Origin of the sequence: Pseudomonas sp. JL3 (genome assembly GCF_031570575.1) — a bacterium.
Taxonomy (GTDB): Bacteria; Pseudomonadota; Gammaproteobacteria; order Pseudomonadales; family Pseudomonadaceae; genus Aquipseudomonas; species Aquipseudomonas cucumis.
This window is the reverse complement of sequence record NZ_JAKWJK010000023.1, coordinates 1-56,668: the sequence shown is the minus strand read 5'-3', so window position 1 is coordinate 56,668 and position 56,668 is coordinate 1. Positions and strand designations below refer to the sequence as shown.

The 56,668-nt window shown below is 59.7% G+C and carries 52 protein-coding genes and 3 pseudogenes (1 of these 55 cut by a window edge); 18 read left to right on the top strand and 37 right to left on the bottom strand.

Going from position 1 to position 56,668, the window contains the following annotated elements; all coding sequences use genetic code 11:
* Positions 1-1,055 carry the 3' portion of an autotransporter outer membrane beta-barrel domain-containing protein gene (locus tag MMG91_RS26355; RefSeq protein ID WP_310661174.1) on the top strand. 1,387 nt of this gene lie to the left of the window's left edge, so 1,055 of the gene's 2,442 nt are visible here — the last part of the coding sequence; its start codon lies off the left edge, out of view; its stop codon occupies positions 1,053-1,055.
* A 64-nt stretch (positions 1,056-1,119) separates the two neighbouring features.
* Here MMG91_RS26355 and MMG91_RS26350 read toward each other — a convergent pair whose 3' ends face one another.
* The 4 genes from MMG91_RS26350 to MMG91_RS26335 form a co-directional block, all read right to left on the bottom strand.
* On the bottom strand, positions 1,120-1,617 hold the full coding sequence (locus tag MMG91_RS26350) for a hypothetical protein (protein ID WP_310661173.1): 498 nt from the start codon (positions 1,615-1,617) through the stop codon (positions 1,120-1,122).
* A gap of 355 nt (positions 1,618-1,972) precedes the next feature.
* A complete protein-coding gene (locus MMG91_RS26345) occupies positions 1,973-2,614 on the bottom strand; it encodes a DUF1345 domain-containing protein (protein WP_310661172.1) in 642 nt (213 codons plus the stop codon).
* Positions 2,615-2,789: 175 nt separating this feature from the next.
* The gene (locus MMG91_RS26340; protein WP_310661171.1) at positions 2,790-5,888 is read right to left on the bottom strand and encodes an efflux RND transporter permease subunit; all 3,099 of its coding nucleotides are present in this window, start codon (positions 5,886-5,888) and stop codon (positions 2,790-2,792) included.
* Between the two features lie 15 nt (positions 5,889-5,903).
* On the bottom strand, positions 5,904-7,061 hold the full coding sequence (locus MMG91_RS26335; protein WP_305445446.1) for an efflux RND transporter periplasmic adaptor subunit: 1,158 nt from the start codon (positions 7,059-7,061) through the stop codon (positions 5,904-5,906).
* A gap of 294 nt (positions 7,062-7,355) precedes the next feature.
* On the opposite strand from MMG91_RS26335, the gene MMG91_RS26330 reads away from it, so the two are divergent.
* A complete protein-coding gene (locus MMG91_RS26330) occupies positions 7,356-8,057 on the top strand; it encodes a response regulator transcription factor (RefSeq protein WP_310661170.1) in 702 nt (233 codons plus the stop codon).
* A 4-nt stretch (positions 8,058-8,061) separates the two neighbouring features.
* The gene (locus MMG91_RS26325) at positions 8,062-9,363 is read left to right on the top strand and encodes an ATP-binding protein (RefSeq protein WP_310661169.1); all 1,302 of its coding nucleotides are present in this window, start codon (positions 8,062-8,064) and stop codon (positions 9,361-9,363) included.
* A gap of 204 nt (positions 9,364-9,567) precedes the next feature.
* Here MMG91_RS26325 and pncA read toward each other — a convergent pair whose 3' ends face one another.
* Positions 9,568-10,197, bottom strand: a complete 630-nt coding sequence (gene pncA / locus MMG91_RS26320; RefSeq protein ID WP_310661168.1) for a bifunctional nicotinamidase/pyrazinamidase — start codon at positions 10,195-10,197, stop codon at positions 9,568-9,570.
* 254 nt (positions 10,198-10,451) lie between these two features.
* Here pncA and MMG91_RS26315 point away from each other — a divergent pair, with 254 nt between their 5' ends.
* Positions 10,452-11,264 (top strand): crotonase/enoyl-CoA hydratase family protein, encoded by an 813-nt coding sequence (locus MMG91_RS26315; protein ID WP_310661167.1) that lies wholly within the window; start codon positions 10,452-10,454, stop codon positions 11,262-11,264.
* 6 nt (positions 11,265-11,270) lie between these two features.
* Complete coding sequence (gene nudC, locus MMG91_RS26310; protein WP_310661166.1) at positions 11,271-12,101, top strand: NAD(+) diphosphatase; 831 nt, start codon at positions 11,271-11,273, stop codon at positions 12,099-12,101.
* Here nudC and MMG91_RS26305 read toward each other — a convergent pair.
* The 3 genes from MMG91_RS26305 to MMG91_RS26295 all read right to left on the bottom strand — a co-directional run bounded on the left by MMG91_RS26305 (position 12,069) and on the right by MMG91_RS26295 (position 14,144).
* On the bottom strand, positions 12,069-12,848 hold the full coding sequence (locus MMG91_RS26305) for a TSUP family transporter (protein WP_305445434.1): 780 nt from the start codon (positions 12,846-12,848) through the stop codon (positions 12,069-12,071). The genes nudC and MMG91_RS26305 overlap by 33 nt on opposite strands.
* A 199-nt stretch (positions 12,849-13,047) precedes the next feature.
* Positions 13,048-13,524 carry a nuclear transport factor 2 family protein gene (locus MMG91_RS26300; protein ID WP_183681829.1) on the bottom strand — a complete coding sequence of 159 codons (477 nt, stop codon included), beginning with the start codon at positions 13,522-13,524 and terminating at the stop codon, positions 13,048-13,050.
* 56 nt (positions 13,525-13,580) lie between these two features.
* Positions 13,581-14,144 carry a TetR/AcrR family transcriptional regulator gene (locus MMG91_RS26295; RefSeq protein WP_305501787.1) on the bottom strand — a complete coding sequence of 188 codons (564 nt, stop codon included), beginning with the start codon at positions 14,142-14,144 and terminating at the stop codon, positions 13,581-13,583.
* Between the two features lie 236 nt (positions 14,145-14,380).
* Between MMG91_RS26295 and pssA the strand changes: the two genes are divergently transcribed.
* The 7 genes from pssA to MMG91_RS26260 all read left to right on the top strand — a co-directional run bounded on the left by pssA (position 14,381) and on the right by MMG91_RS26260 (position 22,683).
* Positions 14,381-15,724, top strand: a complete 1,344-nt coding sequence (gene pssA / locus MMG91_RS26290; protein WP_305501785.1) for a CDP-diacylglycerol--serine O-phosphatidyltransferase — start codon at positions 14,381-14,383, stop codon at positions 15,722-15,724.
* A 136-nt stretch (positions 15,725-15,860) separates the two neighbouring features.
* A complete protein-coding gene (locus MMG91_RS26285) occupies positions 15,861-16,874 on the top strand; it encodes an AraC family transcriptional regulator (RefSeq protein ID WP_310661165.1) in 1,014 nt (337 codons plus the stop codon).
* A 167-nt stretch (positions 16,875-17,041) separates the two neighbouring features.
* The gene (locus MMG91_RS26280; protein WP_310661164.1) at positions 17,042-18,706 is read left to right on the top strand and encodes an AMP-binding protein; all 1,665 of its coding nucleotides are present in this window, start codon (positions 17,042-17,044) and stop codon (positions 18,704-18,706) included.
* 16 nt (positions 18,707-18,722) lie between these two features.
* Positions 18,723-19,484, top strand: coding sequence for an SDR family NAD(P)-dependent oxidoreductase (locus tag MMG91_RS26275; protein WP_310661163.1), 762 nt, complete (start codon positions 18,723-18,725; stop codon positions 19,482-19,484).
* Between the two features lie 12 nt (positions 19,485-19,496).
* Entirely contained in the window at positions 19,497-20,690 is a 1,194-nt protein-coding gene (locus MMG91_RS26270; protein ID WP_310661162.1) for an acetyl-CoA C-acyltransferase, read from the top strand.
* A 61-nt stretch (positions 20,691-20,751) separates the two neighbouring features.
* Complete coding sequence (locus MMG91_RS26265) at positions 20,752-21,879, top strand: acyl-CoA dehydrogenase (RefSeq protein WP_223484244.1); 1,128 nt, start codon at positions 20,752-20,754, stop codon at positions 21,877-21,879.
* 30 nt (positions 21,880-21,909) lie between these two features.
* A complete protein-coding gene (locus tag MMG91_RS26260; RefSeq protein WP_192342987.1) occupies positions 21,910-22,683 on the top strand; it encodes an enoyl-CoA hydratase in 774 nt (257 codons plus the stop codon).
* A gap of 136 nt (positions 22,684-22,819) precedes the next feature.
* Here the strand turns inward: MMG91_RS26260 and MMG91_RS26255 are convergent, their stop codons facing one another.
* From MMG91_RS26255 to argH, 11 genes are all read right to left on the bottom strand, one after another.
* Entirely contained in the window at positions 22,820-23,971 is a 1,152-nt protein-coding gene (locus MMG91_RS26255) for an acyl-CoA dehydrogenase family protein (protein WP_310661161.1), read from the bottom strand.
* 3 nt (positions 23,972-23,974) lie between these two features.
* Positions 23,975-25,081, bottom strand: a complete 1,107-nt coding sequence (locus MMG91_RS26250; RefSeq protein WP_310661160.1) for an enoyl-CoA hydratase/isomerase family protein — start codon at positions 25,079-25,081, stop codon at positions 23,975-23,977.
* A 205-nt stretch (positions 25,082-25,286) separates the two neighbouring features.
* Positions 25,287-25,982 carry an HPP family protein gene (locus MMG91_RS26245; RefSeq protein WP_310661159.1) on the bottom strand — a complete coding sequence of 232 codons (696 nt, stop codon included), beginning with the start codon at positions 25,980-25,982 and terminating at the stop codon, positions 25,287-25,289.
* 158 nt (positions 25,983-26,140) lie between these two features.
* Positions 26,141-27,319, bottom strand: a complete 1,179-nt coding sequence (locus MMG91_RS26240) for an MFS transporter (protein ID WP_310661158.1) — start codon at positions 27,317-27,319, stop codon at positions 26,141-26,143.
* Between the two features lie 59 nt (positions 27,320-27,378).
* Positions 27,379-28,791, bottom strand: a complete 1,413-nt coding sequence (locus MMG91_RS26235; protein ID WP_310661157.1) for an MmgE/PrpD family protein — start codon at positions 28,789-28,791, stop codon at positions 27,379-27,381.
* Positions 28,788-29,675, bottom strand: a complete 888-nt coding sequence (locus MMG91_RS26230) for a polysaccharide deacetylase (RefSeq protein ID WP_310661156.1) — start codon at positions 29,673-29,675, stop codon at positions 28,788-28,790. Before MMG91_RS26230 ends, MMG91_RS26235 begins: the two co-directional genes overlap by 4 nt.
* Complete coding sequence (locus MMG91_RS26225; protein ID WP_310661155.1) at positions 29,668-30,516, bottom strand: polysaccharide deacetylase; 849 nt, start codon at positions 30,514-30,516, stop codon at positions 29,668-29,670. Before MMG91_RS26225 ends, MMG91_RS26230 begins: the two co-directional genes overlap by 8 nt.
* Before the next feature lie 83 nt (positions 30,517-30,599).
* Positions 30,600-31,424: an ABC transporter substrate-binding protein gene (locus tag MMG91_RS26220; protein ID WP_305445409.1), complete on the bottom strand. Its 825-nt coding sequence runs from the start codon at positions 31,422-31,424 to the stop codon at positions 30,600-30,602.
* Positions 31,425-31,477: 53 nt separating this feature from the next.
* Entirely contained in the window at positions 31,478-32,242 is a 765-nt protein-coding gene (locus tag MMG91_RS26215) for an amino acid ABC transporter ATP-binding protein (RefSeq protein WP_007900205.1), read from the bottom strand.
* Positions 32,243-32,252: 10 nt separating this feature from the next.
* Positions 32,253-33,131, bottom strand: a complete 879-nt coding sequence (locus MMG91_RS26210) for an amino acid ABC transporter permease (RefSeq protein ID WP_310661154.1) — start codon at positions 33,129-33,131, stop codon at positions 32,253-32,255.
* Between the two features lie 176 nt (positions 33,132-33,307).
* Positions 33,308-34,735 (bottom strand): argininosuccinate lyase, encoded by a 1,428-nt coding sequence (gene argH, locus MMG91_RS26205; protein WP_310661153.1) that lies wholly within the window; start codon positions 34,733-34,735, stop codon positions 33,308-33,310.
* Between the two features lie 305 nt (positions 34,736-35,040).
* On the opposite strand from argH, the gene MMG91_RS26200 reads away from it, so the two are divergent.
* On the top strand, positions 35,041-36,006 hold the full coding sequence (locus MMG91_RS26200) for a LysR family transcriptional regulator (protein WP_310661152.1): 966 nt from the start codon (positions 35,041-35,043) through the stop codon (positions 36,004-36,006).
* A 2-nt stretch (positions 36,007-36,008) separates the two neighbouring features.
* Here MMG91_RS26200 and MMG91_RS26195 read toward each other — a convergent pair whose 3' ends face one another.
* The 6 genes and pseudogenes from MMG91_RS26195 to MMG91_RS26170 form a co-directional block, all read right to left on the bottom strand.
* On the bottom strand, positions 36,009-36,527 hold the full coding sequence (locus MMG91_RS26195) for a GNAT family N-acetyltransferase (RefSeq protein ID WP_310661151.1): 519 nt from the start codon (positions 36,525-36,527) through the stop codon (positions 36,009-36,011).
* A 141-nt stretch (positions 36,528-36,668) separates the two neighbouring features.
* Positions 36,669-36,908, bottom strand: a pseudogene (locus MMG91_RS26190) (glycosyltransferase); the annotation flags it as partial.
* 95 nt (positions 36,909-37,003) lie between these two features.
* Complete coding sequence (locus MMG91_RS26185) at positions 37,004-38,383, bottom strand: UDP-glucose/GDP-mannose dehydrogenase family protein (protein WP_310661150.1); 1,380 nt, start codon at positions 38,381-38,383, stop codon at positions 37,004-37,006.
* On the bottom strand, positions 38,380-38,793 hold the full coding sequence (arnF, locus tag MMG91_RS26180; protein WP_310661149.1) for a 4-amino-4-deoxy-L-arabinose-phosphoundecaprenol flippase subunit ArnF: 414 nt from the start codon (positions 38,791-38,793) through the stop codon (positions 38,380-38,382). The genes MMG91_RS26185 and arnF overlap by 4 nt, the downstream gene beginning before the upstream one ends.
* A complete protein-coding gene (gene arnE, locus MMG91_RS26175) occupies positions 38,790-39,134 on the bottom strand; it encodes a 4-amino-4-deoxy-L-arabinose-phosphoundecaprenol flippase subunit ArnE (protein ID WP_310661148.1) in 345 nt (114 codons plus the stop codon). Before arnE ends, arnF begins: the two co-directional genes overlap by 4 nt.
* Positions 39,131-39,330: pseudogene (locus MMG91_RS26170) on the bottom strand (4-amino-4-deoxy-L-arabinose lipid A transferase); the annotation flags it as partial. The gene arnE and the pseudogene MMG91_RS26170, both read right to left, overlap by 4 nt.
* Positions 39,331-39,745: 415 nt before the next feature.
* Here MMG91_RS26170 and xerC point away from each other — a divergent pair.
* Positions 39,746-40,591: a tyrosine recombinase XerC gene (gene xerC / locus MMG91_RS26165; protein WP_305449800.1), complete on the top strand. Its 846-nt coding sequence runs from the start codon at positions 39,746-39,748 to the stop codon at positions 40,589-40,591.
* Between the two features lie 4 nt (positions 40,592-40,595).
* On the opposite strand, the gene MMG91_RS26160 is transcribed toward xerC, so the two are convergent.
* From MMG91_RS26160 to MMG91_RS26130, 7 genes and pseudogenes are all read right to left on the bottom strand, one after another.
* The gene (locus MMG91_RS26160; protein WP_305445394.1) at positions 40,596-41,150 is read right to left on the bottom strand and encodes a membrane integrity-associated transporter subunit PqiC; all 555 of its coding nucleotides are present in this window, start codon (positions 41,148-41,150) and stop codon (positions 40,596-40,598) included.
* 18 nt (positions 41,151-41,168) lie between these two features.
* Positions 41,169-42,824, bottom strand: coding sequence for an MlaD family protein (locus tag MMG91_RS26155; protein ID WP_310661147.1), 1,656 nt, complete (start codon positions 42,822-42,824; stop codon positions 41,169-41,171).
* Entirely contained in the window at positions 42,805-43,461 is a 657-nt protein-coding gene (locus tag MMG91_RS26150) for a paraquat-inducible protein A (RefSeq protein ID WP_310661146.1), read from the bottom strand. The genes MMG91_RS26155 and MMG91_RS26150 overlap by 20 nt, the downstream gene beginning before the upstream one ends.
* Positions 43,458-44,054: a paraquat-inducible protein A gene (locus MMG91_RS26145; protein WP_305445389.1), complete on the bottom strand. Its 597-nt coding sequence runs from the start codon at positions 44,052-44,054 to the stop codon at positions 43,458-43,460. Before MMG91_RS26145 ends, MMG91_RS26150 begins: the two co-directional genes overlap by 4 nt.
* A gap of 115 nt (positions 44,055-44,169) precedes the next feature.
* A complete protein-coding gene (locus MMG91_RS26140; protein ID WP_310661145.1) occupies positions 44,170-45,471 on the bottom strand; it encodes an FAD-binding oxidoreductase in 1,302 nt (433 codons plus the stop codon).
* Positions 45,468-46,549 (bottom strand): annotated as a pseudogene (locus MMG91_RS26135) (polyamine ABC transporter substrate-binding protein). Before MMG91_RS26135 ends, MMG91_RS26140 begins: the two are co-directional and overlap by 4 nt.
* A gap of 151 nt (positions 46,550-46,700) precedes the next feature.
* Positions 46,701-48,059: a glutamine synthetase family protein gene (locus MMG91_RS26130; RefSeq protein ID WP_305445384.1), complete on the bottom strand. Its 1,359-nt coding sequence runs from the start codon at positions 48,057-48,059 to the stop codon at positions 46,701-46,703.
* Between the two features lie 160 nt (positions 48,060-48,219).
* On the opposite strand from MMG91_RS26130, the gene MMG91_RS26125 reads away from it, so the two are divergent.
* Positions 48,220-49,146, top strand: a complete 927-nt coding sequence (locus MMG91_RS26125) for a helix-turn-helix domain-containing protein (protein ID WP_310661144.1) — start codon at positions 48,220-48,222, stop codon at positions 49,144-49,146.
* A complete protein-coding gene (locus MMG91_RS26120) occupies positions 49,143-49,466 on the top strand; it encodes a hypothetical protein (protein ID WP_310661143.1) in 324 nt (107 codons plus the stop codon). Before MMG91_RS26125 ends, MMG91_RS26120 begins: the two co-directional genes overlap by 4 nt.
* Here MMG91_RS26120 and MMG91_RS26115 read toward each other — a convergent pair.
* The 3 genes from MMG91_RS26115 to MMG91_RS26105 are packed head-to-tail and all read right to left on the bottom strand — an operon-like array spanning position 49,451 to position 53,164.
* Positions 49,451-50,506: a DUF2955 domain-containing protein gene (locus tag MMG91_RS26115; RefSeq protein ID WP_310661142.1), complete on the bottom strand. Its 1,056-nt coding sequence runs from the start codon at positions 50,504-50,506 to the stop codon at positions 49,451-49,453. The two genes, MMG91_RS26120 and MMG91_RS26115, sit on opposite strands and share 16 nt — an antisense overlap.
* Positions 50,496-51,635 carry an HlyD family secretion protein gene (locus MMG91_RS26110; protein WP_310661141.1) on the bottom strand — a complete coding sequence of 380 codons (1,140 nt, stop codon included), beginning with the start codon at positions 51,633-51,635 and terminating at the stop codon, positions 50,496-50,498. The genes MMG91_RS26115 and MMG91_RS26110 overlap by 11 nt, the downstream gene beginning before the upstream one ends.
* Positions 51,632-53,164, bottom strand: a complete 1,533-nt coding sequence (locus MMG91_RS26105) for a TolC family protein (protein ID WP_310661140.1) — start codon at positions 53,162-53,164, stop codon at positions 51,632-51,634. Before MMG91_RS26105 ends, MMG91_RS26110 begins: the two co-directional genes overlap by 4 nt.
* A gap of 193 nt (positions 53,165-53,357) precedes the next feature.
* Here MMG91_RS26105 and MMG91_RS26100 point away from each other — a divergent pair, with 193 nt between their 5' ends.
* Complete coding sequence (locus MMG91_RS26100; protein ID WP_310661190.1) at positions 53,358-53,882, top strand: transporter suffix domain-containing protein; 525 nt, start codon at positions 53,358-53,360, stop codon at positions 53,880-53,882.
* 7 nt (positions 53,883-53,889) lie between these two features.
* Here MMG91_RS26100 and MMG91_RS26095 read toward each other — a convergent pair whose 3' ends face one another.
* Entirely contained in the window at positions 53,890-54,522 is a 633-nt protein-coding gene (locus MMG91_RS26095; RefSeq protein WP_305501751.1) for a response regulator transcription factor, read from the bottom strand.
* A gap of 33 nt (positions 54,523-54,555) precedes the next feature.
* On the bottom strand, positions 54,556-55,917 hold the full coding sequence (locus tag MMG91_RS26090; protein WP_305501749.1) for a cache domain-containing protein: 1,362 nt from the start codon (positions 55,915-55,917) through the stop codon (positions 54,556-54,558).
* A 242-nt stretch (positions 55,918-56,159) separates the two neighbouring features.
* Between MMG91_RS26090 and MMG91_RS26085 the strand changes: the two genes are divergently transcribed.
* The coding region (locus MMG91_RS26085) for a carbon starvation CstA family protein (RefSeq protein ID WP_310661139.1) at positions 56,160-56,668 on the top strand (509 nt) is incomplete at its 3' end.

Below are 56,668 nucleotides of genomic sequence, written 5' to 3'. Positions count from 1 at the left end.
GAAACGGCCAGGTGGATGTCGGTGCTTTAGCCTACAAACTGGTGAAAGAAGGCGAAGGGCTGTTCCTGCAACCTGATGCGACGAGTCCGAGCACAGGTTCAAAAACAGCCATGGCAATTGCCGGCACTGCTCCCACAGTGATTTATTCTGAAATGACTACCCTCAATACACGTCTCGGGGACCGCCGGATGGCCAGCACCCAGCCTCGGGCACGATCCGTTGCTGCCCTGGACTCGGATACTCAAGGCTCGACATCCGGTCTCTGGATACGTACTTACGGGAATCAGTACAACGTCAAAAACGCGTACGGTGACGGTTATAAACAAAATCAGACGGGTGTCTCCGTGGGGGTGGACACGCCACTGCCTGTGGGTGACGGCCAATGGCTGATCGGTGCTTTTGGTGGTTACAGCACCACTCGCCTGAATCTGGCGCGTGGCAGCGCTGGCACGATTGACAGCGTTTATCTGGGTACTTACCTGACCTGGTATGACGAAGAGAGCGGGTATTACGTTGATACCGTAGCCAAGGTCAACCGTTTCAATAACGACGTTAAAGTCACGCTGAGTGATGACACTCGTACAAAGGGTAACTTCGACAATGTGGGCGTGAGTGGTTCTGTCGAGGTCGGCAAGCACATCGTCTTGAACAACGGCTATTTCATCGAGCCTTCTGCACAATTGGGTGCGGCGGCCGTGGAAGGTAAAACCTACCGTCTGGACAATGGATTGCACGTGGACAGCGATGAGACCCGCTCTTTGCTCGGCAAAGTCGGCATGACGGTTGGCCGTGAATTGGTTCTAGACAACGGCAGAAAGCTTCAGCCCAGACTGCATGCTGCCGTCAGTCATGAGTTTGTCAACAGTAATCGTGTGAGTGTGAACGAGACTGACTTCAACAACGATTTGTCCAGTACCAGCCTGGAGTTGACCGGCGGGTTGAACTGGATACCGGCGAACAATAAGTGGCAGGTGTATGCCGAGGTCGGAACCAGTCGTGGCACTAAAGTTGACCAGGAGCTGGGGGGGAGCGTGGGGTTGAGTTTTAACTTTTAAGTAGAATGACGGCGTAAAAAAGGAAGCTTGAAAGCTTCCTTTTTTATTACGGGCTGTTGGTGATTTATTTTCGGCTTTGGCTCAGATCGACGTTAACAAGAAATTCTCCTTTGATCGGAAACAGACTATTGCCATCTGGCCCACCATGATCAAATGAAGCGCTCCACATCGCGGTCAGGGTTTTTTCGAGACCATCATATTGAAACGTGATGCTACCGCTCTCGGCTACGTGTAAATCACCATTCACAGGATTTGAGTTGTAGGTCACTCTGATATCTTCGATATCCTTGGATATTGAAAAGGTTCCCGTTCCAGGTCTTGCAAAAAAAACAAATTCGATCGTTTGGGTCATGCCATTTTCAGTGTGACCAGCTCTTAACCAGTAATGCTGGCCATCGGGGAAATCCTTCAGTTCGATTGAAGGGATAGAGGTAGAGCGAAACTCCTTGAATGCGGGAAATTTGACGTGTTTGAATTTTGGATCGGAATCGCCATTGATGGTGGCGGACAAGTACGCTTGTGCTGGAAGAGTTGTCGCGTAGGCCCGGGCTGCGAAGCTCATGAGTTTATCTCCATACATAATGGTTAGAGGCATCCAAAGACTGAGCAGTCCTAATCCTGGATGTTGTATGGAAGCTTAAATATGGCGCAGATGTAAACTGTCATAGTTGACAGTTTACATTCGCAGATTTTTGTGAGTTTCTAACTTGGCGTGACGAGGTTGCCTGGGCATCTGGCCGTACAAAGGTGCAAGTTGAGTTAGATGTAAAGTTTAATAAGTTATAAAGCTTAGGGAGGCTGGAAAAAATAACAGAGCATCGATGAGCCGGCAGAATTTTTTCTGTCGTTTCAGTGAGTTCAGGTATGGGCGTGCGCTGACATCCATTAGCGCCCAAGCTAGGGCCATGCCTGTAAGATCAGCCAAACAACCCCGCCGCAATATTGATCGAAAACCCCAAAATCGCGGTATTAAACACAAACCCGATCAACGACTGCGCCAGCACGATCTTGCGCAAGTCCCGCGTGGCCACGCCTACATCTGCGGTCTGCACCGCCACGCCGATGGTGAACGAGAAATACAGAAAGTCCCAGTAATTGGGGGTTGTCAGCCCCTCGGCAAAACGCAGCGCCGATTCCTTGCCGTTCCAGGTGTAATACAGCCGGGCATGGTGCACGCTGAAAATCACCCCGATCAGCAGCCATGAGCCGATCACCGTCAGTGCGGTGAAACCATAGCGCAGCAGTTTGCGGGCGGTTTCCAGGTCCCTGCTGCCGGCGAGTTCGAAGGTGATGGTGCCGAGGCTGGCCAGTGCCGCGATGCACACCAGCAGCAACACCAGACCGGCGTTTTCATCTTCGACCTCGGCAATGCGTTTCACGTCCGGGGCCTTGGCGCGCGCGATGAGCCAGAGCATCAGCAGCAGATAGGTCCAGACCCCGGCGTTCCAGCCGATGAGGATTTTGCTGATGATTGAATCGGCCGGAGCCAGAATGCCTGCCGCGACGCCGAGTGTGGCAGCGGCGGACAGGCGAGGGTGGGTGCGGGCGAGTAGGGGCATGAGAACTCGATGGGCCAAGGTGTTCAAACACCGTAGCCCAGCGATGTCCATTGTGAAACACACTCCCTGTAGGAGCGAGGCTTGCCCGCGAAGGCGGTGTGTCAGTCAACATAAATGCTGAATGTTACGGCGCTTTCGCGGGCAAGCCTCGCTCCTACAGGGGATGTCTTGTTGGTTAGATGTCCTTATGGCGTTTGCGCACCAGTTTCATCACCACCACAAAAAACACCGGTACGAACACCACCGCCAGGGTAGCGGTGATCATCCCGCCGATCACCCCGGTGCCGATGGCTTGCTGGCTCGCCGAGCTGGCACCGGTGGCAATTGCCAGCGGTACCACGCCGAGGATGAATGCCAGCGAGGTCATCACGATGGGACGAAGTCTCAGACGTGCGGCCTGCAGGGTGGCTTCGATCAGGTCATGGCCTTCGTCGTACAGGCTTTTGGCGAATTCGATGATCAGGATCGCGTTCTTCGCCGACAGGCCAATAATGGTAATCAGCCCGACCTTGAAGAACACATCGTTGGGCATCCCGCGCAGGGTCACGGCCAATACTGCACCGAGTACCCCCAGCGGCACCACCAGCAATACCGACGTCGGAATCGACCAACTCTCGTACAGCGCTGCCAGGCACAAGAATACGATCAGCAGCGACAGCCCCAGCAGAATCGGTGCCTGGCTGCCGGACAAGCGTTCCTGCAATGACAGACCGGTCCATTCCTGACCCAACCCCGTCGGGCCTTGCGCCACCAGCCGTTCGATTTCCGCCATGGCTTCGCCGGTGCTGTAACCGGGCGCCGGTTCGCCGGAAATGCTGATGGCCGGGTAGCCGTTGTAGCGGGTCAGCTGCGCTGGGCCCTGGGTCCAGTTGGCCCGCACGAAAGCCGATAACGGGACCATTTTCTCGGTGTTGTTGCGCACGTGAATCTTCAGCAGATCGGCGACCTGACTGCGTTGATCACCTTCGGCCTGGACCACCACTCGTTGCATCCTTCCCTGGTTGGGGAAGTCGTTGATGTAGGCCGAACCCACGGCGGTGGACAGCACGTTGCCAATGTCGGCAAACGAAATCCCCAAGGCGTTGGCTTGCTTGCGGTCGACTTCCAGTTGCACTTGCGGCGCTTCAGCGAGGGCGCTTTCGCGCACGTTGATCAGGACCGGGCTCTTCTCGGCGGCGGCCAGCAATTGGCTGCGCGCCTGCATCAGCGTGGCATGGCCAAGGCCGCCACGGTCTTGCAGGCGGAACTCGAAACCACTGGAAGTGCCGAGGCCATCGACTGGCGGCGGCAACACCGCAAAGGCCATGGCATCCTTGATCTGACTTAGCGCGATGTTGGCCCGGTCGGCAATCGAACTCGCCGAATCGTCACTCCCCCGATCCGACCAATCTTTGAGCGTGGTAAACGCCAGCGCGGCGTTCTGCCCACTGCCGGAGAAGCTGAAACCGAGAATCACCGTGCTGTCGCCGACGCCCGGTTCGGTGGCGTTGTGCGCTTCGATCTGCTCGACCACCTGCACCGTGCGGTTCTTGCTCGCACCCGGTGGCAGTTGAATGTCGGTGATGGTGTAACCCTGGTCTTCCACCGGCAGAAACGAGGATGGCAGACGACTGAAGCACAACCCCAGACCGATCAGCAGCACACCGTAGATCAACAGGTAACGGCCGGTGCGTTTCAACGCATACGCGACCCAGCCCTGATAACGCTCGGTCAGTTGTTCGAAGCGTCGGTTGAACCAGCCGAAGAAGCCGCCCTTGGCATGATGCTCGCCCTTGGCAATTGGCTTGAGCAGCGTCGCACACAGCGCCGGGGTCAAGGTCAGGGCGAGGAATGCCGAGAACAGAATCGAAGTGGCCATCGACAGCGAGAACTGCCGGTAAATCACCCCGACCGAACCCTGCATGAACGCCATCGGAATGAACACCGCCACCAGCACCAGGGTGATGCCGATGATCGCCCCGGTGATCTGTTTCATCGCCTTGCGCGTCGCGTCCTTGGGCGACAGGCCCTCGGTGGCCATGATCCGCTCGACGTTCTCCACCACCACAATCGCGTCGTCCACCAGAATGCCGATGGCCAGCACCATGCCGAACATGGTCAGCACGTTGATCGAGAAGCCCAGCGCGAGCATGGTTGCAAACGTGCCCATCAGCGCTACCGGCACCACCAGCGTCGGAATCAGCGTGTAGCGGATGTTCTGCAGGAACAGGAACATCACCGCAAACACCAGCACCATCGCCTCGACGAGGGTGTAGACCACTTTGGTGATCGAGACTTTGACGAACGGCGAGGTGTCGTACGGAATCTTGTATTCGACACCGGCCGGGAAGTAGCGCGCCAGTTCATCCATCTTCGCCCGCACCAGTGTCGCAGTGCTCAAGGCATTGGCGCCCGGCGACAGTTGCACGCTGACGGCGGTGGACGGTTTACCGTTCAGGCGGGTGGAGAACTGATACTCCTGACTGCCGATCTCGACCCGCGCCACATCGCCGATGCGCACGGTGGAGCCGTCAGGATTGGCCTTGAGCACGATGTCGGCGAATTCTTCAGGCGTCGACAGCTGGCCTTTGACCAGAATGGTCGCGGTGATTTCCTGCGTGGTGCGAGTCGGTAGGTCGCCGATGCTGCCCGCGGAAACCTGAGCATTTTGCGCAACGATGGCGGCGTTGACATCGGACGGGGTCAGGTTGAAGCCAATCAGTTTCTGCGGATCGATCCAGATCCGCATCGCCCGTTCGGCACCGTACAGCTGGGCCTTACCGACGCCGTCCAAGCGCTTGATCTCGTTCATCACGTTGCGCGCCAGGTAATCACTGAGCGCCACGTCGTCGAGCTTGCCATCGCTGGAGGTGAGGGTGATCAGCAGCAGGAAACCGGCGGAGACTTTCTCCACCTGCAAGCCCTGCTGGGTGACCGCTTGCGGCAAGCGCGACTCCACCGCTTTGAGGCGGTTTTGCACATCGACCTGCGCCATTTCCGGGTCAGTGCCCGGCTGGAACGTCGCGGTGATGGTAGCGCTGCCGAGGCTGCTCTGGGATTCGAAATACAGCAGATGGTCGGCGCCGTTGAGTTCTTCCTCGATCAGGCTGACCACGCTTTCGTCCACGGTTTGCGCCGAAGCACCGGGGTAGGTGGCGTAGATTTCGACTTTCGGCGGCGCAACGTTCGGGTACTGCGCCACCGGCAACTGCACAATGGCCAGCGCACCGGCCAGCAGGATGAACAAGGCGATCACCCAGGCGAACACCGGGCGGTCGATAAAGAACTGCGGCATAAAGAAGCGTCCTGCTTACTGACCAGAAACCTGGGCAAGTGGAAGAGGGGTGTCGTCGATCTGGACTTTTTCACCGGGGCGCGCGTGTTGCAGGCCTTCAGTGACGATGCGGTCGCCGGGTTTGAGGCCGTGGGTGACGATCCAGCGATCGTTCTGCACCGGGCCCAGTTCGACCGGTTGCTGGCCGACCCGCTGCTCGGCGTCGAGCAACAGCACCTGGGCGACGCCGGCGCTGTCACGCTGGATGGCCCGTTGCGGCACGCTGATACCTTGCTGATTGAACGCTTGCTCCAGACGCACGCGCACGAAGCTGCCCGGCAGCAAGTCGAGGTCCGGGTTGGGGAATTCGCTACGTAGAATGATCTGACCGGTGCCTGGGTCGACGGTGATGTCGGTGAACAGCAACTTGCCCGGCAGCGGGTAGAGGCTGCCGTCGTCCTGAATCAACGTGGCTTTGGCCTGACCTTGGCCCACTTCCTTTAACTGGCCGGAACGGAACGCGCGGCGCAGGTCGTTGAGTTCACGGGTCGATTGCGTCAAGTCGGCGTGGATCGGGTTCAACTGCTGAATCAATGCCAGCGGTGTAGTTTCGTTCTGCCCGACCAGCGCGCCTTCAGTCACCAGCGCCCGGCCGATGCGCCCGGAAATCGGCGCGGTGACGGTGGCGTAACCCAGGTTCAGTTTCGCCCGCTCCACGGCGGCTTTGTTGGCAGCGACGTCGGCGGCGGTCTGCCGGGCATTGGCGCGGGCGTTATCGTAATCCTGGCCGCTGATGGCGTTGCCTTCGATCAACTGGGCGTAACGCTGCTCTTGCAGCCTGGCCTGGAACGCGTTGGCCTCGGCCTTGCGCAATGCGGCTTCGGCGCTGTCCAGGTCGGCCTTGAATGGCGCCGGGTCGATACGGAACAGAACGTCGCCTTTTTTCACGTCGCTGCCTTCGTGGAAGGCCCGCTGCAACACTACGCCGGCGACTCGGGCGCGCACTTCGGCAATCCGTGGCGCGGCAATCCGCCCGCTCAGCTCGCTACTGATCGACAGCGGCCGGGCTTCGATGGTTTCGATCCGCACACTGGCCAGCGGCGCCTGTTCTTCCGCGGTCGAGGACTGGTCGCAAGCGCTCAGCGTCAACGCCAGTGCGATCAGGCTGAGCGTGGCAAGCAGATTCTTTGACATGTAGATACCCCAATAATGACCTCCCGTATCCTACGGGGAGGCGAGGAGGGTAGCGGTGAAGCTTTGTAGGTGCTGTGTGAAATTGTGTAAGGGTTTTGCTCAGGCGGGCGTGAGGGCGTATATCCTTGGCGCCTTGAAATTTAATGCGACAGATGTACCGCTATCGCGGGCAAGCCCGCTCCCACAGTGGTCTGTGATGTTCACAAAATCTGTGTCCACATCAAATCCCTGTGGGAGCGGGCTTGCCCGCGATGACGATCTATTCGGCGCCACTGCACTTTCTGGAAACACCCCATGCCCAACATCCTCCTGGTCGAAGACGACTCCGCGCTCTCCGAACTGATTGCCAGCTACCTGGAACGCAACGGCTATTGCGTCAGCGTGATCAGCCGTGGCGACCATGTGCGCGAACGTGCGCGGGTCAATCCTCCAGACCTGGTGATTCTCGATCTGATGCTGCCGGGGCTCGACGGTTTGCAGGTCTGCCGTTTGCTGCGAGCCGATTCGGCGACTTTGCCGATCCTGATGCTCACCGCTCGCGACGACAGCCACGATCAGGTGCTGGGCCTGGAAATGGGCGCCGACGACTACGTCACCAAACCCTGCGAGCCCCGTGTGTTGCTGGCCCGCGTACGTACGCTGTTGCGCCGCAGCAGTCTCAGCGAACCAATGACCGCCAACGACCGTATTCTGATGGGCAACCTGTGCATTGATCTGTCCGAGCGCACCGTGACCTGGGGTGAGCAACTGGTCGAACTGTCCAGCGGTGAATACAACCTGCTGGTGGTGCTGGCCCGACATGCCGGCGAAGTACTGAGCCGTGACCAGATTCTGCAACGCTTGCGCGGTATCGAATTCAACGGCACCGACCGCTCGGTGGACGTGGCTATTTCCAAGCTGCGACGCAAGTTCGACGACCACGCCGGCGAGGCGCGCAAGATCAAGACAGTGTGGGGCAAGGGCTACCTGTTCAGTCGCTCCGAGTGGGAATGCTGAGTCGATGTTCAGAATCCTGTTTCGCCTCTATCTGGTAACCATCGTCTCGTTCAGCGCGGCGATCTACCTGGTGCCGGACCTGGTGATCCAGGTCTTTCATGAACGTTTTGTCACCTACAACCTCGATTACTCCCGAGGTTTGCAAACGCTGATCGTCAAGCAGTTTCGCTCGGTGCCGATTGAGCAGTGGCCGGCGCTGGCAGACGAAATGGACAAGGAATTCCAGCCGCTGAACATTGTACTGGCCCGCAACGACGACGCCGAGTTCACCCCGGATGAGCGTCAACGCTTGCAGCGCGGCGAGAATGTTGTGCGCATTGGCGATTGGGGCTGGCGCACCTTGGCCGTGACGCCTTTGAACGAGCAAATGGTCGTGGAAATGGTCGTGCCGCCGGACCCGACGGACGTCAGTTGGTTGTACTGGAGCATCAACGTACTGATCGGCGCGACCATGCTCGCCTGTCTGTTGCTGTGGTTGCGTCCGCACTGGCGCGACCTGGAACGCCTCAAAGGCACCGCCGAACGCTTCGGCAAGGGCCACTTGAGCGAGCGCACGCAGATTTCCTCCAGCTCCAATATCGGCAGCCTGGCCCACGTGTTCGACACCATGGCTGGCGACATCGAAAACCTGCTCAACCAGCAGCGCGACCTGCTCAACGCCGTGTCCCACGAACTGCGCACGCCACTGACGCGGCTGGATTTCGGCCTGGCCCTGGCGCTGTCCGACGACTTGCCCGCTACCAGTCGCGAACGTCTGCAAGGCTTGGTCGCGCACATTCGCGAACTGGATGAGCTGGTGCTGGAACTGCTGTCTTACAGCCGACTGCAAAACCCGGCGCGGTTGCCGGAACAGGTCGATGTGTCGCTGGATGAATTCATCGACAGCATCCTCGGCAGTGTCGACGAAGAGCTGGAGTCCCCGGAAATCGTCATCGATGTGCTGCTTCACGGCCAGCTCGAACGCTTCTCGCTGGACCCGCGACTGACCGCCCGCGCAATCCAGAATCTGCTGCGCAACGCCATGCGCTATTGCGAAAAACGGATTCAGATCGGGGTGCAGGTGTGCGCCAAGGGCTGTGAGATCTGGGTGGATGACGATGGCATCGGCATTCCGGAGGAAGAGCGGGAGCGGATTTTTGAGCCGTTTTATCGGCTGGATCGTAGCCGGGATCGCGCCACTGGCGGGTTTGGGTTGGGCCTGGCCATCAGCCGCCGGGCGCTGGAAGCGCAGGGTGGCACACTCACCGCGCAACCGTCGCCGCTGGGTGGGGCGCGGTTCCGACTTTGGTTGCCGACACCTGCCTGAATCTGGTTGGTCAAGGTGAAACCCGACAGTAGCAGCTGCCGAGCTCGCGAGGCTGCGTTCGGCTGCGAAGCAGTCGTAGAATCAGGCAACCGGTTCTTTCAGAAGACCGTGTTCGCCGGGATTGCGAGGACTTCGTCCTAGAACGCAGCCTCGCGGCTCGGCAGCTGCTACAAACCACGCGGGAGCATGGGAGCGATCAGCAGCTCAGCCGAGTATTTCGGTTGATGGAATCAACCCAACCCCCGCCACTTGCATCTGTTCAATCGCTGCCGCCAACGAGCCGTCCAGATCAATCGCGCGACATGCATCCATCACCACAAACGCATTGAACCCCGCCGCCCGCGCGTCCAGCGCAGAAAACATCACGCAAAAATCCAGCGCCAGTCCGACCATATAAACCGTGTCGATGCCGCGTTCTTTCAGATACCCGGCCAAGCCTGTGGTCGTGGTTCGATCAGCCTCCAGAAACGCCGAATAACTGTCGATGTCCGGATTGCAGCCCTTGCGGATGATCAGTTGGACGTGGGGCAGCTCCAGTTCCGGGTGGAACTCGGCGCCGGGTGTGGCGCGTACGCAATGCTCAGGCCAGAGCGTCTGCTCGCCGTAAGGCAGTTGAATCACGTCGTAAGGTTTGCGTCCCGGGTGGCTGGAAGCAAACGAGGCATGACCGGGCGGGTGCCAGTCCTGGGCAATGATGACCTGTTTGAACTGGCGGCCGAGGCGGTTAATCAAGGGCACGATCAGATCGCCCTCCGGCACCGGTAATTGACCGCCGGGAATGAAGTCGTTCTGTACGTCGATAACCAGCAAGGCAGCACGTGAAGAAATTGGCATAGATAGGGTTTCCTCCTTGGAAAGTCAGGGACAAGCATAGTGACAACTTTGCTGGTGCGCTAAGCCGGTTTCATGAAATGGCTGCGCTTGTGTAAGAGAGGCCGTTGGATCGGCGGTGTGGCCTTTGCGGGCAAGTCCAGCCACTAAAGAACCTGAAGCCAGTCCCGCATTTGGCCGAACCGCTGCCTTACTGTCGGCACGGATGCCTTGTTATAGTTCGGGCCTCATATTCTGCCCGGTAAAGGATCACTGCCATGTCTCAATACACCGCCTTCAGCGTCGAACTGGCCGATCACATCGCCCATGTGCAGATCAATCGTCCGGAAAAAATCAATTCGATGAACGCCGCGTTCTGGAGCGAGATCATCGAGATTTTTCAGTGGATCGACGACACTGATGAGGTGCGGGTGGTGGTGCTCAGTGGCGCCGGTAAGCATTTTTCTTCGGGCATCGACCTGATGATGATGGCCGGTATGCTCAATGAGTTGGGCAAGGACGTCAGCCGCAATGCACGGCTGCTACGACGAACGATCCTCACGCTGCAAGCGTCCTTCAATGCCGTCGACAACTGCCGCAAACCGGTGCTGGCGGCGATTCAGGGCTATTGCCTGGGCGGTGCCATTGACCTGATTTCGGCCTGCGACATGCGTTACGCCGCCGAGGACGCGCAATTTTCCATCAAGGAAATCGACATCGGCATGGCCGCCGATGTGGGTACTTTGCAACGCTTGCCACGGATAATCGGTGACGGCATGCTGCGTGAACTGGCTTACACTGGTCGCACCTTTGGTGCCGACGAAGCGCGCAACATCGGTCTGGTCAATCGCGTCTACAGCGATACTGCCAGCCTGCTTGAAGGCGTGATGGGCATTGCCCGCGAGATCGCCGGCAAGTCGCCGATTGCTATCACCGGCACCAAAGAGATGATCAGCTACATGCGCGACCATCGCATCGATGACGGCCTCGAATACGTCGCCACCTGGAACGCCGCCATGCTGCAATCCACCGATCTGCGCGTGGCCATGGCCGCCCATATGAGCAAACAGAAACCCGAATTTCTGGATTGATTAACCATGACTTCACGCTGGACCACCGCAGTACTGGACACCGATCAACCCGGCGGCTGGGCCGTGGCGCGCAGCCCCGAAGGCTTTTTGTTCGATGACAATGGCACGCTGTTTCCACGGGAATGGCTCAAGCGTCAGGACCTGTCGATTCTCGCCGAGCACGGCATCGGTCATCTGGATGGCGAACCGGTCTACCTGCTGGAGTTGCGCAGTCACAGCGAAGTGCCTGGCTGCAACTGGAAAGGCCTGCGGGCGTTCATGCTCGAGGGCGATCACACCGTTTACAAAGTTCTCGGCTATGCCGCGCAAATCGGGACCTGGGCCCGTGAACACCGCTTCTGCGGTAATTGCGGGCAGGTGATGAGCCAAGTGCCGCGTGAGCGGGCGATGTACTGTGAACCGTGTGATATACGCCACTATCCGCGCATTTCACCGAGCATGATCGTGCTGGTGACCCGTGGCGACGAGGTTCTGTTGGCCCGCTCGCCGCGTTTTGTCACCGGGGTCTACAGCACCTTGGCGGGGTTTGCCGAGCCGGGTGAGTCGGCCGAAGACTGCCTGATTCGCGAGGTCCGCGAAGAGGTGCAGATCGAGGTCAAAAACATCCAGTACATGGGCAGTCAATGCTGGCCGTTCCCGCATTCGATGATGCTCGGTTTCCACGCCGAGTACGCCGGCGGCGAGATTGTCTGTCAGGAAGACGAGATCGAAGACGCCCAGTGGTTCAACGTGCACGAGCTGCCGCCGTTGCCGGCGTCTCGCTCGATTGCCCGTTACCTGATTGACGTCTATGTGGCGCGGCGCTTAGGCCACGCTGAACCAGTGCTGCCAGGCTAACCGGACGGTCAAGCCGAGCACCACGGTGATGAACACCGGACGAATGAACTTCGCACCGCCGCTGATGGCGGTGCGCGCGCCGAAGAAGGCGCCGACCATTACCGACAGGCCCATGCTCAGGCCGATAATCCAGTCCACCTGCCCGGAAAATATGAACACCGACAGCGCCGCGATGTTGCTGACGAAGTTCATGCTGCGCGCCACGCCGCTGGCCTTGACCAAGTCGATGGGGTACATCAGCAGGCTGCTGACGGTCCAGAACGCACCCGTTCCCGGACCAGCCACGCCGTCGTAGAAGCCGAGGCTGAAGCCTTGGCTCGATTGCCACTTTTTCTTGATCGGCGCGTTGCTGTCCAGCGGCGCCTTCGGTGTGCCGCCGAACAACAGATAAAGGCCGCAGGCGAAAACGATCACCGGCAGCATCTTGTTCAGCCATTCGGCTGGCAAGTAATGCGCGACCACGGCGCCGGTGAGTGCGCCCACCAGTGTGCCGACGATGGCGTGCATCCACTGCCGAGGATGGAACAGCTTGCGTCGGTAGAAGGTAAAACTGGCAGTGGCCGAGCCGAAGGTCGAGCTGAGCTTGTTAGTGCCCAGCACCAAATGTGGCGGCAGGCCGGCAGTCAGCAGCGCCGGCGTGGTCAATAGACCGCCACCGCCGGCGATGGCGTCGATGAAACCGGCAATGAAAGCGACGACGGCCAGAACGGCCAGGGTAGTGAGGTCAACGCTGAGTTCGAAAGGCATGGAATGGGCTTATTCGGCAGGGCGCAGAAGTGGGCTGCGGGAAAGGCCGGTATCTTACCCATAAAGTTATCCTGGTACAGCCGATCGTTCCCACGCTCTGCGTGGTAATGCCGCCACGGACGCTCCGCGTCGGCTGTGACGCAGAGCGTCACGAGATGCATTCCCACGCGGGAGCGTGGGAATGCTCAGTAGGGTGAAGTTACAGGCCCAGATCGGACAAGCCCGGGTGATCATCCGGCCGGCGGCCCAGCGGCCAGTGGAACTTGCGGTCGCTTTCCTTGATCGGCATGTCGTTGATGCAGGCGTAGCGGTTGAACATCAAGCCGTTCTCGTCGAACTCCCAGTTTTCGTTACCGTAGGAACGGAACCAGTTGCCCGAGTCGTCATGCCATTCGTAGGCATAACGCACGGCGATGCGGTTGTCGCCATGGGCCCAGAGTTCCTTGATCAGCCGGTAGTCCAGTTCCTTGGCCCATTTACGGGTCAGAAAACTTTTGGCTTCTTCGCGGTTGTGGGCGAACTCGGCGCGGTTACGCCATTGGGTGTCCAGGGTGTAGGCCAGGGACACCCGTTCCGGGTCGCGGGAGTTCCAGCCGTCCTCGGCCAGGCGAACTTTTTCGATGGCCGATTCACGGGTAAACGGCGGCAATGGCGGACGAACTTCGGCAGTAGACATATAAAGTCTCCCTATCAAATTAACGTTCAAGCAAGTTGTCGGGCTTATTAGAAGTGTTACAGGTCCAATAACTTTCGCGCCATGCATTGCGCATTATCGGCGGCACTGTGATCACCCATCACAAGCGCTACGGTAATGGCACCGTCGATCAGGATCAGCAGCTGTTTGGCCAACGTCTCCGGGTCTTGAGCACCATGTTCGGTACAGAGCTCGCGCACGTAGTCGAGCAGCTTCTGTTTGTGGTCTTTGGCAACCAGGCGAACCGGGTCTTGCGCATCGCCGGTTTCGCCACTGGTGTTAATGAATGCACAGCCGCGAAAGCCTTCAGAGGCGAACCAGGCCTTGAGCACGGTAAACAGGCTGAGCAGCCGCTCGGCCGGGGTTTGCGCCTTGCCGACTTCGCTTCGATACCAATTCATCCAGCGCACATCGCGGCGTTGCAGGGCCGCGACGGTGAGCTCCTCCTTGTTGGCGAAGTAGCGGTAAATACTTTTTCTGGAGACGCCGGCGGTTTTCACCAGAAGATCCATGCCGGTGGCAGCAATGCCACTTTTGTAGATCAACTTTTCGGTGACGTCCAGAATGATGTCGCGTGTGTCGTTGCTAGTGATTTCGTTCATGTGGCTAACAGTAGAATGATCGTTCTCCTTGGTCAACGGTTTTTTGTAGTGATCGTTCCCACGCTCTGCGTGGGAATGCTGCCATGGACGCTCCGCGTCCAGCGTTAATGTGACGCAGAGCGTCACGAGATGCATTCCCACGCGGAGCATGGGAACGATCGGTGCGGTGGGAAGACCCAAGGCAATCCATGGTGTAAGCTCTCGGGTTCTTCGGATTCGACCCTTTTGCGAGCCCTATGCCGTCGCTTTTCAAACGCTCTCTGCTGCCTAAACTGCGCAGTTTTCCGCTGACCGCCGATGCCGTCACCATCCTCTCTGGCGCCGCCGAGTTCCGTCGTTGCCTGCTGGAACAAATCGCCCAGGCCACCCAGCGCATCTATATCGTCGCGCTGTACCTGCAACAGGATGAGGCCGGGCAGGAAATCCTCGACGCCCTGCACGCCGCCAAACGGGCACGCCCGGAACTGGACGTGGTGGTGGTCGTGGACTGGCTGCGTGCCCAGCGCGGTTTGATCGGTGCCGGCAAGCAACCGGGCAACTCGGCCTGGTATCAGGAAACGACCCGCACCCACGAAAGCGTGGTGCCGGTGTACGGCGTGCCGGTGCAGACCCGCGAGCTGTTCGGCGTGCTGCATTTGAAGGGCTTCGTGATCGACGATTGCGTGCTGTACAGCGGCGCGAGCCTGAACAACGTTTACCTGCACAAGTTCGACAAGTACCGCTTCGACCGCTATCACCTGCTGCAGAACCAGGCGCTGGCCGATTCGATGCAGCACTTGATTCAGCACGGTCTGATCGCCTCCAAAGCGGTGCATCGCCTCGATCTGCCGAACCTGCCGACCACTCGCAGCCTGCGCAACGACATCGGTGACTTGCGCAGCCGTCTCAAGCACGCGGCGTACGACACCACGGCGGGCAGTACGGCGAAGGGCGGTTTATCCGTCAGTCCATTGCTCGGTGTGGGCAAGAACAACCCGTTGAGTCGGGTGATCTGCGAGTTGATCGCCAGCGCCCAACATCAGCTGACCATCTGCACGCCGTACTTCAACCTGCCGCTGGCAGTGACCCGGGAAATCAATCGGGCGCTGGCACGGGGCGTGAAGATCGACATCATCGTCGGCGACAAAACCGCCAACGACTTCTACATTCCGCCCAGCGAGCCGTTCAAGGTGATTGCGGCGCTGCCATACCTTTACGAAATCAGCCTGCGACGCTTTGCCAAGCGTCATCAGCGCAGCATCGACAGTGGCAAGTTGAACCTGCATTTGTGGAAGGATGGCGATAACACCTATCACCTGAAGGGCATGTGGATCGATCAGCGCTACACCTTGCTGACCGGCAACAATCTCAACCCGCGGGCGTTTCGTCTTGATCTGGAGAACGCGTTGCTGATCGATGATCCGAAAGGTGAATTGCTGGAGCCCCGTGGCAATGAGTTGGTGGAGATTTTCCGGCACACCAGCCGCATCGAGCGGTATCAGGAGCTGGAAACACTGCCGGATTACCCGGCGGGGGTGGCCAAGTTTCTCAAGCGTGTGAGTCGGGTACGGATCGAGCGGTTGTTGTATCGGATATTGTAGGGATTAGTACGGCGGGGTGGGTGCGTTGCCGGTGAGATTGTCATCGCGGTACAAGCCCGCTCCCACAGGGATCTGCGCCGGGCTGGTGGCTGCGCTAATATGCCCACCATTCAAATAACAAGGCTCACCCCGGTCCATGTCGGAAAAAGACACCATCTCCATTCAACTGGTGCGTGAAGCACTGTTGCAAAGTTGCGCCCCGGGCGCTGCCACCGAAGAGGTGTTGAACAAGGTCGGCATCGATCCGGCGTTGCTGGAAACCACCGACGCCCGTGTTCCGGCCACCGCCTATGCGCGGCTGTGGCGCTTGCTGGCCCGGCGCGGTGACGATGAGTTTTTTGGCATGGACCCGCGCAAGCTCAAGTCCGGCAGTCTGGAGTTTCTCTGTCGTTGCTCGATGGTTCAGCCGAGCCTGGCCGCCGGGCTGACCTCGGGGCTGAGTTTTTTGTCGTTAATGCTTGAGCGCATGCCCGCGCAGCTGGTTCGCCAGCAAAGCCTGGCGGAAATCGTCCTGCTGGAGGACGAAGACCCGCGCCGCGCCTTCACCTATTTCACTTACTGGATGATCGTGCACGGCGTGGCCTGTTGGCTGGCGGGGCGGCGGATACCGATCCTGGCCATTGAGTTGCGCTGCCCGGCGCCGGATTTTTGTGATGACTATCGGGTGATGTTCTCCGAGAACCTGCGGTTCGACCGGCCGCGCACGCGGATGATTTTCTCGGCCGATTGCCTGGATTTGCCGATCAAGCGCAGCCCTGAAGAGCTCAAGCGTTTTTTGGCCCATGCGCCGGCGAATATTCTGGTCAAGTACCGCGATCCCGAAAGCCTGGCCAGTCGGATCAAGCACGACTTGCGGCAACTGCCCGCCGAACACTGGCCGGAAACCGAGGCGCTGGCGCAACAACTGTGCATGTCGGCGTCGACCCTGCGTCGACGCCTGGCCGAAGAGGGTCAGACGTATCAGGGGCTCAAGGACAGCGTGCGCAAGGAATTGGCCATCGTCTGGCTGGCCGAACCGGCCATCAGCTTCGCTGAAATCGCCACCCGTTTGGGGTTTGCCGATGCGAGTTCGTTCTACAAGGCGTTTCGCAAGTGGTCGGGGTCAAATCCGGGGCATTATCGGAGTTTGATTCTTAACGAGGCCAGCTGATCGATCGTTCCCACGCTCTGCGTGGGAATGAGGTAGGTAGTGACCTTGGCCAAACCAGTCACACAACTTGATAGCTTTGACCATTGTCCCGCTCCCCGCGCAGAGCGAGTATTTCCCTGTTAATTACGGTTCCCCCAACCTAATAAAAATACAGAGGGATTCTGGCAATGCGCGATTACTTGTCTGCCACGTCACAGTTCAATTATCAGCACACCGTCGATGCCGCGCTCACAGGGTCGTTGAGCGCGCTCAATGCCTGCGTCGAGTGTTGCGACCGGCATGCCTTGCCGGGGCGCATCGCGCTGTTCTGGGAAGGCCGCGACGGCGCCAGCGCGACCTACACCTTCAGCGACTTGCAGGACAAAGCCGCGCGGTTTGCCAATTTCCTGTTGGCCCAGGGCGTGAAGAAGGGCGATAAAGTCGCCGGCCTCTTGCCACGCAACATCGAATTACTGATCACCGTGTTCGCCACCTGGCGCATCGGCGCGGTCTATCAGCCGCTGTTTACCGCCTTCGGCCCGAAAGCCATTGAACATCGCCTCAACAGCTCCGGCGCCAAAGTGGTGGTGACGGATGCGGTTAATCGCCCGAAACTGGCTGAAGTGGCCGGCTGCCCGACCATCGTCACCGTTGGCGGTCCCAAGGGCCAGGGCATCGTGCGTGGCGACTTCAGTTTCTGGGCCGAACTGGCCAATTATTCCTCCGAGTGTGAACCGGTATTGCTGACTGGCGAAGACCCGTTCCTGCTGATGTTCACCTCGGGCACCACCGGCCCATCGAAAGCGCTGTCGGTACCGCTCAAGGCGATCGTCGCGTTCCAGAGTTACACCCGCGACGCGGTGGATTTGCGCCCTGAAGACGCGTTCTGGAACGTCGCCGATCCGGGCTGGGCCTATGGCATCTATTTCGGCGTCACCGGGCCGATGGCGATGGGGCACCCGATCACCTTTTACGATGGCCCGTTCACCCTCGAAAGCACCTGCCGGGTGATCAACAAATACGGGATCACCAACCTCGCCGGTTCGCCGACCGCGTACCGCTTGCTGATTGCCGGTGGCGACGAGTTTGCCCGTTCGATCAAGGGCAAGCTGCGCATTGTCAGCAGCGCCGGCGAGCCGCTGAACCCGGAAGTGATCCGCTGGTTCGCCGATAACCTCGGCGTGGTGATCCACGACCATTACGGCCAGACCGAACTGGGCATGGTTTTGTGCAATCACCACGGTCTCGAACATCCGGTACACGTCGGCGCTGCCGGCTTCGCCTCGCCGGGCCATCGCATCGTAGTGCTCGACGACGAATACAAAGAACTGGGCATCGGCCAGCCAGGCATTCTGGCCATCGACCGTACCCAGTCGCCGATGTGCTGGTTCGGTGGTTACGAAGGCGCGCCGACCAAGGCCTTCGTCGGCAACTATTACCTGAGCGGCGATACCGTGGAGTGGAACCCGGACGGCAGCATCAGTTTCGTCGGTCGCAGCGACGACGTGATCACCACCTCCGGCTACCGCGTCGGCCCGTTCGATGTAGAAAGCGCACTGATCGAACACCCGGCAGTGGTCGAAGCCGCCGTCATCGGCAAGCCCGATCCGGAGCGCACCGAGCTGGTGAAAGCCTTCGTTGTGCTCAGCCCGCAATACCGCGCCGAGCCTGCGCTGGCCGAAGAGCTGCGCCAACACGTGCGCAAGCGTCTGGCAGCGCACGCGTACCCCCGTGAAATCGAATTTGTCAGTGAATTGCCGAAAACCCCAAGCGGCAAATTGCAACGCTTTATCTTGCGCAATCAGGAAATCGCCAAGGCTCAAGAGGCCGCCGCGAAGAACGTTTCAGCTTGAATCCAAGGAAACAATGATGCAGATCGAAAACAAGGTTTTTCTCGTCACCGGCGGTGCCTCCGGCCTCGGTGCCGCCACTGCTGAAATGCTGGTGGCCGCTGGCGCCAAAGTGATGCTGGTGGACATGAACGCTGAAGCCGTCGCGGCGCAGGCTGCACGTCTGGGCGCGCAAAGCGTGGTCGCCGACATCAGCAATGAAGCGGCGGCCGAAGCGGCGGTCCAGGCGACGGTCAAAGCGTTTGGGGGCCTCAATGGTCTGGTCAACTGCGCCGGCATCGTCCGCGGCGAGAAGATCCTCGGCAAGAACGGCCCCCATGCACTGGACAGTTTCAGCCAGGTGATCAACGTCAACCTGATCGGCAGCTTCAACATGTTGCGCCTGGCGGCGGCGGCGATTGCCGAAACCGAAGCCAACGAAGATGGCGAGCGCGGCGTGATCATCAACACCGCCTCGGTCGCGGCCTTCGACGGCCAGATCGGTCAGGCCGCGTATTCGGCGTCGAAAGGAGCCATTGCCAGCCTGACCTTGCCCGCCGCCCGTGAACTGGCGCGCTTCGGCATCCGCGTGATGACCATCGCCCCGGGCATTTTCGAAACGCCGATGATGGCTGGCATGACCCCTGAGGTGCGCGAATCCTTGGCTGCTGGCGTGCCGTTTCCACCGCGCCTGGGTAAGCCGAGCGAGTACGCCGCGCTGGCCAGGCATATCATAGAAAACAGCATGCTCAACGGCGAGGTGATCCGTCTCGACGGTGCCCTGCGCATGGCCGCGAAATAAGGAGGATTAGACATGACACTTTCCAACGATCCGATTGTTATTGTCAGCGCCGTCCGCACCCCGATGGGCGGTTTCCAGGGCGAACTGAAAAGCCTGACCGCGCCGCAGCTGGGCGCCGTGGCGATTCGTGCTGCCGTCGAACGCGCCGGTGTCGCTCCTGAATCTGTAGAAGAAGTGCTGTTCGGCTGCGTACTCTCCGCCGGCCTCGGCCAGGCCCCGGCGCGGCAAGCGGCACTGGGCGCCGGGCTGGATAAATCGACCCGATGCACGACGCTGAACAAGATGTGTGGCTCGGGCATGGAAGCCACGATTCTGGCTCACGACATGCTGATCGCCGGCAGTGCCGATGTGGTGGTCGCCGGGGGCATGGAAAGCATGTCCAACGCGCCGTACCTGCTGGACCGCGCCCGCAGCGGTTACCGCATGGGCCATGGCCGGGTGCTCGATCACATGTTCCTCGATGGCCTGGAAGACGCCTACGACAAGGGCCGCCTGATGGGCACCTTTGCCGAGGATTGCGCCGAAACCAACGGTTTTACCCGCGAATCTCAGGACGCCTTTGCCATCGCTTCGACCACCCGCGCCCAACAGGCGATCAAGGACGGCAGTTTCAACGCCGAGATCGTGCCTCTCACCGTGACCGTCGGCAAAGAGCAGGTACTGATCAGCCACGACGAACAACCGCCGAAAGCCAAACTGGACAAGATCGCCTCGCTGAAACCGGCGTTCCGCGACGGCGGCACCGTGACCGCGGCGAACTCCAGTTCGATCTCCGATGGCGCGGCGGCACTGGTGCTGATGCGCCGTTCCGAAGCAGAGAAACAAGGCCTGAAACCGCTGGCGGTGATTCATGGTCACGCTGCATTTGCCGACACGCCAGGGCTGTTCCCGGTGGCACCGGTGGGCGCAATCAAGAAGCTGATGAAGAAAACCGGCTGGTCCCTGGACGAAGTTGAGTTGTTCGAAGTCAACGAAGCCTTTGCGGTGGTCAGTCTGGTGACCATGACCAAACTGGAAATCCCCCACGAGAAGATCAACGTTCACGGCGGCGCCTGCGCCTTGGGTCACCCGATCGGTGCGTCTGGCGCACGGATCCTCGTGACCTTGCTCTCGGCCTTGCGCCAGAAAGGCCTGAAACGCGGTGTTGCAGCGATCTGCATCGGCGGCGGCGAAGCCACGGCCATGGCTGTGGAATGCCTGTACTGAGGCTGACACTAATCCCTGTGGGATCGGGCTTGCGTTTCAACTTGAATTTTAAGGACTTGGCATGATTCCCAATGACGAACAACTCCAGATCAGCGACGCGGCCCGGCAGTTCGCCCAGGAACGGCTGAAACCGTTCGCCGCCGAATGGGACCGTGAACATCGCTTCCCCAAGGAAGCCATTGGCGAAATGGCCGACCTGGGTTTCTTTGGCATGCTGGTCCCGGAGCAGTGGGGCGGTTGCGACACCGGTTACCTGGCCTACGCCATGGCGCTGGAAGAAATCGCTGCGGGCGACGGCGCCTGCTCGACCATCATGAGCGTGCACAACTCGGTGGGTTGCGTGCCGATCCTCAAGTTCGGCAATGACGACCAGAAAGAACGCTTCCTCAAGCCACTCGCCAGCGGCACGATGCTCGGTGCGTTTGCTCTGACCGAACCACAAGCCGGCTCCGATGCCAGCAGCTTGAAAACACGTGCCCGGTTGGATGGCGATCACTACGTGCTCAACGGCTGCAAGCAGTTCATCACCTCCGGGCAAAACGCCGGAGTGGTGATCGTGTTTGCGGTGACCGACCCGAGTGCCGGCAAGCGGGGGATCACGGCGCTAATCGTGCCGACCGATTCGCCGGGCTATAAAGTCGCGCGGGTCGAAGACAAACTCGGTCAGCACGCCTCTGACACCTGCCAAATCCTCTTTGAGGATGTGAAAGTCCCGGTGGCCAATCGACTGGGCGAGGAGGGCGAAGGCTACAAGATCGCCCTGGCCAACCTCGAAGGCGGCCGTGTCGGCATCGCCTCGCAATCGGTGGGCATGGCCCGCGCCGCGTTCGAAGCGGCCCGCGACTATGCTCGTGAACGCGAGAGCTTCGGCAAGCCGATCATCGAACACCAGGCGGTAGCCTTCCGGCTGGCGGACATGGCCACCCAGATCGCCGTCGCCCGGCAGATGGTGCATTACGCGGCGGCCTTGCGCGACAGCGGCAAACCGGCGCTGGTGGAAGCGTCCATGGCCAAGCTGTTCGCTTCGGAAATGGCCGAGAAGGTCTGCTCCTCGGCGTTGCAAACCCTCGGCGGTTACGGTTACCTGAACGATTTCCCGCTGGAGCGGATCTACCGCGACGTGCGGGTGTGCCAGATCTACGAAGGCACCAGCGACATTCAGCGCATGGTCATTTCGCGCAATCTTTGAGAAGGAGTCCCCTCTGTGAGCAATAAAGAGCTGAACTACGAAACGATTTTGCTGGAAACCCACGGCCGCGTCGGCCTGATCACCTTGAACCGTCCGCAAGCGCTGAACGCGTTGAATGCACAGATCGTCAGCGAACTGAACCACGCCCTCGATGGCCTGGAAGCCGATTCGAATATCGGTTGCATCGTGTTGACCGGCTCGAAAAAAGCCTTCGCCGCCGGCGCCGACATCAAGGAAATGGCCGAGCTGACTTACCCGCAGATCTACCTCGACGACCTGTTCAGCGACAGCGATCGCGTGGCCAACCGCCGCAAGCCGATCATCGCCGCGGTCAACGGTTTCGCCTTGGGCGGTGGTTGTGAACTGGCGCTGATGTGCGACTTCATTCTGGCGGGTGATAACGCAAAATTCGGCCAACCGGAAATCAACCTCGGCGTGCTGCCAGGCATGGGCGGCACCCAGCGCCTGACCCGCGCGGTGGGCAAGGCCAAGGCCATGGAAATGTGCCTGAGCGGGCGTTTGATCGATGCGGTGGAAGCGGAGCGTTGCGGCATTGTTGCGCGCATCGTGCCGGCGGATGAACTACTGGAAGAAGCGCTGAAAGTCGCGGCGCTGATTGCCAAGAAGTCGCTGCCGATTGCGATGATGGTCAAGGAAAGCGTCAATCGCGCCTTTGAAGTCAGCCTGTCGGAAGGCGTGCGCTTTGAGCGTCGGGTGTTCCATGCGGCGTTTGCCACGCAGGATCAGAAGGAAGGGATGGCGGCGTTTATTGCCAAGCGTGAGGCGGAGTTCGTCGGCAAGTAACCCACACTGATCGTTCCCACGCTCTGCGTGGGAATGCCTCAACGGACGCTCCGCGTTCGGCTTTTGATGGGACGCGGAGCGTCCCGGGCTGCATTCCCACGCGGAGCGTGGGAATGATCATGTCTGCGGCGACTCTCTAGACCAGGTAGTGCTTCAACTCCCGGGCAATCACCATCCGCTGTATCTCGCTCGACCCTTCATAAATCTGCGTGATCCGCGCATCCCGGTAGTAGCGCTCCACCGGGTAATCCTCCAGATACCCATACCCGCCATGAATCTGTATCGCCGAGGAGCAGACCTTCTCGGCCATCTCCGAGGCAAACAGCTTGGCCTGTGAAGCCTCCGACAGACACGGCTTGCCAGCACTGCGCAACCTTGCGGCGTGCAGGATCAGCAAACGCGCGGCGTTCAGTCGGGTGTGCATGTCGGCCAGCATATTGGCGATGCTCTGGTGCTCGATGATCGGCTTGTCGAACTGTACCCGATCCCGCGCGTAAGCCAGCGCCGCTTCGAACGCCGCACGGGCGATGCCCAAGGCTTGCGCGGCGATGCCGATGCGGCCGCCTTCGAGGTTGGAGAGGGCGATGGCCAGGCCTTTGCCGCGTTCGCCCAGCAGATTGGCCTCGGGAACGGTGCAATTGTTAAGGGTGACGGCGCAGGTATCGGAAGCGCGGATGCCCATCTTGTGTTCACTGCGGTCGACGATGAACCCCGCGGTTTCGGTCGGCATCAGGAACGCCGAAATGCCGCGTTTGCCCAGCTCCGGATCGGTCACGGCAAACACGATCGCCAGCTTCGCCCGCTTGCCATTGCTGACGAATTGCTTGGCGCCGTTGATCACCCACTGGCCGTCGCGCAGTTCGGCGCGGGTGCGCAGGTTGTGGGCTTCGGAACCGGCCTGGGGTTCGGTGAGGCAAAAGCAGCCGATGGCCTGGCCGCTGGCGAGGTCCGGCAACCATTGCTGTTTCTGTTCTTCGGTGCCGTAGTTGAGCACCGGCCCGCAGCCCACGGAATTGTGGATGCTCATCAGCGCACCGGTGGCGCCGTCACCGGCAGAAATCTCTTCCACCGCCAAGGCGTAGGCAACGTAGTCGACATAAGTGCCGCCCCATTCCTCGGGCACCACCATGCCCAGCAGACCCAGCTCACCCATCTTCGCCACCAGACCGTCATCGATCCAGCCGGCCTTTTCCCAGGCTTGTGCGTGGGGCGCGATTTCGCCGCGGGCAAAATCCCGGGCCATGTCGCGGATCATCACTTGTTCTTCGCTCAATTCGATATCGTGCATGGCTCAGCTCCCGCTCTGGTCGAACCCGGTGAAAAAACTCGCGACGTGCTCGGCGTCCAGCGCCTGCAAGGTCGGCGGGTTCCAGCGCGGGTTCTTGTCTTTGTCGATCAGCAAGGCGCGCACGCCTTCGATCAGGTCGCCGCGTTCGAACCACTGGCGATCCAGGTGCAGTTCGAGGGCGAAGCACTGTTCCAGGCTCAGGTGCCGACCGCGTCGCAGCATTTCCAGGGTCACGCCCATGGCCAGCGGTGAACGGCTTTCCAGCAGGTCGGCGGTGGCCGTCGCCCACTCGTGGCTGTCGGTGACGGTCACTTCACGCAGTTGTTCCAACATACTCGGCACATCGGGCAGGGCGAAGAAGTGATCGATGGCCGGCCGCAACGCTGCCAGGGGCGCTACCGGCAGTTGCTGCACGGCGAGTTTCGCCAGCACGCCTTGCAGGTCCTTGAGCGGCGTGTCGTGCCATTGGAGGTGATCGAGTTGCTCGTCCAGCGTGCTCAGGTTGGCGCTCTCCAGATACCAGTCGGCCAGGCCGCAATAGAGCGCGTCGGCGGCACGAATCTGCACACCCGTGACGCCGAGATAAATGCCCAGCTCACCGGGAATGCGCGGCAGGAAGTGGCTGCCACCAACGTCTGGGAAATAACCGATAGCCACTTCCGGCATCGCCAGACGGCTGCGTTCGGTGACCACCCGCAAATCGGCGCCTTGCACCAGCCCCATGCCACCGCCCAGCACAAAACCGTCCATCAAGGCCAGGACCGGTTTGCGATAGTGATGGATGGCGAGGTCAAGGGCGTACTCCTCGACGAAGAAGTCTTCGTGCAGGGTGTCGCCACTTTTGAAGCTGTCATACAGCGAGCGAATATCGCCGCCGGCACAGAACGCTTTCTCGCCTGCGCCGCGCAACACCACCGCGCGCACCTGCGGATCCCGTGCCCAGGCATCGAGCTGCTGTTGCAGGCTGCGAACCATGTCCAGGGTAATGGCGTTGAGGCCGGCGGGGCGATTGAGGGTCAGGTGACCAATGTGATTGCGAACCTCGGCCAACACTTCGTTTTGCGTGGCATCCATGGGCTGCGTTGTCGGGGATGAAACCTGAGCAGTCATCACTAACTCCCTGCTTTTATTGTTCTTTATAGAGAAGCTCGCGCGCGAGCGATGCTGGATCGTATCAGTGCAAATTTGTGATGTACAACCGGGATACGTGCAGGTGCTGTTTGCATTTTTACCTTAGGGCAATATCAAAAGATCGCAACCTTTGGCTGCGCCCCAAGGTGCAAAGGAGCTGCCGCAGCCAGCGATCTTTAGATCTTCAACCCTTGCTGGAAAATACATCCCCGATGCTACGGCGCCTGGCATGCAATTCACTGGCATGGATCAGTTGTTCGAGGTCTTCGGGGGTGATGTCGTAGAAGGCCTCCATGTCGGCGAGGGCCAGTTTCAGATCCGCGGCAGTGATCGCCTGGCTGTCAGGGGCGGGCATCATCGGCGCCGGTTCAGCGGGACGTTTTGGGTAACGAATGCGCGTCAGATTGTTGTACGCCAGTGCGCTGAGCAGCATCGTCGAGGCACTGAGCATCACCGGGCCGAGGGCTTTCCACTCCAGGGCGATGGTCGCCGGGTCTGCCACCACCATAAGCAACGCCAAGGCACCGGCCGGTGGGTGCAGGCAACGCAGCCAGCACATCAGAATCAGTGCCATGCCCGCCGCAAGGCACGCGCTGCCGAGGGTGCGTCCGAGTACGTGAGCGACCAGCAGTGAGGCCACTCCCGCGCAGAGGTAACCGCCAAGAATCGACCACGGCTGGGCAAGCGCACCCGAGGACACGGCGAACAACAGCACCGCCGAGGCGCCCAGCGGGCCGATCAGATGCAGCGCCACGTCGATGCCGAACACCTTGCCGCAGAGCCAGACGCTGAACATCGTTCCCAGGGCCATGCCGATAGCGGCGCGGCTCCATTCTGAAGGACGGGTATTGATGGCGGCAGGTAACCAGCGAGCAAACATGAGGCAAACGGTCCGTATAAAAATCGAGGCAAAAAAAAGGCTTAGCTGGGATACCCAGAAAGCCCTTGAAAGAGTTCCAACTATTGGGGGAGGAACGGCGCACAGTGTGCCGATCAATCCTGATGCTGACAAATTCATATTAATGCAGTTTCAGTGCATTATTTTTGCAGTATCGCCACCCGCCGACCGCTCATGAAACAGAGAAAACCGCCCATTGCCGTCAACGCGCTCAGGGCATAGAACATGGTGGGCGCGGGCGTGTGCAACAGCAGATAGCCACAGATCACCGGGCTCAGCGCACCGCCGAGGGCCGCGAGGTTTTGCGCGCCGTAGTAGCTGCCGCGCAGTTCTTCCGGGGCGAGGGTGTCGACGAAAAGGAATTCGGCCGGGTAAATGATCATTTCGCCGAGGGTGAAAATGAACATCGCCACGCACCAACTCACCAGGCTGTCAGCCAGACTGAAACCGATCAACCCGAGGATGAACAGGCCGGTGCCACCGGCAATCCAGTAACGCAGTTGTTCGCGCTTGAGGAACCGGCCGATCTGGTATTGCAGCAGGATCACGCTGATGGCGTTACAGGCGAGCAGGGCGGCCATGGTTTCCAGGGCGCGTTTGGTGTCTTGGGTGACCAGCAGGTATTGCGACAGGTACAGGGTAAAGCGCCCGTGCACCACGGTGCTGAGCAGGCAGCCGCAGGTGAACATGATCAGCGTGCGGTCGTTCTTCAGGGTGATCAGGGTTCTGAGGAAACTCTGGGGCTGGCCGATGGCGGGTGTCTGGGCCGGGTCTTTGGGAATCCCGCTCATCAGGAAAATACTGAAGAATGCGATGCCGCCGGCGATCAGGAACGGCGCAATCGGATACACGCCGGCGATCACCACGCCGAGCATGGGGCCAGTGGCGTAGCCGATATTGGTCAGCGTGTAGCGCAGCGAAAAGGCCTTGGCGCGCTGGCCCACGGGCAGGTTTTCGCTGAGGATCGCCTTGGACCCGATCAGGAACAGCGCCGAGGCGGTTTCGGTGATCACCAGGGTGGCGGTGGTCAGGTAGAGGTTTTCGGCGAAGGTCAGCAGCACGAAACCGATGGCGCTGGAGAGCATGGTCAGAATCAGTAGCCGACGTTTTTCGAGGCGGTCGATGATGTAGCCGCCGTAAAGCGCGAGCAGGGTGGCGATGAACACCGCGATGCCCAGCAACAGGCCGACGTCCTGTTGGTTGAGGCCGAGTTTGTTGCTCAGAAACAGGGTGAGCAACGGGCTGGTAATGGCGCGGCTGACGACGATGGTCAGAGAAACGATCATCAAGCGGCGAATAACGAGGGAGTAAGTAGCCACGGTGGGGCAAATGTCCTTATTCAGTTTGTTGATCGTTCCCACGCTCTGCGTGGGAACGATCACGGTGTGTTCAGCCATTGCTCCAGTGATTCGACAGAACTCAAACTTTCCAGACGCCACAACTGTTCCAGCAATTGACTGGCCTGCTGTCGCGGCATCACCCGCCCAGCCAGGCTGAAAAACTTCTCCTCCAGTGCCCCATCACTCAGTGGGTTCCCCGGCGCACCCAACGGCACTTCAACACACAGGCTCGCTTGCCGACCGTCCACGGTCTGCAGGCTGACGACAGGCTCGCCATCCTCCGACAGTAGCGGGTCCACTTGAAGGCAAATGCGCGACATCCAGTGAGCAATCCGCGGGTGGTGGCGCTGTTCGTCGTCGTAAGCTTCCAGCCTGCAATGCCCGTGGACCAGACGGGCGGCGAGGGCATAGGGCAGGCTCATTTGCGCCGCTGGCAGGCTATTGATGTCCTGACCGCCACACATGTCCTGAAGAAATCCGCACAACGAAACCTGAACGCTTTCGACCTGATCTGCGCTGACCTGTAACTGATCCAGCAACAGGCCCAATGCATCGATCGCCGAATGCGTCCCTCGGCACGCCGCGTAGGGCTTGATCGAGCAGCGGGCGAGTTTCCATACCCGGCCCAGTTCGGCATCCAGCGCCTCAGGTACAGCGGTATCCGCCGCGAGGGTCTTGAGAAAACCGCCCCAGACATCATCGAACAGCTTTGTCGGCCCGGTGATGCCTTGTTGAGCAAACCGCGCCGCCAGTAGTCCACCTTCGGCGGCCCGGCCGCTGTGGAGTTTTTTGCTTTGCGAGCCGTCATGGATGAAGGCCCAAAGACCGCCACTGAAGCTGCCGGCGATGCCCAATGCCGCCAGGGTTTGCTGTGTATCCAGCCGCAGAATCCGCGCACTGGCCGCTGCCGCACCAAACACCCCGCACGTCGCCGTGGAGTGCCAACCGGCGCCGTTGTGCGCCGAATAACTGCCGCAGGCTTCGAGTACCCGACGGCCGATTTCGTAGCCGATCACTACAGCGGTGATTAACTCGCGGCCATTTACCGGTGTTTCAGAAATCGATAGCTCAGACATCGACACAGCGGCCATCACCGTCGGCAGCACCACCGCACCGGAGTGGTCGCAACCGCCCGTGTCGTCCAGCTCCAGGGCATGCGCGGCGATGCCGTTGAGCATGGCAGCCTGCGCTGCGCCGACTCGCTGATCGGTGCCCCAGACCAACGTATTCCCGGCTTCACCCTCGAAAACCTGACGCGCCTGTCTGGCCACATCACTGCCAGCCCCGGCCAGGGTTACGCCGAAAGTGTCGAGGATGTGTCGCCTGGCTTGCGCCACCAATGCGGGTGGTAAATCTTCGAAGCGAGTCTCCACACAAAACTGCGCCAACCGCTCCATCCGCATCACCCCATCGTAGGCGCTACCGAAGGTTGCGACGTCTTGATCTTTCATACGCCGTAATCCCGATAATGACGTTCGTACACCGCCGCCGGGTGATCCTCGCTCACGGACGCTGCCGACTCGGCCCACCACTGAGCGACCTCGGCACCGGTGGCGATCCACACGTCGTCATGCTGTTGGATGCTTTGCAGCAATTCGCGCAACACGCCGATCCGTCCGGGCGTGGCGATGATCTCCGGGTGCAGCCGCAGCACGTAACACAACCCGAATCGGTGAAACCCGGCAAAGTCCATTTGCAGGTTGCCCAGGGTATGGCTGTAAGAGGCGATGCGCGATTGCGCCGGTGGCACCGCCGGGCTGAGGTTGAAGGCGAAGTAGGGTTCGTCTTCCAGTTCGTAGTGCAACGGCAGCTCAATCACTTCGGGCGCCGTTGGGTGAGCGAAGGGCAAATCATCGCCGCGCCATGACGAGTCCCAGCGGATGCCATGATCGCGCAACGCCTCGATGAAACCTGGCGCACCATTGCCGGCGGGGATGCGAAAGCCTGTCGGACGCTGACCGGTCAGCGCGCTCAAGGCCGCGCAACCTTTTGCGACCTCGGCGCTTTGCTCGGCCAGCGTCAGGTTGTCGTAGTTCTGATGGCGATACCCGGCGCAGGCAATCTCATGCCCGCCGGCCTGGATCGCCCGGACGTGCTGCGGGTTTTCCTCGGCGACGATGCCGGGGATGCACCAACTGCTGGAAACCCCCAGTTCTTCGAACAAACCGAGCAAACGCTCGACACCGCGTTGGGCACCGTAGCGCCACACCGACAAGGTCTTGTCGCGCCCGGCGACTTCCGGCGCCTGGGTGAGGATGCCGTGGATGTCGTTGTAATCGACGGTCAGCACCACGGCGCAGCGGTAGCCGTTGGGCCAGACAGTGGAATCAGCCATGGTGATGCTCCTTCAGCCACCAATGGGCGACGTCGCGGCAGGTGGCGAACCAGACGTCATCGCGCTGGCGCATGTGTTCGAAGAGTTTTTCCAGGAGCAGGATGCGCCCCGGTTTGCCGGTGATCTTGGGGTGGAACAGGGTGGTCAGGCACAACCCTTCATCCATGGCGCCGTCGAACTCGCGGCACCAGTTGTCGAGGGTCAGCGCGTAGCTGGCGGTGCGGTCGAGTCCCGAGGGAAAGTCCGGCGCGCGGGTGTAGGCGAGGGACGCGTAGTCGTCCATTTCCCAACGACCGGGGATTTCCACCAGCGGCGTATCGAAGCCCGGCACGCTGACCAGGTACGGCCGATCATCGCCGCGCATGCTGCTGGAATAAGTCACGCCGGCTTCCACCAGCATGGCCGGCGTTTCGGCCCGCCAGTCACCGGACGGCGTGCGGAAACCTTCGGCGCGGATGTTCAGGTGTTTCCAGAACACCTCGCGGGATTTGTGCATTACGTCCTTCTGCTGATCCAGCGTCAGGGCGTAAAAGGATTCGTGTTTGTAGCCGTGGTACGCCACTTCATGTCCGCGCTCGACAATCGCCTGGCACTGTTTCGGCCAGTTCTCCACGACCCAGGCCGGGACGAAAAATGTCGTCGGGATCAGGTACTCATCCAGCACGTCGAGAATCCGCGGCAACGCCCGATAGGGGCCGTAACCACCGAAACCAAAGTACTCGGGCTTGCGCCAGATCGAGCCGTTGAGCATGGCATCGCCGGTGGGACCATCGAGGTCGAAGGCCAGGGCGAGGCAGGCTGCGTGCTGATTGGGCCAGGTGGGTTGTAGCGAGGAGGACATGTGGTGCTCCAACTATTTATAAGTAAGCGCCGACGCTGTGGGAGCGGGCCAACCCGCTCCCACAAAGGCATCACACCGATCCATTATTTCCCGGCGTTAATGGTCACCGTCTTGATCGCACCCAGTTCCAGGTCCCACTTCTTCAAGATCGCCTGGTAGCTGCCGTCATCGACCATGCTCTGCATCGCCACTTTCACCGCTTCGCTCAGCTCAGGCTTTTTCTTGCTCACGCCCAACCCGGTGAACTGCTTGGAAATCGGCAGGCCCACGGTTTTGTACATGTCCTTTTCCTGGGTCTTGAGGTACGGCAGGGTTTCGCTGCCTTGCATGGCTGCGTCGATACGGCTTTGGCGCAGTTGTGCGCGGGCGTCGGCCGAGCCTTCGGTGCCGATCACGTTGATCGCAGGCTTGCCGGCAGCTTCACAGTTGGCCTTGCTCCACTCGGCGATTTCCGCCGGGAAGGTGGTACGTCGGCTGGTACCGACTTTCTTGCCGCACAGGTCGATGATCTCGTTGGTGTCCTTGTTTTTCTGCAAGGTGTAGAACTGCGGACCGCTGGTGAAGTAGTCGACGAAGGTCACACTGGCCTGGCGCTCGGCGGTGTCGGTCATGCCCGACATCACCATGTCCACGCGGTCGGTGGTCAGCGCATTGATCATTTGCTCGAAGCCGGTTTCCTGCCATTTGATCTTCACGCCCAGCCGCTCGGCCAGGGCGTTGCCCAGGTCAACGTCGAGACCGGTGAGGGTGTTGGTGGCCGGGTCCTTGAAATCCATAGGCGGGTAGTTCGGCATGATTGCCACAACGACCTCGCCTTTGTCCTTGATGCTGGCCGGTAACTCGGCAGCCCAAGTGAAACTGGAAGCCATAACGCCTGCGAGTACTGCTGGAATAACGAAGTTCTTCATGGTCGTTCTCTTATGAGTGTTGTGAGGTCCGCTCTTGGTTTTCGAGCCAGGGCCTAGGTTCGAACGGCAGAAATGAAGCTTTGGGTGCGTGGGTTTTGTGGACTTATTAGTATTTCTTCGGGGCTTCCAGCCTCCACGATCTGTCCTTCGTCCATGAACACCATGCGGTTGGAAACCTCGCGAGCGAAGCCCAGTTCATGGGTGACGACGATCATGGTCATGCCGGTCTGCGCCAGATCGCGCATCACCGACAGCACCTCACCGACCAGTTCCGGGTCGAGTGCCGAAGTGGGTTCATCGAACAGCATCAGCTTGGGTCGCATGGCCAACGCGCGGGCAATCGCCACCCGTTGTTGCTGACCGCCCGACAGTTCGATCGGGTAGCTGTTGCGCTTGTCGGCCAGGCCGACGCGAGCGAGCAATTCCAAGGCTTCTTCGTGCGCTTCCTTGGGCGAACGCTTGAGCACCTGGCATGGCCCTTCGATGATGTTTTGCAGCACAGTCATGTGCGGGAACAGGTTGAAGCGCTGGAACACCATGCCGGTGGCCAGGCGCTGACGGGCGATCTGCGACTCGTTGAGTTCGTGCAGTTTGTTGCCGACGATCCGGTAACCCACCAGTTCGCCGTCGACCCACAGGCCGCCCTTGTCGATTTTTTCCAGCTGATTCACGCAGCGCAGCAAGGTGCTTTTGCCGGAACCGGACGGGCCGATGATGCACAGCACTTCGCCTTGCTCGACCTCGATGTTGATGTCCTTGAGCGCGTGGAAATGGTCGTAATACTTGTTCAGGCTCACGGCCTTGACGATGCTTCTCATGTTGAACTCCTCAAGAACGCTTGCCGGCGCCGCGAGCGAAACGACGCTCCAGACGGCTTTGACCAAAGGACAGGACGGTGACGGTGGCCAGGTACCAGATACCGGCGACGATCAGCAGCTCCATCACGCGGGCGTTGGCGTAGTAGATGTTCTGGGCGTTGTAGAGCAGTTCGGAGTACTGGATGACGCTCGCCAGCGAGGTCATTTTCACCATGCCGATGAATTCGTTACCCACCGGCGGAATGATGATCCGCATGGCCTGGGGCAGGATGATCCGGCGCAAGGCTTGCAAGCGCGGCATGCCGATCGACTTGGCGGCTTCGTACTGCCCGGTGTCGACCGAGAGCAGGCCGGCGCGCACCACTTCGGCGGTGTAGGCGCCCTGGTTGATGCTCAAGCCGAGGAGGGCGGCCACGAACGGCGTCATCAGGCTCACGGTGTCCATTTCGAACAGGCCGGGGATGCCGATGGTGGGGAAAATCAGCGCCAGGTTGAACCACAGCAGCAGCTGCAGAATCAGCGGCGTGCCGCGAAACAGCCACGTGTAGGTCAGCGCCACATAGCGCAGGATCGGGTTGGCCGACATGCGCATGATCGCCGTGATCACCCCGAATACGATGCCCAGCGCCATCGCCAGCACCGCCATGACGATGGTGTTGAGCAGGCCCCACATAATGGCCTGAGAGGTGAGAAACTGGCCGATGTACGACCATTCGATCTTGCCTTCGGCGAAGGCGCGCACCAGGCCGACAATCGCAATCATGATCACCGTGGCGAAGAAAATCCGCCCGTAGTAACGCCGTGGCACATGCTGGTACTGGGTGATATCGAACTGGTTTTCCGCCAGTTTGCGCTCCGCCTGGAGTCGTTCTGCCTGAGTCTGGCTCATGTTGTTTCTCCGTACGCCGCCCTCGATTCAGGCGGCGTGTATGGTTTATTCGTTGCAGCACAATCCCTGTGGGAGCGGGCTTGCCCGCGAAAGCGGTGGGTCATTCAGCATTGATGTCGACTGATACGGCCTCTTCGCGGGCAAGCCCCCCGCTCCAACAGGTTTTGCGTCCTATTTCAAAGACGAAAGCCCTGATAGTTCTCGGTCCACGCTTGCTGCGCGGCGAGGGCAGTTTTCAATCGGCCGATCTGCTCGCGCACCTGTTGCGGCGCAGTACCGCCCCAGCCGCTGCGGGCAGCGATGGCGGCTTCGAGGGTCAGGCTGTCGCGCACCTCTGGCGTCAGACGTGGATCGATCTCGGCCAACAGCGCCGGGGACGCTTCCCACAATTCGATGTCATGTTTCTCGCAGGCCTGGACCAATGCGCCGGTGATTTCATGAGCTTCCTTGAACGGCACACCGCGCACCGCCAGCCAGTCGGCCACTTCGGTGGCGAGGGTGAAGCCCAGCGGTGCCTGACGGCGCAGTTCTTCGACGTTGACCTTCATGGTCGCAACCATTCCGGCCATGGCCGGCAACACCAGCAGCAGGGTGTCGACGCTGTCGAGCACGCCATTTTTGTCTTCGCTGAGGTCGCGGTTGTATGACAGCGGCAGGGATTTGAGCGTCGAGAGCAGACCGGTCAGGTTACCGATCAGGCGGCCAGCCTTACCCCGGGCCAGTTCGGCGATGTCCGGGTTTTTCTTCTGCGGCATGATCGAACTGCCGGTGGCGTAGGCATCGTCCAGTGCGACCCAGCGAAATTGCCGCGACGACCACAGGCAGAATTCTTCAGCGAGGCGGGAAATGTTGATCCCGAGCATGCTGGCGATAAACAGGAACTCGGCGACGTGATCGCGGCTGGCCACGGCGTCGATGGAGTTTTCGCACACACCGCTGTAGCCCATTTCCTTGGCCGACTGCTGCGGCAGGCGAGCAATCGCAGAACCAGCCATGGCCGCGGCACCGAGTGGCGACAGCGAGGTGCGCACGTCCCAATCCACCAGGCGCTGCACGTCACGCAACATCGATTGGGCGTGGGCCAGCAAGTGATGAGCGAAAACGATCGGTTGCGCCTGTTGCAAGTGAGTGAAGCCCGGGCAGATGCTCTCGATGTGTTGCTCGGCTTGATCCACCAGTGCTTGTTGCAAGGCCAGCACTTCGACGGCCAGGGTGCGCACGTGATCACGCAGGAACAACCGCAGGTCATTGGCGGTCTGGTCGTTGCGCGAGCGGCCGGCGCGCAGCTTGCCGCCCAGTGCGCCGAGGCGTTCGGTCAGCAGGCGCTCGATGAAGGTGTGGACGTCTTCGTCGTCCAGCGTCGGCGCGATGCTGCCGGCACGGAAGTCATCACCGATACGCTCCAGAGCGTCGAGCATGGTCTGGGTTTCCTGCTCGCTCAACAGCCCTGCGCGCTGCAATTCCCTGGCATGCGCCCTGGAGCCGGCGAGGTCGTACGGGGTGAGGCGAAAGTAGCGCTCGGGGCAACGGGACAGGGCCGCCAGGGCTTCGGACGGGCCGCTCTTGAAGCGGGCACCCCAGAGACGGTCGGTGGTTTGAGACATTGTTGTTTTCCTCGTCGTAAAGCGAATTGAAATCGGTATGCCGAGCCCGGAACACCCGCCGAAAATCATTCGGGCGTGGTGCGGCTCAATCAAATTCAAGGGCAGGGGAAAAGCGCAGTTGCTAAATGGCGAGAGCTGATCGAAGTGTCAGCTTTTAATAGTTCGAAATCAGTGAGTTGGCACTGATCCGTGGGATTTATTAACGGTTGCCAAGCCTTGTTTTCTGTGTTCATTATTATTGGCCAGCTATGTTTTTGTTGTTGGGCACAGATTGTTGAATAGGGCGCCAGAGGTAAATAAGCATTATGGAAACCCCACTTTCCAATTCCGGAAACCCGCCGCCAAAAACGGTATATCGGGCGCCGTTGGCCCTCAGCGGCCTGGACTTCAAACTGCTCAAAGTATTCAAGGCCGTGGTCGAGGCTGGCGGCTTCAGTGCCGCGCAGAATGAGCTGAATGTGGGCCTGGCAGCCATCAGCAAACAGATCTCGGACCTTGAGATTCGCATCGGCATGCGCCTGTGTACCCGAGGGCGGGAAGGCTTTCACCTGACCGAAGAAGGGCGTCTGGTGTACCAGGCGTCAATCGATTTATTTGCTTCGGTCGATAACTTTCGTGATCGGCTTAGTTCGGCGCAGAACGAACTTATTGGCGATCTTGGGGTGGGTGTTATTGACAATACGATCATGGACACTAATTCGCCGTTAGTTGCGGCGCTGAGAAAAATAAATGAAGAGTCGCCGAAAGTAAGATTTCAACTTCAGGCGTCTCAGTTAGATGAGGTAGAAAGAGGCGTAGTCGAAGGACGGTTAGTGGCCGGAATCGTGCCGGTTTATCAGAAAAGAGAAGAGTTCGATTACTTCCCGCTTTATGAAGAGCACTCGTACGTGTATTGCGCCGTTGGCCATCCACTGTTCGCGATGCCAGAGGCGGACATGGGCAGCAACGTGCTGCTGGATTACGAGTGCATCAATCACCGCTACGCGATCCATCGGGACAAACTGAATTTTGCCCGCTACGACAGCTTTTCCGCCTCGGCGACTCAAGTGGAAGCCGTGGCGCTGCTGGTCAAGACCGGCCGTTTTGTGGGTTTTCTACCCGAGCATTACGCGGCGACACTGGTGGCTCAGGGGCAGTTTCGAGCGGTGCGTCCGGACCTGATCAACATCGTCACGCCGTTCAATCTGATCCTGCGCCACAACACCGTGCGCAGTCCGTTGGTGAAGGCGTTTGCCCAGGCGCTGGGTGTGGATCTGAAGGCGTCGGTTTGAGGCTAACGCAGCTTCAAGCGCATCGCGCACCGTCGTTCCCCAGGCAGACCGTGGTTGATTTCGTTGTTCAACACCGTCCTTAAACGCGAGCCTATTTCGGCCGGGCTCAATGTTTCAAAGTCGAGTTTGCGATAAAACGGTTCATTCCAGGGCAAGTCGCGGAACGTGGTCAAAGTCAGACCGTCGAGTTTCCGTTTGCGTGCGTGTTCGAGTGCCGTTAACAGCAACTTACGGCCAGCGCCCTGGCCCTGAAACTGTTGGCTGACGGACAGTTCCTCAATATGCAGTTCCCTGTCGATTTCAATGGCGCTGAGAAACCCCATAAGTTCACCGTCGGCCGATTGCGCCACCCAAACCTGCTCGTTCTCAATTGCCATTTGATGGTGTTCGGTATCGGCTACCGCAGCGTCGGCGAGCCAGGCCAATGAAGGGTCGCAGCGAAACAGCGCAGCCGCCGAACGCTCGATGGCGGGGAGGGCGGAGGCGTCGGCAGATTGGGCACGGCGTACAGTGAAATTCATACGGGCCACTGTAGCAGCTGCCGAGCCTGCGAGGCTGCGTTCGGCTGCGCAGCAGTCGTGAAATCAGGCACGGTGGTGTTTCAGATGAATCGGGGTTTGAGGGTTTGCGACGACTTCGTCGCCGAACGCAGCCTCGCAGCCTCGCAGGCTCGGCAGCTGCTGCAAGGGATTGACGTGCAGCGGATAAGCGAGCGCATAGTTACCCAGCGAACGGGTGAAGTAATACAGCGAACCGCTGCCCCCCTCGCTGCCATCCATGCGCCCGAGGAACTGCATGCGCACCACATCTTGCATGAAAGCCGGCCCGCCGCTGGTTTCGGCCAGCCATAGCAGCACACCGACACACATCGCCAACAACACGGTCGCCAGCAAGTCGAAACCGATCGCCGCTTGCTGATACCCCCCGGCGATGAACAGCATCAGCGCCAGCAGCCCAATCCACAGGGACTGCCGACGAATGCCGGGCGATACCGTGTTCACGCGACGACCGAGGTCGCTGGCCATTGCTGATGGGGAATCGGCAGGTTGCGCGATTCGCCACGGCCCATCGGGAAGTACAGGAAGCCGCTGCGGGCCAGGCGTTCGGCATCGTACAGGTTGCGCCCGTCGAAGATCACCGGTGCGTTGAGCCGTTGCTGGATCAAGTTGAAGTCCGGCGCCTTGAACTGCTGCCATTCGGTGCAGATGATCAGTGCGTCGGCCCCGGCGAGCACCGATTCCGGCGTGCCCATGAGCATCAGCTTCGATTCGTCGGGGTAAAGGTGTTGGGTTTCCTGCATGGCTTCCGGGTCGAACGCCCGCACATGAGCCCCGGCAGCCCACAGAGATTCGAGCAGCACCCGGCTCGGCGCATCGCGCATGTCGTCGGTATTGGGCTTGAAGGCCAGGCCCCACACGGCGAAGGTCTTGCCGCGCAAATCGCCCTGGTAGAAGGCGTTGATGCGCTCGAACAGTTTGTGTTTCTGCCGCTGGTTGATGGCTTCAACCGCTTGCAGCAGATCGCTGGAACAGTGGGCCTGTTCGGCACTGTGAATCAGCGCACGCATGTCCTTGGGGAAACACGAACCGCCGTAACCGCAGCCGGGATAAATGAAGTGGTAACCAATGCGCGAATCGGCACCGATCCCCAGCCGCACCGACTCGATGTCGGCGCCCAGGTGTTCAGCCAGTTCGGCGATCTGGTTGATGAAGCTGATCTTGGTCGCCAGCATGCAGTTGGCGGCGTATTTGGTCAGCTCGGCGCTGCGCAGGTCCATGAACATGATGCGGTCATGGTTGCGGTTGAAAGGGGCGTAGAGGTCGCGCATCACGTCGCGCACGTCGTCGCGTTCACAGCCGATGATAATGCGGTCCGGGCGTCGGCAATCGGCCACGGCCGAACCTTCCTTGAGAAACTCGGGGTTGGAGACAATATCGAACTGCAACAGCCGACCGACCTTGAGCAGGCACTTTTCAATATGGGCGCGCAGGGTATCGCCCGTGCCCACCGGCACCGTGGATTTCTCCACCAGAATCACCGGTTGTTCACGGTGACGCGCCACCGCTTCACCCACCGACAGCACGTAGCGCAGGTCCGCCGAACCATCGTCCCGGGACGGCGTGCCCACGGCAATGAACAGCACCTGGCCATGCTGCACCGCAAACTTTTCGTCAGTGGTGAATTGCAGTCGTTTGGCTTCCAGGCTTTCGCGCACCAGGCTGGCCAGCCCTGGTTCGAAAATGCTCACGTGGCCTTGTTGCAGCAACTCGACTTTCTTCTCGTCAATGTCCATGCACACCACGTCGTGGCCGACTTCAGCCAGGACGGCGGCTTGCACCAGGCCAACGTAACCGCTGCCAAATACACTGATTTTCATGGAGCTCTCCTGATAGTAGGCGCGTGAACAGGTCCGGAGTTGATGGTGATGACACCGAGGATGACCAGCGCCACCCCCAGGGTTTTCGAAAAGCTGAAGGTTTCATTGAACAGCGGCAGGCTGGCGGCCAACACATACACCAGCGCGTAGCTGATGCTCAGCAGCGAATAGGCCCGACCCAGGGGCAAATCCCGCAGGGCGGCGAGCCAGGTGAACATCGACACGGCATAGGCGAGGATGGCGGCGAGCACGACGGCCACGGCAAATACATCGACGCTGCCGTTACTCAAGGCGGGTATCAATTGTTCGGGATGGGGCAAGCGGGTCATGCTCCAGCGCATGCCCAACTGCGCGGCGCTACCCAGCAGCACGCTGCCCAGGGCGAAGGCGAGTCCGCGACGCAGGCTCATGCGTGTTGCCCCAGCAGCGCCACGCCAGCGATCACCAGCGCCACGCCCAGCCAGTGACGGCGGTCGACGGGTTCGTGAAAGACGAAGCGGGCGACCAGTGTGATCAATACGAAGTTCAGGCTGAGCATGGGATAGGCGACGCCGACTTCGAGGCGCTGCAACACCAGCAACCAGACCAGCAAACCCAATCCCAGGGAGGCGAGCGCCAGCCACAGCCACGGCGAACGCAGTTTCTCGCCCCAGCCCGACGGCTTGCCGCGCCAACTTTCCACAGCGAACTTCTGGGCGATCTGGCCCAGGCAGGTCAGCAGGCAGGCAGCCAATACGAGCAGCAGGCTCATGACGCCCCCTGAGGAGAAATCAGAATCACCAGGTTGCCTTGTTCATAACGTTTGCCATCCTTGGGCAGTCGTTCGATTTCTTGCAGCTCGCCATCGCCCTTGACCTGCATCCACGGTTGCACCTTGTCCAGGTCGACTCGCTGCTTCACCGAATCAGGATAGGGAGGCCATATTTCAATTCGCCTATCGTGCTGTACGACCAGCGTGTTGCCGATGGTCTCGCTCATCTCCACCGTTGGTATCCAGTCAAGCAGACGTTTGGCATTGGCGATGCTCGGTTTGCGATAATCCTGACGCAGCTGTGCCGACCTGATCTCCGGGCGAACGAAGCTCTTCAGCGAATTCGCCGAAAGTATCGTGTTTACAAAGGCTTAGCCGATAAGCCAAGAAGCCATCAATTGACTTTCCCGGCCATGATCGGCAGCGTGACGGCCCCTCGGGCTCGTCGAATGCAGGGAAGGTGTAGATTCATTGTTTAGTTGTTGTGTTGAACTTTATTCATTTTCAAGGCCGTTTCATTGATTGACTTAGTTGCTACTGAACCCAGCATTTCCAAAGCCAACCCGTTGACCCTGTATCTGGCGCGTCTGGCGCCGTCCAGCCAGTTGACCATGCGTTATGTGTTGCAGGACGCCGCCGACCGTCTGGACTTCGAAGACATGAACATCGACGAGATTCCCTGGCATCAACTGCAGCCCGAGGATGTCGTTGCACTGGTGGCGACCTTGCGCGAAGACGGTTACGCGCCGAACACCTCGTCGCTGTACGTTAACGCGGTGCGCGGGGTGATGAACGAAGCGTGGCGCATGAGCCTGATCAGTCAGGAACACCTGCTGAAAATGCGCTCGGTCAAAGGCATTGCCGGCACGCGTCTGTCCCAGGGGCGCAACCTCAAGCGCACCTTGATTCGCGACTTGATGGAGGTCTGCGCCGCCGATCCACGGCCACAAGGGCTACGGGACGCGGCAATCATCGGGATTCTGTACGGTTCGGGGATGCGCAAATCGGAATCGGTGAATCTGGACCTGGCCCAAGTGGATTTCACCGAGCGCAGCCTGTGCGTCACCGCCAAGGGCAACAAACAGCTGATCAAGTACGCGCCAGCCTGGGCCTTCGCCAAACTGGATGCGTGGCTGGAGTTGCGGCGTTCGCAGTTAAAGGAGGGCGAGACAGATGATCCATTCCTGTTCAACCGCATCCGCCGTGGCAGCCACATTACCCGCGAGCGCATCACCAAGCATGCGATCTACTACATTGCCCGGCAACGCGGCGCACAGGTCGGGGTGAAAATCATGCCGCACGATTTCCGGCGGTCGTTCATCACCCGAGTGATTGAAGAGCACGACCTGTCGATCGCGCAGAAACTGGCCCACCACAGCAACATCCAGACCACGGCCAATTACGACGTGCGCGACGACAATGAACGCCGTCGGGCGGTTGACCGCTTTGATTTGTGAACCGTCAGGACGCCGAAGGACACCCTTTTTGCGCGCTGATCGCCTGATTGATCAGCGCGGCTAACCGCTTCACATTGTTCTGATGGGCCACCACCAGATCATCGATGCTCACGCCGGAAGGGGTCTGCAAGGTGCTGCGACAGGTGATCAGTGCGGTATCGCCGGCGCCGAGACTGCGCAGGCGCCATTTGACGTCGATCAAGGCGTATTGACCGGGAATCGAATCAAAGCGCTGCACGTCCAGGCGCAACGACACTCTGCGTTGCAGGTTGCCGTTGACCAGTTGATCGACCAGGGCGCTGCGCAACTCGTCCACCAGGCTCGCCGCCCACCATTCGGTTTCGAGGATCGCCACGCCACTGTTGCCCTGGCGAATGACAATCTGCGGACGGTCGACCTGGGGCGGCACCGTGATGCCCTCGATCTGGATCTCCGCGCCGCTGCTGCTTGCGCCACTCAATTGGGCAGGGGTCAGGGTGTGAAACTGAATCGGGTCGCTGCGACAAGCGGTGAGCAGTAACAGTGCAGTGACCAGAGAGATCTTCAGTGGGATAGCCATGGGGGGTTGCTCCTGTGGTCAGTTGCGCGGGGGCGCCTTCATATCCATCGGTGCGGCATTGTCGGGACGGCCGCGAATCAGTGATTCCGGATGCCGGCCCAGGTAGTCCGAGAGCTCACGCAGTGAGCGAGACATGCGCCCGAGTTCGTCCAGGGTCTGAGTCAACTGTTCTCGTTGCGGCGAATCCTCGGCCAGGGTCGAACTGGCCGATTGCAAGGTCTTGCTGACGTCCGCCAGGGTGGTATGCACACCGGGCAGGGTCCTGGCATTGAACTGCACGAGCCCTTTGCGCAGTTCGACGAGGTTGCTGTCGAGATTGCCGGCAATACGTTCGATGGGCAGCTGGTTGATTTTGTTGACCATGCTCTCCAGTTTCTCCTGCAACTGTTCGAGGCTGCCAGGAATGGTGGGAATGACGACAGGACGGGCGGCTGGATCGAACACGACTTTCTCCGCGTTGGGGTAGAAGTCGAGCGCGATGTAAAGCTGACCGGTCAACAGATTGCCGCTACGGGCCTGAGCGCGCAGGCCGTTGTCGATGAAACTGCCCATCAGCTTGATACTGGCGGCTTCATCATTGGGATCATGATTCAAGGCCTTAAGCATCTTGGCATGGGCCTGGCCGAGTCGTTGTGGGTAGATCACGATGCCGACATTGACTGGAAAGCTGCGTTTTTTCGCGTCGAAATCCAGATTGACCGAGACGACTTTGCCAAATTCGATGCCGAGGAATTCCACCGGCGCGTCGACCTTCAGCCCGCGCAAGGCCTGATCGAAGCGCAAACTCAGGTACTGGCCCTTGCCATAGGGAGGAGCGAGGGCGGTATGCTGGTTTTCGAACAGGTCGAAGGCTTTATTCTCGCTGGCCGGCTGATCATTGGGGCTGTATTCCGGCGCGCGAAACGCGATGCCGCCCACCAATAGGGACGAGAGGGATTCAGTCTTCACCGCAAAACCATTGGCCCCGACGCTCACATCGATACCACTGGCGTTCCAGAACCGGGTGTTCTCCGTGACGAAGGCGTCATTGGGCGAATGCACGAAAATTTCGATGTTCACCCCTTTGCCATCCGCATCCAGCGCATAGGCCACCACTTGCCCGACCGGGATCTTGCGGTAGTAAACGGGAGAGCCGATATCCAGCGATCCGAGGTCCTGGGTGTGCAGCATGAAGCGTTTGCCCGGTTCGCCATAGGTAATGGGCGGCGGGTTTTCCAGGCCCGTGAAGTGTTTGGATCGGGCATTGGCCACTCCGATATCGGCGCCTATGTAATCGCCTGACAGCAGCGTATCGATGCCCGAGACGCCACCAGCACCAATGCGCGGTCGCACGACCCAGAATTGCGAATCTTCGCGGGTGAAGCTTTCAGCCTGTTTGTCGAGTTTGATCGTGGCGTTGACGCTCTTCTGGTCGTTGCTCAGCTTTACTTCCGAGACATGGCCGATGACCACGTTTCGATACTTGACCTCGGTCTTGTTGGCCGTAAGGCCGCTACCGGTTTTGAAGGTGACGGTAATGGTCGGACCTTCCTGCATCACGCTGTGAATCACCAGGGAGATCCCCACCAGCACCGCAACGATCGGCACGATCCATACCAGCGAAACGCTGAAGCGACGGGTCTTGATACTGGCCTGGCCGGGGGCTTGCGGCCCATCAGTGGCTTGCGACTTCATCCATGACCTCCTCGTTTTGTGGATTTTCCGGCCCCTTGTCCCAGATCAGACGCGGGTCGAAACTCATTGCCGACAGCATGGTGAACACCACTACCAGACCAAAAAACAGAATGCCCACACGCGGTTGAATATCGCCCAGGGCCTGGAATTTCACTAGCGCTGCGACCAGCGCGACCACAATCACGTCGAGCATCGACCAATAGCCGATCAACTCGACGAAACGGTAAAGCTGCGAACGCTCCTTGCGCGCCCACAGGCTGCCGCGTTGCACCGTGATCAGCAGTAGAGAGAGGGCAACGAACTTGACGCCCGGCACCGCGATGCTGGCGATGAAAATGATCAGGGCAATGTCCCAGGCACCATGTGCCCAGAACTCCAGCACGCCGCTCATGATGGTGCTGTCGGAGCCGCTGCCGAACAGACTGGTGTTCATCACCGGCAGCAGATTGGCCGGGATATAAAACACCAGTGAGGCTAGCAAGTAGGCCCATGTGCGAGCTAATGAGTTGGCTTTGCGGGCATGCAGGGGCGCGCCACAGCGTGGGCATTCGTGAGGGTTGTCGGTTATGTCACAGGCCAGGCCGCAGCTATGGCATAGGCACAGGTTGAGTTCGCTGGCGAGCGGTGGCCTGTTCATAGGATGTCCCACAATTCACGGACATCGCGCCCGGCGATGCGGATCAGCAACAGGCTGAGAACGGCGAGGGAAAACAGGCCAATGCCGGGCAGTACATCCAGCATCCCGGCGAGTTTGAACACTGCAACCATTGCGCCTAGCAGACAGACTTCCAGCATGCTCCACGGCCTGAGGGTTTCCAGCCAGCGCATGCACAGCTTGAAGCCGGGTGAACGTCGAGAGGTGAGGGCGAAGCTCAACACCCAGATCAGCAGGAGCAATTGGAACACCGGCGCGATAATGATGGAGATCGCCGCCACGAGCGCAATAAACGTGATCGGCCCCTGACTCAACGCCACAACCGAATCCCAAAGCGTCGCACTGTTCTTCAGGCCCTTGAGGCTGATGCTCATGACCGGATAGAAATTGGCGAAAATCCATAGCACCGCTGCGGTGAAGCTCAGCGCCAGGCGCTGTTGCACCGACAAACCGTTGTAACGCTGGAGCACCCCGCCGCAGCGTGTGCAGAGGGCTTTTTGATGTTTGGCGAGCGTGACTTTTTCATACACGCAGTCGCAGTGCTCGCAGATGATCAGTTGGTCAGTCGTAGCCATAGGCCGCACTCGCCAGGAGGCAGGAAAGTCAGAGCCCCCCCTCAATATAGAAGTGACTTGCGATTGAGCAAATTAAAAGACTATTCAGAATCAAAGCGGTCCCTGTAGGAGGCGGTCAGCCGAGCAATTCGCGCAGGCGATACCAGAACATGCCGAGGGCCAGCAGCGGTGAACGCAGGACTTTTCCACCGGGGAAGGTCATGTGTGGCACGGCGCTGAAAACGTCCAGCCCTTTGCTATGCCCGGCATGAATCGCTTCAGCCAGCAACCGTGCACACCAATGGGTCACGTTCAGCCCATGACCGGAATAGCCCTGGGCGTAGAACACGTTCGGGTACTGGCTCAAGCGTCCGGCCTGGGGAAAGCGGTTGGCGGTGATGCCGATCATGCCGCCCCATTGATAATCGATGCGCACGTCCGCCAACTGCGGGAAGACCTTGAGCATTTTCGGCCGCATATAAGCGCCGATGTCCGCCGGATCACGCCCGGAATAATGGCAGGCACCGCCGAACAACAAGCGTCGATCCGCCGAGAGCCGGTAGTAATCGAGGCCGACTTTCTGGTCGCACAGCGCCAGGTTCTGCGGGATCAATTGCGCAGCAACCTCAGGCGTCAAAGGTTCGGTAGCGATGATGTAACTGCCTGCCGGTAAAACCTTGCCGCTCAGGCGTGGTTCGAGTTCTTCCAGGTGCGCGTTGCAGGCCAGCACCAGACTGCCGGCGCGTACCGTGCCGCCGGCGCAGCGAACCTGCACGGTGCTGCCGTGGATCAACTCCAGCACCGGGCTCTGTTCGAATATTCGTACCCCGAGGGATTCGGCAACGCGCGCTTCGCCAAGCACCAGATTCAGCGGATGCAAATGCCCCGAACCCATGTCGATCAGGCCGCCGGCATAAACATCGGAGCCCACCACTTGCTGGCGGATCTGCTCGGAGCCGACAAGTCGGGTTTCATGGGTGTAACCCAGTTCGGTGAGGCTTTGCAGTTCAGTCTTGAACGCGGCGAACTGCGCCGGGGTGTTGGCCAGCTCGCAGAAGCCCCAGCGCAGGTCGCAATCGATCCCATGCTCGCGGATGCGGTTGCCCACCAGTTCCACTGACTCGATGCCTGCACGCTCCAAATAGCGCACGCCGTCCTGACCGACATATCGGGCGAAACCTTCGACGTCATGGCCAATGCCGCGGATCAGCTGCCCGCCATTACGCCCGCTGGCGCCCCAGCCGATCCGCCGGCCTTCCAGCAGAATGACCGAGAGCCCACGCTGCGCCAGTTCGATCGCGGTGTTGACGCCGGTAAAACCGCCGCCCACCACGCAGACATCGGCCGTGAGGTCGCAAGCCAGCACGGGGTAGGGCGCCAGGCTGTTGGCCGACGCGGCGTAATAAGAATGAGCGTGTTCGGTGTCGTACTGATTCATTGGTTGGACTTCACTTTGCTCCAGGAGCGGGTCATCAGACGCATGATCGGTTGGGGCGGGGTGGTGGAGATGTAGAGCTTGTCGAGGACTTCCTGAGGAGGATAGACCTCTGGATTATTGACCAGCTCGGGTATTGTTTGGCCGCCGGGTTCGGATTGGCATAACCGACCGAGGCGCTGACCTTGGCGATCACCTGCGGATCCAGCAGATTGTTGACGAACGAGTGGGCCTCTTTCGGGTTGCTGGCGTCGGCAGGAATCGCCAACAGGTCGAACCACAGGTTGCTGCCTTCCTTCGGGATCGAGTAGGCGATGTTCACGCCATTCTTCGCTTCTTTGGCACGGTTCGCCGCCTGGAACACATCGCCCGAATAGCCGAACGCGACGCAAATGTCGCCATTGGCCAGGTCCGACACGTACTTGGACGAATGGAAATAGGTGATGTAAGGCCGGATGGTCATCAGCTTGGCTTCGGCCTTTTTAAAGTCCGCGGGATTTTCGCTGCGTGGGTCCATGCCCATGTAGTTCAGGACCGCCGGGAACACTTCATCCGCCGAATCCATCATCGACACGCCGCACTGACTGAGCTTCTTCAGGTTCTCCGGTTCGAAAAACACCGCCCAGGAATCGATGCGATCGATGCCCAGCACCTGCTTGACCTTGTCGACGTTGTAGCCAATGCCGTTGGTGCCCCACAGGTACGGCACCGAATGTTCATTGCCCGGATCGTTTTTTTCCAGCAAGGCCAACAGTTTCGGGTCGAGGTTTTTCCAATTGGGCAACTGCGAGCGATCCAGTTTGAGGAACGCGCCGGCCTTGACCTGACGCGCGAGGAAATGGTTGGAGGGCACCACCACGTCATAACCCGTGCGGCCGGCGAGCAGTTTGCCCTCCAGGGTTTCGTTGGAGTCGAATACGTCGTAGATCACTTTGGTCCCGGTTTTCGCCTGGAAGTCGGCGAGGGTGGTCTCGCCGATGTAATCGGTCCAGTTGTAGACGCTCACACTTGGCTGAGCTTGTGCAGTGGCGCTGAACAGCAATGCCAGCGAGACCGGAACCACGGATTTCAATAGACGCATATCGACACCTTTTTTAGTTATTGGATTCTTCAGGCTGATCGTTCCCACGCTCTGCGTGGGAATGCCTCAAGGGACGCTCCGCGTTCCAATGGGACGCAGAGCGTCCCGGGCTGCATTCCCACGCAAAGCGTGGGAACGATCGTCAGGGGAGTTAGACGCTGAGCAGCAGGAACTCGCGCTCCCAGGAGCTGATCACGCGCTTGAAGTTTTCGTGTTCGGCACGCTTGACTGCGACGTAACCCCGGACGAATTTGCTGCCCAGATAGCGCTCGATGGTTTCGCACTCTTCCATGCGGGTCAGTGCGTCTTCGATGGTGATCGGCAGGCGCAGATTGCGTCGCTCGTAGGCACGCCCCTGCACCGCGGCGCTCGGTTCGACCTTTTCGACCATGCCCAGATAACCGCACAACAGGCTCGCGGCAATCGCCAGATATGGGTTGGCATCAGCGCCCGGCAAGCGGTTTTCCACGCGCATGGCATCCGGCGTCGAGGTCGGCACGCGCAGGCCGACGGTGCGGTTTTCTTCGCCCCATTCAACGTTGACCGGTGCCGAGGTGTCGGGCAGGAAGCGGCGGAACGAATTGACGTTGGGCGCGAACATCGGCAGTACTTTGGGAATGTACTTTTGCAAGCCTCCGATGTGGTGCAGGAACAACTCGCTCATCTGCCCGTCGGCATCGGCGAAAATCGGCTGGCCGGTGGCAATGTCCACCACGCTTTGATGGATATGCATGGCACTGCCGGGTTCGTCACCAATGGGCTTGGCCATGAAGGTCGCGGTGACGTTGTGCTTGAGTGCCGCTTCGCGCAGGGTGCGTTTGAACACAGTGATCTGGTCCGCCAGGTCCAGCGCATCGCCGTGACGGAAGTTGATTTCCATCTGCGCCGGGCCGTCTTCATGGATCAGCGTGTCGAGGTCCAGGCCCTGGAGTTCGCACCAGTCGTAGACGTCTTCAAACAGTGGATCGAACTCGTTGGCGGCGTCGATGGAAAACGACTGACGACCGCTTTCCGCACGGCCCGAGCGTCCCAGTGGCGCCTTGAGCGGCAAGTCCGGGTCTTCGCAACGCTGGGTCAGGTAGAACTCCATTTCCGGCGCGACAATCGGCTTCCAGCCTTTGTCGGTGTAGAGTTTCAGGACTTTTTTCAGCACGTTGCGTGGCGACAGTTCGATGGGATTGCCGAACTTGTCGAACGTGTCATGGATCACGATGGCGGTCGGCTCGATGGCCCATGGAATGACGTAAACCGCGTCGGCGACGGGCTTGCAGACCATGTCGATGTCGGCCGGGTCAAGCAGGTCGTAGTAGATGTCATCGTCGACAAAGTCCCCGGTTACCGTTTGCAACAGCACACTTTCCGGCAGGCGCATGCCTCGCTCATGCAGGAACTTGTTGGTGGGTGCAATCTTGCCGCGAGCAATGCCGGTCAAGTCGCTGACCACACACTCGACCTCGGTAATCTTGTGATCTTTCAGCCACGTGAGCAGCTGATCGAAAGGGACATTCATAAAGACCTCGTTGTTGGTTTTTGTTACGCCGGGGAAAGCGGCTTCATCCACCGGACACTTCCCCTGTGGCGCGTTGACGACTATCTTGGGTGAGCCTTGCCGTTCCATCTATCCACTTTAAACAGCACAAAGCGCACCAAAAGAGTGCGCAAGGCGTCCCATGACAGCGTGTAATCCGTTACAGGTTCAAGCGTTCAACACCGCCGACGTGGCCGAGCAAATCCGCGCCACGCCGGGTTGGGTGCAGCACTATCAGCAGATGTCTCCGGGACATTTCGCCGGGCGGGTACGCTATCTGGATTTGCAGGGCGTAGAGATTTACGAAGAACAGATGAACACCCGCGTCGAGCAGAATTTCAGCGCCCCCGAAGGCGCGCTGGCGTTCTGTTTCGATCGCAACGACAACTCGCTGTACGTGTTGAACGGTGAAAGCCGCAACATCTGGATCACCCCGGAGAACTACCAGGAAATCGCCGTGGTGTTCGGTCCGCAATTCGTTCAGCGGCATGGGCTGGATGTGGCGCGGCTCGAAGGCTTGTTCATGTCGCCGCTCAACTCAGGCCAGAACGTGCTGTTCAGCCGCTGGTTGAGCGGGACGTTGACGCGGCTGACGCAGACGCTGGATCCGCCGAGCAAAGAAGCGTTGACGCAGCAACTATTAGAGGACTGTTTGTACATCCTCGATAACGCCTGTGTGTGCCTTGATCGCGCAGGTTTGCAGCGTCGGGCGGAAGAGCGAACGATCATGAAGCGCGTCGCCGAATGGGCCGCCGATACACCGGAAGAAACCCTCAATTTGCTGGAGCTGTCCCAGGTGGCCGGGGTTTCGCTGCGTCAGTTGCAGCATGCGTTCAAGGCGTATACCGGAATGACACCCACGCATTGGTTGCGCTTGCGTCGGCTCAACAGCGCGCGCCGCGAATTGCTCAGGCGAACGGCTGGGGAGACGACGGTCGCGCAAGTGGCGATGAATTGGTCGTTCTGGCATTTAGGACGGTTTTCCAGCAGTTATCGGGCGTTGTTCCAGGAACTTCCCAGCCAAACGCTGACCCGCAAACACAGTGGACCGTGTCGGAGGTCATCATGAGTCGGTTATCGTCGCTCAGCCTGTGCGTCGTAATGTCGATGGTCTATTCGCAGGTTCAGGCCGAAACGGTCGTGCCCTTGAACGGGCAGACCTCGCAACAAGTCCAGCTGGACATCGACGATTGCAGCAACCTCGTGGCCATCCAGAGCACCTCAAACCCGCCACCCTCGGAGGGTGCTGCGGTGGATGCTGCTGCCGGGACGAGGAAGGCGGAGGAACGAGGACGTCAATATGACGAGTTTTATGAGCCGGTCGAGGACGATGTGAAACAGCCCCATCACGGTTGCCTGCAAGGGCGGGGTTATCAGGTAACCCCGTGAGCCTGAGTGACGCCTGGATTGCCCTGCCGCCGATCCAGTAGATGAACCATCAGCAAGGCATAGAGCGTGAGCGCGATAAACAATCCCATGCGCACGACGAAGGCGGTATAGACGTCTTTCCCGGCGAGGCTGTCCTGAACCGACTGGCCCAACAGGATGATCAGTGTGACCAGGCTGTTGAGCCAGAACCCCGGGGTTTGTCGGGTCGGGCTCAGGGCATAGAGCTTGCGCGCCAACAGCAAGCCGAACAGGAGCATCCACAGGAAGAACATCCACAGGTGCACAAACAGGCTGAGCGCGCACCAGAACATAATAGCCAACAGCCCCCCCATGAAGGTTGAGCCGAGCAGTTCATGAGCCGCATTGCGCGCCGTTGTCGTCGAACTCTGTTGGCCAAGACTGACCGCTTTCAAAATGATCGGCAGATAGCTCGCCGGGTCAATCAGTGCCAACAGGAACGCCGGTATGACAATCAGGGTCGCACGCAACGCAACCCTGCTCACCTCTTGCGCCGGCAGTGTGCTGGCGGCGGGTGGGGAGGGTGCATTGGCGGGATCAGGAAACAGCCAGTGACTGATCGCCACGACGATGACGGCGAGGATCAAGCCCTTGACCAAGGCGCCGATGACCATCATTGCCAGATCGAACTCGGCGACGCCGGCCGAGGGAATCATGGTCAGGCCAATGATCAGGAAGGTCATGATCAAGGTATTGCCGCCGCGCAGGCCAAAGCCAAACGCCAGGAACAGACTGACTCCAATCAGCAGCACACCGCAGAAAGGGTAATAACGCAGGACGGGGATCAGCAACAGGCCGATGCCGGTGGTCAGCATCGCAGCCACCGCAAGCACCAGTGCGGCCTTGAACGGCAAAGGCCGATTGAGCGAGGCCAGTAACAACACGGCGAGCACTGGCGAAATAAAGGGGATCGGCAGCGCCAGGCCGAAGCTGATGGCCAGGCATAGCGCCGTGCCGGTGGCCAGGCGCAACGCCCGCTGGACACGAGGCGTGCGCTGAGCAGGCGCGCCCTTAATAGGCATAGCTCAGCCAGCTCATTAGCCCTACAAACAGACGCCCAAGCGGGTTCAGCGGATTGTCTTCGGTAGGAAACGCCATGACTTCAGCCTGTCCACCGGCACGGATGGCGCGACTGTCGAACAGCGTTTTCCTTGAGTCTTCCGAAAACTCGATAATCACCGGGAAACGCTGGGCCGGACGCAGCCAGTCACGACTGTTCTGCACACTGGGGAGGCTGCCGGGCGCAGGGGGCTGGCCGACGCTGACACCGTAACCGACACTGCGCACACGCCCTTGGAAAACCTTCCCCGGCAGGGCATCCAGAACGATCGAAACAGGGGTGCCGACCTCCACCAGGCCGAGGTTGTTTTCGGTCATGTCCGCGCTGATCCACACATCGTGGATGGCAATCAGGGTCATGACCGGGCTGCCGGCAGTGGCGAACTGTCCGACATCGGTGCGCAGATCGGTGATCAGTCCTGCCGACCGTGCACGTATCTGCGTGTTGGACAAGTCCAGTTCGGCTTTTGACAACGCCGTGGCGGCGCTGCGCAACAGCGCGTTGTCTTCCTCGCTGCCGCCTTCCTGTTCCCGTGCCCGCTGGACTTCGGCATGGGCTGCGGCGACCTGACTGACGGCCTGTTCACGGTTGGCCCGAGAGACCTCCAGCAGGCGCACGGAAATGGTTCCCCGGTCTTCGCGGTACAAGCCTTCAAGGCGTTCGTTATCCTGTCGGGCCTTGAGTTCGTTGGCCTGGGCCGCTCGCAACGAGGCTTGCGCGGAGGCAATGCCGGCGGTGCTGGCACCGATCTGTCGGCGTGTCGACTCGAGGTCAGCGCGTGCACGGTCGACGGCTATTTGATAGGGCTGCTGATCCACTTCAAACAGCACATCGCCCGCTTTGACGTCCTGATTGTTGCGCACATTCACACGGGTCACCCGACCTGCCACTTCGGATGCCACCGGTATGACAAAGGCGCCCACCCGAGCCTGTTGCGTATACGGCGTGAAACGGTCAGCCAACAAGTACCAGGCCAGGCTCAATACGATCAGCAGCATCACCCATTTGATGCCTTTTTTTGCAGGATCGGCGGCAGGCTCGGGAGCCTTGGGGGAGGGCGCCTCAGTGACGGGCGGCGAGGGTTCAGTCATCGGCTTTGACCTTCTGGCACGGGATAGGAGGCTTGCGAAGGGACCGGCTCATTCAGCAGGTTGCCCCAGTCGGTGCGTTGTTCCATTTGCCGGCGAGTGTCTTGATCGACTGTCGGCTGGGCGCTGTACCACCCACCGCCAAGGGCTTTGTACAGGGCGATCAGGTTGCTCACGGCATTGCTGCGGCTGAGCAGGTAATTGTCCTGCTGTTCGAGCAATGCGCGTTGAGCATCCAACACGCGCTGGAAGTCCGAGTAACCTTCGCGGTATTGGGTGTTGGCCAGGCTCAATGAGCGCTTGGCGGCGACTTCCGCCTCACGCAGGATGCGCTCGCGTTCCAGTGATTTGATTAGCCCGCTGGCGGCATCATCGGCCTCCCGTGCGGCCTGGCGAACTTTGTCGCGATAAACCTCAATCAGCTGCTGCAAACGCGCATCCTGTACACGCACGTTGTTGCTGATCTGGCCGTGGTCGAACAGGTTCCAGCGCAAACTGGGGCCGCCGATCAGGTCCAGGCTGTTGGAGGTGCCGCTCAACGTGTCGGTGGTCCAGACGATGCTGCCCAGCAAGGTCAACGACGGATAGAAGTCGGTTTCTGCCACACCGATCAGTGCCGATTGGGCGGCAACATTGAGCTCGGCGGCGCGCACGTCCGGGCGACGCAACAACAGGCTGGCCGGCACGTCTTGCAGCACCGCTCGGTCCACCAGCGGGATCAGTCCCTCGCTTTCGAGCAATTGGGGCAGGGCGCTGGGTGGCTGCCCGATCAGCACAGCCAACGCGTTGCGGGTGCGCAGTACTTGCGCCTCAAGATCCGGAATGCTGCTCAAGGTGCCCAGGTACTGGGTCTTGGCTTGTTGCAAGTCGAGTTCGGCGCTCTGGCCACTGTTGAACAGTTTTTCGGTGATCTCAAAGTTGCGCTTTTGCTGCTCGGCGTTTTCTCGGGCCACGCGTAAACGCGCTTCGGTGGTGCGCAACGAAAAGTATGTGTCGGCCACCTGAGCACGCAGCAGTACGAGTACGTCTTCATAGTTGGCTTGAGCCGCGAAATAACTGGCATCGGACGACTCGATGGCTCGACTGAAACGCCCCCAGAAGTCCAGCTCCCAACCGACGTCAAAGCCCGCGCTGTGTTGCCAGAAATGGCTGTCTTGTGGATTGTTACCGCCGGACTGCTTGCGGTTGAAGTACAGACTGTCGGCGCTGGCCTGTTGCAGTTGCGGATAGCGCCCGCTTTGCGCAATACCCAACCGGGCACGGGCTTCCATGACGCGAAGGCCGGCGATTTTCAAGTCTGAATTGTGCGCATCCGATTCGGCGATCAGCGCGTCGAGGACCGGGTCGGCGAACACTTGCCACCACTGGCGAAGGTCGGGATTCAGGCTTCGTTGGCTGGCCTGCTCAAGCGCAGGGCTGCTCCAGAGTTTTGTCCAGGCCTCGCCGGGGGCCTGAAAATCCGGCCCAAGACGGACACAGCCGCCAAGGCCAAGGGCGACCAGCAGAAGCAGCCGACCCGAGTGCGTCAGCATCGGTGCACTGAAACTAGATCTTGGGAAAACGTCATCCGAACATACCTGATATTGAAATGGCGTTGGTTACCGGTTCGCTTAGGTTAGTACAGCTCGGATAAATACAAGGTCATGTTGAATGATCATGGGATCGAGCAACTGCTACGCTTCTGAAGATCTATTAATCCCGGCCAGAAAGAAGGTTAAGAAGACCATGAGCAACCCTCAGGATGACAACGTACCTAGTTCCGCTGGTTGGCGCTTCAAACTGGGCATCGCGATTATCTGTTTGATGCTGGGATCGTGGCTGATGGTGCCTCTCGCTGCCGCAGCGGATGTGCCTGGCTCAAAGATCGCGGCGCTGACTGGTGTTCTGTTTATCAGTAACAAGATTCTGTTGATTCTCGCGATTGCCATTATGGGCAAATCCGGCTTTCAGCAACTCAAGCGCAGTATGTTTGGTTACGTCTCCGCGCTTGCACCGGCGGCAGACGTGGAAGTAGGCTCGGCTCGCCATAGAATTGGCCTCGTGATGTTTTGCCTGCCGCTGATCTCGGGATTTCTCGAACCCTACATAGACACTCTTTGGCCGGGACTGAGACCCAATATCTGGCAGCTTCAGGCGCTGGGCGATGCCATGTTGATCGGCAGCTTTTTCGTGCTTGGGGGGAATTTCTGGGACAAGGTACGCGCGTTGTTTATTCGCACGGCACGTGTCGTTAATACGAGTGCGGTGTGAATCGCCTCTAACGCGAAATGATTCCGTGATCGATCGCGTACTTTACGAGGGCGGCGGGTTTGTCGATGTTGAGTTTGCGACGGATGCTCAGGCGATGGGTTTCTACCGTCCGGACGCTGATGTCCAGTTCGCGAGCCATTTCCTTGTTGTTCAGCCCCTGAGCCATCTTGTACAGCACCTGGCTTTCGCGCGGAGTCAGCTCGTTGTCGGTACTTTTATCGGCAATGAGCCGCTGCGCGATCTCGGCACTGTAGAACGTCCCGCCGCTGACAATGGCTTCGATCGCCGCAATGATTTCCCGTGAAGGCGCATTCTTCAGTACATAGCCGCTGGCACCCGAGCGAACGGATTCACTCACGTATTCATAGTTGTCGTACATGCTCAGCACCAGCACCTTGAGAGACGGGTACTGGTTGCGTAACAACCGCGTCAGCTCAAGGCCATTGATGTCCTTCAGGCTGATGTCGACCAGCAACAGATCCGGCTGACAGCGCCCGACCATGTCAATGGCATCCGCGCCATTCTCGGCTTCTCCCACCACTTCCAGTTGCGCCATGACCGCCAGCAGCGATTTGATTCCGTCGCGGACCAGGGAGTGATCGTCGACCAGGGCGACGCGGATCGGGTAGGGCAGGTTCATCGCAGGCATTCACTCTAATTGTTATGGGTTGAGTCAGCGTTCTGTACCGGGCAGTTTCATCGGTAGCAGCACGTCCAGCTCACTTCTTCCCGGCATCGATGTCAGGTCGAATCGACCGCCAAAATGCTCGACTCGTTCACGGATGTTGCGCAGGCCAATGCCAGCGTGACGACGTTCGACCTGGGCGACGTTGAAACCGATACCGTCATCGACCACCGTCAACTGTACGGACTTTTCAGAGCCGTGCAGGGTAATGATGACGTGTTTTGCCTGGGCGTGGCGTTCGATATTGGTCAGGCCTTCTTGCACGATGCGAAACAACGAGACGGCAGCGCCATCGACCAGGTGACAGTCGAATTCGTTATCGTTGAAGGTCACGACAAGACCGCTGCGCTGCTCGAATTCTGCGGCCAGTTGACCAATCGCTGCCGGCAAGCCGAGTGTGTCGAGCAGCGACGAACGCAGGTCGTGAGAGAGGCTGCGAACCTCGCCAATCGCATCCCCCAGCCGTTCCGTGGCGTCTCTTAAAATGTTCAAACCCTTGTCTTGCCCATTCTCCAACACATGGCTGGCCAGTTCGAACTGAAACTTGATCGACACCAATAGCTGGCTGATGCCGTCATGCAGCTCTCGAGAGACCCGGGATCGTTCCTCCTCCTGCAGGCTGACGATGCGTTGGGTCAGGCGCTGGAGTTTTTTGTCGGCCAGGCGATGCTCACTGACGTTCAGCGTCATGCCGGTGGCGAAGACAAACAGCACAGCCACAAGGGCCACCGCGGCAATCGCCAGCATGGTTTTGCGGATGCCCTGGGCCACCTCGGCACGCGCTTGTTGGGTGGCGCGTTCAACGTCTTCAAGGTAGATGCCGGTGCCGAGCATCCAGCCCCAACGGTCCAGCATCACTACGTAGGCAAGCTTGTCGGTCACTTGGCCGGAAGAGGGTTTGTTCCAGGCGTAACGTTGAAAACCTTCGCCTGATTGCGCACTTTTGAGCAGCGCCTGGATCACGGGTAAACCGTGAGGATCGGTCATGTCCCACAGGTATTTGCCCACCAGCTCTGACTGGCGTGCGTGCATCAGACTGCGACCCTCGCGGTCGTAGACGAAGAAGTAGCCGTTGATGCCAAAGCTGAGTTTGCGCAGTTCTTCGAGCACTTGTTGCTGGGCACGCGCGTCCCCTCGGCCGTTGTCATACAGCGGCGCGATCAGGCTCTGCGCCATTTCGACGTAGTTTTTCAGTTCTGCGCGCTTGCTGGCCAGAATGCTGTCTTCGATCAGTTGCGCCTGTTGATCACCCAGTTGGCGGTTCAGGGAAATCACCAGCGCGCAGATGACCGCGATCGCCAACACCAGCGGCAGAATCCCGAGCGCGACGATTTTGTGTTTGAGCTGCATCTCTACTCCTGGCCAGGCGGAGGGAAGGCGAAGGCCCGGCATCATATGCCAAAGATACGCGCCTCCAGTAGCGGTGCTGGACGGAATGACAAGCTGTCTACGTAGAACTACGTAGACGACGCGTACGTAGTAACGCGGATTTATTTGTCGACAGCATGGGCGGATATTGGGCCCGCTCCGCAATGCGGACACAATTATAATAATTACCGCCGCAGCCACTGGCTGTCGGCAGGAGACACGCTATGCCCCGTCTGGCTAAACACCTCGCCTGGTTTGCCGTGGCTGTCCTGGGAGCGTTTGCGCTAAGTGTCGTGGCCCTGCGCCGCGGCGAAGCCATCAACGCCCTCTGGATCGTAGTCGCAGCAGTCGCTATTTATCTCGTCGCATACCGCTATTACAGCCTGTTCATCGCCACCAAGGTGATGCAGCTCGATCCCAATCGAGCCACTCCCGCCGTACTCAACAATGATGGTCTGGACTACGTGCCGACCAACAAACACGTGCTTTTCGGTCACCACTTCGCGGCCATCGCTGGCGCGGGGCCGCTGGTTGGTCCGGTACTGGCGGCGCAGATGGGCTACCTGCCCGGTACGCTGTGGCTGATTGCCGGCGTGGTGCTGGCCGGTGCGGTTCAGGACTTCATGGTCCTGTTCATGTCCACCCGCCGCAACGGTCGCTCGCTGGGCGACATGGTCCGTGAGGAAATGGGTCGCATCCCCGGGACCATCGCGCTGTTTGGCTGCTTCCTGAT

Excerpts from the sequence above, each read along its gene's own strand:
- MMG91_RS26350 (WP_310661173.1), bottom strand. The coding sequence starts at position 1,617 with ATGAGCTTCGCAGCCCGGGCCTACGCGACAACTCTTCCAGCACAAGCG.
- MMG91_RS26345 (WP_310661172.1), bottom strand. The coding sequence starts at position 2,614 with ATGCCCCTACTCGCCCGCACCCACCCTCGCCTGTCCGCCGCTGCCACA.
- MMG91_RS26340 (WP_310661171.1), bottom strand. The coding sequence starts at position 5,888 with ATGCCGCAGTTCTTTATCGACCGCCCGGTGTTCGCCTGGGTGATCGCC.
- MMG91_RS26335 (WP_305445446.1), bottom strand. The coding sequence starts at position 7,061 with ATGTCAAAGAATCTGCTTGCCACGCTCAGCCTGATCGCACTGGCGTTG.
- MMG91_RS26330 (WP_310661170.1), top strand. The coding sequence starts at position 7,356 with ATGCCCAACATCCTCCTGGTCGAAGACGACTCCGCGCTCTCCGAACTG.
- MMG91_RS26325 (WP_310661169.1), top strand. The coding sequence starts at position 8,062 with ATGTTCAGAATCCTGTTTCGCCTCTATCTGGTAACCATCGTCTCGTTC.
- pncA (WP_310661168.1), bottom strand. The coding sequence starts at position 10,197 with ATGCCAATTTCTTCACGTGCTGCCTTGCTGGTTATCGACGTACAGAAC.
- MMG91_RS26315 (WP_310661167.1), top strand. The coding sequence starts at position 10,452 with ATGTCTCAATACACCGCCTTCAGCGTCGAACTGGCCGATCACATCGCC.
- nudC (WP_310661166.1), top strand. The coding sequence starts at position 11,271 with ATGACTTCACGCTGGACCACCGCAGTACTGGACACCGATCAACCCGGC.
- MMG91_RS26305 (WP_305445434.1), bottom strand. The coding sequence starts at position 12,848 with ATGCCTTTCGAACTCAGCGTTGACCTCACTACCCTGGCCGTTCTGGCC.
- MMG91_RS26300 (WP_183681829.1), bottom strand. The coding sequence starts at position 13,524 with ATGTCTACTGCCGAAGTTCGTCCGCCATTGCCGCCGTTTACCCGTGAA.
- MMG91_RS26295 (WP_305501787.1), bottom strand. The coding sequence starts at position 14,144 with ATGAACGAAATCACTAGCAACGACACACGCGACATCATTCTGGACGTC.
- pssA (WP_305501785.1), top strand. The coding sequence starts at position 14,381 with ATGCCGTCGCTTTTCAAACGCTCTCTGCTGCCTAAACTGCGCAGTTTT.
- MMG91_RS26285 (WP_310661165.1), top strand. The coding sequence starts at position 15,861 with ATGTCGGAAAAAGACACCATCTCCATTCAACTGGTGCGTGAAGCACTG.
- MMG91_RS26280 (WP_310661164.1), top strand. The coding sequence starts at position 17,042 with ATGCGCGATTACTTGTCTGCCACGTCACAGTTCAATTATCAGCACACC.
- MMG91_RS26275 (WP_310661163.1), top strand. The coding sequence starts at position 18,723 with ATGCAGATCGAAAACAAGGTTTTTCTCGTCACCGGCGGTGCCTCCGGC.
- MMG91_RS26270 (WP_310661162.1), top strand. The coding sequence starts at position 19,497 with ATGACACTTTCCAACGATCCGATTGTTATTGTCAGCGCCGTCCGCACC.
- MMG91_RS26265 (WP_223484244.1), top strand. The coding sequence starts at position 20,752 with ATGATTCCCAATGACGAACAACTCCAGATCAGCGACGCGGCCCGGCAG.
- MMG91_RS26255 (WP_310661161.1), bottom strand. The coding sequence starts at position 23,971 with ATGCACGATATCGAATTGAGCGAAGAACAAGTGATGATCCGCGACATG.
- MMG91_RS26250 (WP_310661160.1), bottom strand. The coding sequence starts at position 25,081 with ATGACTGCTCAGGTTTCATCCCCGACAACGCAGCCCATGGATGCCACG.
- MMG91_RS26245 (WP_310661159.1), bottom strand. The coding sequence starts at position 25,982 with ATGTTTGCTCGCTGGTTACCTGCCGCCATCAATACCCGTCCTTCAGAA.
- MMG91_RS26235 (WP_310661157.1), bottom strand. The coding sequence starts at position 28,791 with ATGAAAGATCAAGACGTCGCAACCTTCGGTAGCGCCTACGATGGGGTG.
- MMG91_RS26230 (WP_310661156.1), bottom strand. The coding sequence starts at position 29,675 with ATGGCTGATTCCACTGTCTGGCCCAACGGCTACCGCTGCGCCGTGGTG.
- MMG91_RS26225 (WP_310661155.1), bottom strand. The coding sequence starts at position 30,516 with ATGTCCTCCTCGCTACAACCCACCTGGCCCAATCAGCACGCAGCCTGC.
- MMG91_RS26220 (WP_305445409.1), bottom strand. The coding sequence starts at position 31,424 with ATGAAGAACTTCGTTATTCCAGCAGTACTCGCAGGCGTTATGGCTTCC.
- MMG91_RS26215 (WP_007900205.1), bottom strand. The coding sequence starts at position 32,242 with ATGAGAAGCATCGTCAAGGCCGTGAGCCTGAACAAGTATTACGACCAT.
- MMG91_RS26210 (WP_310661154.1), bottom strand. The coding sequence starts at position 33,131 with ATGAGCCAGACTCAGGCAGAACGACTCCAGGCGGAGCGCAAACTGGCG.
- argH (WP_310661153.1), bottom strand. The coding sequence starts at position 34,735 with ATGTCTCAAACCACCGACCGTCTCTGGGGTGCCCGCTTCAAGAGCGGC.
- MMG91_RS26200 (WP_310661152.1), top strand. The coding sequence starts at position 35,041 with ATGGAAACCCCACTTTCCAATTCCGGAAACCCGCCGCCAAAAACGGTA.
- MMG91_RS26195 (WP_310661151.1), bottom strand. The coding sequence starts at position 36,527 with ATGAATTTCACTGTACGCCGTGCCCAATCTGCCGACGCCTCCGCCCTC.
- MMG91_RS26185 (WP_310661150.1), bottom strand. The coding sequence starts at position 38,383 with ATGAAAATCAGTGTATTTGGCAGCGGTTACGTTGGCCTGGTGCAAGCC.
- arnF (WP_310661149.1), bottom strand. The coding sequence starts at position 38,793 with ATGAGCCTGCGTCGCGGACTCGCCTTCGCCCTGGGCAGCGTGCTGCTG.
- arnE (WP_310661148.1), bottom strand. The coding sequence starts at position 39,134 with ATGAGCCTGCTGCTCGTATTGGCTGCCTGCCTGCTGACCTGCCTGGGC.
- xerC (WP_305449800.1), top strand. The coding sequence starts at position 39,746 with ATGCGTTATGTGTTGCAGGACGCCGCCGACCGTCTGGACTTCGAAGAC.
- MMG91_RS26160 (WP_305445394.1), bottom strand. The coding sequence starts at position 41,150 with ATGGCTATCCCACTGAAGATCTCTCTGGTCACTGCACTGTTACTGCTC.
- MMG91_RS26155 (WP_310661147.1), bottom strand. The coding sequence starts at position 42,824 with ATGAAGTCGCAAGCCACTGATGGGCCGCAAGCCCCCGGCCAGGCCAGT.
- MMG91_RS26150 (WP_310661146.1), bottom strand. The coding sequence starts at position 43,461 with ATGAACAGGCCACCGCTCGCCAGCGAACTCAACCTGTGCCTATGCCAT.
- MMG91_RS26145 (WP_305445389.1), bottom strand. The coding sequence starts at position 44,054 with ATGGCTACGACTGACCAACTGATCATCTGCGAGCACTGCGACTGCGTG.
- MMG91_RS26140 (WP_310661145.1), bottom strand. The coding sequence starts at position 45,471 with ATGAATCAGTACGACACCGAACACGCTCATTCTTATTACGCCGCGTCG.
- MMG91_RS26130 (WP_305445384.1), bottom strand. The coding sequence starts at position 48,059 with ATGAATGTCCCTTTCGATCAGCTGCTCACGTGGCTGAAAGATCACAAG.
- MMG91_RS26125 (WP_310661144.1), top strand. The coding sequence starts at position 48,220 with ATGACAGCGTGTAATCCGTTACAGGTTCAAGCGTTCAACACCGCCGAC.
- MMG91_RS26120 (WP_310661143.1), top strand. The coding sequence starts at position 49,143 with ATGAGTCGGTTATCGTCGCTCAGCCTGTGCGTCGTAATGTCGATGGTC.
- MMG91_RS26115 (WP_310661142.1), bottom strand. The coding sequence starts at position 50,506 with ATGCCTATTAAGGGCGCGCCTGCTCAGCGCACGCCTCGTGTCCAGCGG.
- MMG91_RS26110 (WP_310661141.1), bottom strand. The coding sequence starts at position 51,635 with ATGACTGAACCCTCGCCGCCCGTCACTGAGGCGCCCTCCCCCAAGGCT.
- MMG91_RS26105 (WP_310661140.1), bottom strand. The coding sequence starts at position 53,164 with ATGCTGACGCACTCGGGTCGGCTGCTTCTGCTGGTCGCCCTTGGCCTT.
- MMG91_RS26100 (WP_310661190.1), top strand. The coding sequence starts at position 53,358 with ATGAGCAACCCTCAGGATGACAACGTACCTAGTTCCGCTGGTTGGCGC.
- MMG91_RS26095 (WP_305501751.1), bottom strand. The coding sequence starts at position 54,522 with ATGAACCTGCCCTACCCGATCCGCGTCGCCCTGGTCGACGATCACTCC.
- MMG91_RS26090 (WP_305501749.1), bottom strand. The coding sequence starts at position 55,917 with ATGCAGCTCAAACACAAAATCGTCGCGCTCGGGATTCTGCCGCTGGTG.